This window comes from Piscinibacter gummiphilus (assembly GCF_002116905.1).
Classification (GTDB): Bacteria; Pseudomonadota; Gammaproteobacteria; order Burkholderiales; family Burkholderiaceae_C; genus Rhizobacter; species Rhizobacter gummiphilus.
Window position 1 is genome coordinate 729,807 of the sequence record NZ_CP015118.1, and the last position, 54,930, is coordinate 784,736.

A 54,930-nucleotide genomic window follows, 5' to 3' on the forward strand; every position below is an offset into this window, starting at 1 on the left:
GACCGCGCCAGCCGCGCCTCGAACTGGCCGGCACCATCCGCCTGTCCCACGAGCGCGCGACGCTGCTCGCCGACCTGCGCTCGCAACTGCTCCAGCAGGAACTGATGGCGCGGCGGCTCACGCTGCCGATCTCGTTCGACGAATCCGTCGAGACCATCGCCCGGCTGGACGTCGAACGGAAGGACTTCGCGCGCACGCTCGGCCAGCTCGTGGGGCTGCGGTCGCACGACGCGGACCGAGACCGGCTCGACGAACTGATGGCGCTGGCGGGCAAGACCGCGCCCGCGGTGGCCGAGGCGCGCGATGCCGTGATGGCATTCAACCCGGCGATGGCCGGGCTGCACCTCGCGCGTGGCCTGTCGCCGCACGACGCGAGCGCGCTGGCGGCCATCGACCGGATGTCGCGGCGCCATGCGGCGGCGATCCAGGAACGTGTCGCGGAGCTGGAGGCCATCGCCGAACGCACCGAATGGGCGGTGCTCGGCGCCAGCGCGCTCGCCGTGGTGGCCGCCGCACTGATCGCGTGGTGGCTCACCCACGGCATCACGGAGCCGCTGCGCCGGGCGGCCGCGTACGCGGACACCCTGGGCCGGGGCGAACTCGATGCGCCCGCGCCGGCGTCGTCCGGCGACGAGACCGGGGCGATGCTGGATGCGCTGCGCGGCATGGCCGGCCGGCTGCATGCCGCGCGTCGCGAGCTCGAGAAGCTCTCGACCGAGGACGCGCTCACCGGACTCGCCAACCGCCGGCGCTTCGACCATGCGCTGCGCGAGGCGCGGGGCCAGGCGGCCAGTGCGTCGGGGCCGGCACGGCGCGAGCCCGACGACGGCCTGCCACTCGCGCTGGCGATGATCGACGTCGACCACTTCAAGTGTTTCAACGATCGGTTCGGTCACCCGGCCGGCGACGAGTGCCTGCGGCGCGTGGCCCGCGCCCTGCGCGGCGCGCACCTGCGCCCCGGCGACGTGGTCGCGCGGTACGGCGGCGAGGAGTTCGCGGTGGTGCTGCCGCGGTGTTCGGCCGACGGCGCGCTGGCCGTCGCCGAGCGCATCCGCCGCGCCGTGGAGGCCGAGGGCATCCCTGGCGCGATGCCGGGAGCGCCTTGGGTCACGGTGAGCATCGGCGTGTGTGTCGCGCCCCACGCCGCGGACGTCCACGACGAGGACCTGGTCCGCTGCGCCGACAGGGCGCTCTATGCGGCGAAGCAGGCGGGGCGCAACCAGGTCCGCGTGTCGAGCCTGTCGAGCGACAGGTCCGAGATCAGGCCAGCAGCCGCGCCCGCAGCGTCTCCTGCGTCGCCGCCGAGATCCCCGGCCCGTTCGTGAGGCAAACGGTCATCCACCCGTGGCGGTTCAGAGCAGCGGCTTCTTCGGCAGCTTGTTGCCGTAGTTGGCCAAGCGTTGAGTTCCGTAGTCGTCCCACCCGGCCTTCTCCGCACTGATGGTGGTGCGGCGTGGGTGGCATGTGGCCACGTCCTTCCAGTCCGACAGCCACGGCGCGGCGACCGGATTGCCATTGACGTAGAGGATCACCGTGTTCGACAGCTTGCCCCAGTTCCGGTACACGTACCGCAGTTCCGAGATGGTGATGTTGACGGACTCCTTGGTTTCCGTGCCAGGCAAGAGCCAGGAGGACGTGTTGGTGTTGTTGCCCACCACCTCCTTCATCACCAGGCCGTCGAGCAGGAAGTGGACCTTCGCGTTGTGGAACGCCTTGCTCGTGGCGACGAGGCCGATGCCGAACTTGCAGGCACGGCGGATCGCGAGCTGGGTCACGTTGACCGAAGCCGCTCGCAGTTCCCGCTCGGCCTGCTGCGATCTGGCCGGCAGTTCGTCCGCCCAGTGGTCCGGGTTGGCGCCTTCCTCCGCGAGCTTGTCTTCGCTCGCACCCAGCGCCTTGACGGGCGAGAACCGTGAGTCCTTGAGGTCCTTCGCATAGGCTTTCATGCGCTTCTGCTGCGTCGCATCCATGACCTTGTGGTCGTAGGTGGTGCTCGTGAGCTTCGCCTTGTCCCCGAGCTTGCCCTTGAGCAGCTTCTTCTCGGTGTAGCTGGCCGGATCGGCCAGTTCGAACTGGTTGTTGAAGTGGTCGCACGTGGTCAGCACCTGCGCATTGATCATCTGCTGGGCCGGCACGCGACGGGGGTCGTTGGCATCCCCGGCGATGGGGCCCCAGTGGTCGGTCCAGCGCTTCATCATCACGCTGCGGCTGGTGGTGACGCCATAGACGAGGTCGCCTCGCGAGGGATCGAAATCTTCGATGAAACCCGGCATGGTGCGCTCCTCGTGTGCGTTCGAAGGCCGGAGCATACGGGCGTCTGGTGTCCGATGCACATCCCGCACTTGCCAAACTGGGACAATGGCGGAATGTCTTTTCCTGGAAGTGCCATCGTGGAGGTCTCGTGGTCGAGCCTCACGTGATCCCGGTCCCCTCGGGCCACCCGACGTCCCGCGGAGTCGTGCTGTCGGTGACCTCCACCACGCTGTTCGCGGGCCTCTACTTCTACGCGACGCTGCTGCGCCCGCTCACCGGCATCGAGATCTTCGGCTGGCGCATGCTGCTCACGCTGCCGTGCGTGACGCTGTTCCTGATGCTCACCGGCCAGTGGGGCCGGGTGGTGGACGTCTTCGCGCGGGTCCGGCGCAACCCGGCGCTGATCCTGGGCCTGATGGCCAGCAGCGCGCTGCTCGGCGTGCAGCTGTGGCTGTTCCTGTGGGCGCCGCTCAACGGCGCGGCGCTGCAGGTGTCCCTCGGCTACTTCCTGCTGCCGCTGTCGATGCTGGCGGTGGGCCGGTGGCTGTACGGCGACCGGCTGACGGCGCTGCAGACGGCGGCGGCGCTGGCGGCCGCGTTCGGCGTGGGACACGAGATCCTGCGCATCGGCATGCCGTCGTGGCAGGCCCTGCTGGTGGCGATCGGCCTGCCGGTCTACTTCGTGCTGCGCCGCAAGCTCGGCACCGACCACCTCGGCGGCCTGTGGTTCGACATGGCGTTCACGGTGCCCGTGGCGGCGTGGTGCGTGCTGGGTCACGGCGACGTGGCCCGGGACTTCGCCGAGGCCCCGCGCCTCCTCGTCCTGATCCCGCTGCTGGCGGTGATCAGCGCCACGGCCTTCATGTGCTACACGGTCTCGAGCCGGCTGCTGTCGTTCAGCCTGTTCGGCCTGCTGGGGTACGTGGAGCCCGTGCTGATGCTCATGGTGTCGCTGGTCCTGGGCGAACGGGTGCAGCCGGACGAGTGGCTCACGTACGTGCCCATCTGGGGCGCGGTGGTGCTGCTGGTGGTGGACGGCGCGCTGCACGTGGCGCGCACGGCGGCCGGGCGGGGGTGACGGGTCAGCGCCCGCGGCTCGACAGGGCCGCCCCGGCGCTCGCCCCGATGACCAGCGCCACCGCGAGCCACTGCACCCCGGTGAGCCGCTCGCCCAGCAGCAGGTAGCCGGCCACCGCGCCGATGGCCGGTGCCGCGCTCACGACCAGCCCGAACACGCGTCGCGGCAGGTGGCGCAGCGCGCGCATCTCCAGCAGGTACGGCAGCATGCTCGACAGCACCGCCACGCCGAGCCCGGTCACCAGCACGGGCCCGGACAGCAGGGCCGCACCCGCCCCGGCCACGCCCACGGGCACCGTCACGATCGCGGCCACCGTCATGCCCCACGCCACCGCCGTGCCGCCGCGCAGCGAGGCCACCCGCTGGCCGAACGCGATGTAGAGCGCCCAGCAGAGCGCGGCGCCGAGCGCGAAGGCCACGCCCGCGGTATCGAGCGGGCCGGCGTGCGTGTGGACCGGCAGCAGCAGCGCGAGGCCGCCGATGGCCAGGGCCGCCCACGCGAAGTCGGCAACGCGGTGCGACGCCAGCAGCACCACGGCCAGCGGCCCCGTCACCTCGATGGCGATCGCGATGCCGATCGGGATGCGCTCGAAGGCCTGGTAGATCAGCAGGTTCATCAGGCCCAGCATCGCGCCGTACACCACGAGGTTCCACCGGTCGCGCGGCGGCAGCGGCTCGCGCCACGGCCGGACCCAGGCCAGCAGCAGGACGGCCGACAGGCCCACGCGCAACGCGGTCATGCCCGTGGTGCCCACGAGGGGGAAGAGCGACTTCGCCCACGCGGCGCCCACGTTCTGCGCGGCCAGCGCGAGCAGCACGAGGCCGGTGTTCAGCGGGATGCGGGAGGGTTCGGACATGCCGGGTCCACTTTAACTGCCGCCACAATGCGCACACCCGCCACCCGGACTCGCCCATGACCATCGCCCAGCTGTGTCTCCTCGTCGCCGTGTTCCTGCCGTTCGCCACCGCCTGGATCGGGAAGGCCGGTGCGTTCCGCCTCTCCGACAACCACGATCCGCGCGGCTGGTCGTCGCGCCAGTCGGGCTGGCGTGCCCGGGCGATGGCGGCGCAGTCCAACGGCTTCGAGGCGCTGCCGATGCTGATCGCCGGGCTGATGGTGGCGTGGCAGCGCGAGACGGCGCAGGCCACGGTGGACGCGCTGGCGCTGGGTTTCGTCGGGCTGCGCGTCATCTACATCGGGCTGTACCTCGCCGACCTGGCCACGCTGCGCTCCATCGTCTGGACCGGCTCCGTGCTCTGCGCGGCGGCGATGTTCGTCGTGGGCCGCTAGCATCGGCCCCATGGCACACGGTCCTGCTTCCCTGCTGCAGTTCGGCCCCTTCGCGCTGGACCGCGGCGACGGCCGGTTGCTGCGCGGCGGGCGTCCCGTCGAACTCAAGCCCAAGGCGCTGGCGCTGCTGCTCGCGCTGATCGACCACGCGGGCCGGGTCGTCGCGAAGGACGAGCTGCTCGACGCCGTGTGGGGCACGCGGTACATCACCGAAGGCGTCATCAAGACGCAGGTCGCCGAGCTGCGGGCCGCGCTGGGCGACGACCCGAAGGCGCCGCGCTGGATCGAGACCGTGCACGGCCGCGGCTACCGCTTCGCCGGGCAGGTGAACGCGGACCCCGCGCCGGCCGACGATCCCGTCGACAACAGCCCGCTCGTGGGCCGCGGCGAGGAACTCGCCGTGCTGCGGCAGGCCTTCGAACGCGCCCGCGCGGGCGAGCGGCAGCTGGTGGCCGTGGCCGGCGACCCCGGCGTGGGCAAGAGCACGCTGCTCGCGACCTTCATCGCCACGCTCGACGGCGCGCGCGTGGCCTCGGGCCAGTGTGTCGAGCGCTGGGGCGGCAACGAACCGTACCTGCCGGTGCTCAACGCACTCGACCAGCTGTGCGCTGCCGAGCCGGGCCTCGTGCCCGCGGTGCGCGACGTGGCCCCGATGTGGCTCGTGCAGATGCCGTGGCACCTGCCCGATGCCGACCGCGTGGCGCTGCAGTCCCAGCTCACCGGCGCGTCGCCCGAGCGCATGCTGCGCGAGTTCGGCGCGCTGGCCGAACGCCTCGCGGCCGAGCGCCCGCTGGTGTGGCTGGTGGAGGACGTGCACTGGGCCGACCCCGCCACGGTGCACCTGATCGCGGCGCTGGCCCGCCGCCGCGGCCCGGCCGCGCTGATGCTGGTGCTGACCTTCCGCCCCATCGACCTCGCCTTCACCGACCACCCGTTCGGTGACCTCCGCCGCGAGCTGCGCCTGCAGCGGCAGATGCACGAGCTGCCGCTCGAAGGGCTGTCGCGCGACGCCATCGGCCTGCTCGTTCGCCGCCGCCACGGCGAACGCTGCGCGCCGGACGCCTTCGTCGACCAGCTGCACCGCTACACCGAGGGCCTGCCGCTCTTCGCGCTGGGTGTGCTCGACGAGCTGGTGGATGCCGGGGTCATCGCCCCCCTGGCCGACGGGTCGGGCAACGGCCTCGCGGCCGACGCCACGTCTCGCCTGGCCGTGCCCCGCACGCTGGCCGACATGTTCGACGGCCAGCTGCAACGCCTGCCGGCCGACGTCAACGAACTGCTCGAGGTGGCCGCGCTGGCCGGCCACCCGTTCGACCACCTCACGCTGGCCGACGCGCTGGGCCAGCCGCCCGACGCCGTGCGCGCGCACCTCGACGACCTGGTGCGCCGCCGCATCTGGCTGCTGGCCGCCGGCGTGGCGCAGATGCCCGATGGCCGCATCGCCACGCGCTGCGCCTTCCGCCATGCGGTGATCCGTCACGTGCTGGCGGCGCGGGCCGGCACGCTGACCCGCATCGAACGGCACCGCGCGCTCGCCGCCGCCGTGGAGCGGCAATGGGGCGCGACGGCCGAACTCGCGCCGCAGCTGGCGCTGCACCACGAGGAGGGGCAGCAGCCGGTGGCCGCGGCCCGGCAACTGGCCGTGGCCGGCACCACCGCGCTGCAGCGGCAGGCCCCGCGCGAGGCGCTGGCGCTGGCCGAGCGCGGCCTCGCGCTGCTGGCGCCGCTGGGTGCCGCAGCCGATGCCGAACGGCTGCCGCTGATCTCGGTGCGGCTCACCGCCACGGTGCTGTCCGAGGGCATGGCGTCCGCGGCCGCGCGCGCCCAGGTGGGCGACCTGCTGGCGCGGCTCGACACGCTGCCCGCGGGGGCGGCCACGATGCCGCTGTGGCAGGTGGCGATGCTCACGCACCTCACGGGTCGGCTGCCGGGCACGAGCGCGCGGGTGCAGCGTTTCGGCGCCATCGTGCGGGACCTGCCTGGCGATGCGGGCGAAGTGGGGCGTGCGGTCGCGGGCAATGCCGCCGGGGTCGACGCGCTGCACCTGGGCCGGCTCACCGACAGCCTGCACGCCTTCGAAGCCACGCTCGACCTGCCCGACCGCGCCGCCCACGCCATCCTGCTGCTGCGCAGCCCGCGCGACGAGGCCTGGGCCTACCTGTGCCTCGTGGCCGAGACGCTCGCACGCCCCGCGCTGGCGGCCGCGGCCCATGCCCATGTCGATTCACTCGTGGCGCGCGGGTCCGACCTCATCACCGTCGTGATGGGCCGCTGGTTCCAGGTCTATGCCCACTACTTCCGCGGCGACGCCGTGCGGGCCCAGGCGCTCGCGGGCGAGTGCGTCGCGCTGCTGGAGTCGCTGCGTGCGTCGCCGTTCCTGCAGCCGCACCGCATCGCGCTCGGCTGGGCGAACGCGGCGCTGGGCCGCGTCGACGAAGGCCTCGCGATGGCCGAGGACGGCCTGCGCCGCTACGTCGACCAGGGCAGCCAGCAGGGCCTCGCCGGCCTGCACGCGGTGGTGGCGGAGACGTGCCGGCTCGCGGGCCGCACGGACACGATGGCGCGGCACGTGCGCGAGGGGCTCGCGGTCGCCGAGCGCAACCGCGACGGGTTCGCGCTGTCCGAACTGCATCGGCTGCAGGGCGCGGCCGAGGCGGCGCCCGCGGACCAGGAGGCCGCGCTGAGGCGCGCCCTGGCGCATGCCCGTGACCAGGATGCCGGCCTGCTGGAGGCCCGTGCCGCAGTCGCGCTGCGGGACTGGCTGGTCGCGGCCGCGCGTCCGGAGGACGCGGCGGAGGTGGTGGCCGCCACCCGGGCGCGCCTGCCCGAGGGGGTGGACGCGCCCGTCGTGCGCGCCCTCGGCACCTGACGCCGGGTCAGGCCCGGCCGCGCCGCTCCGTCGGCCAGTAGAGGGGCTTGGCGCTCCGGCGCCGCTCCACGCCGGACGGGCTGCCGGCGAGGCCGCCATGGCGCGCCGCCAGCACGTGTTCCCCCAGCGCCGCGAGGCACCGGGCGACGAACGCGTGCACCCGCGCCTGTTCGTCGTCGTCCGCCGCCGGGCCGGTCAGCAGCGCCTGCCCGGCGACGAGCGCGTCGGTGTAGCTGCGTGCGCCATAGAGGCGCTCGGCCGCCGCGAGCCGGCTGGGCGGGCACTCAGCGCAGCTGTTCATCGGGCACCTCCGGGATCGGCCGCACCAGGGCCGCGGCTTCGGCGTCCTGCGCCGCGCGGGCTTCCTCGCGGGCGATGCATTCGAGCAGCGACGCGCCGTCGTGGAAGTCGTGCCGGCGCCCCGAGCCGACGTGTTCGAGCCGCCCGGACGGTCCCGGGCGGCCGGGGTGGGCCTGGTTGAGTTTCAGCACGTAGACGTGGTCGAGGGGGCGGAACGGTTCGGTCATGGGGCGGCACGGTGGGCGGCGATCGATGAGCGGCAGTCTCCCGCGGCGGCTCCGCCGAGTCGTCAGGGGCTGGTCAGCGATTCGTCAGCCGCGTGGCTGCGGGCCGCCGTGACATCGCACACGCCACCGGCCGCCTGCCGGTGTGCCGGGTCGTGTAGCATCCGTGACCAGAACCTCGCGAAAAACGGGCGCCTCGCCCGCACACACGCCACCCAGCCCTTCGGGCCGGCCGGCCAGCGTTTCCCCCGACCTCCGTCGGACGCCTCCGGAACGCTCGCCATGAACCGCTCTCTCGCCGTCATCTACCTCTGCGTCGCCCTCGACGCCATGGGCATCGGCCTCGTCTTTCCCATCCTCCCCGCGCTCGTGCGCGACGTGGCCCCGGCCGCGGACGTGGCACCCTTCATCGGGCTGATGGCCTCGCTGTACGCCGCCATGCAGTTCGTCTGTTCGCCGGTCCTGGGCGCGCTGAGCGACCGGCTGGGACGGCGGCCCGTGATGCTGCTGTCGCTGGCCGGGGCCACCGTCAACTACGGGCTGCTGGCGTGTGCGCCGAACCTCTCGCTCCTGCTGCTGGGGCGGGCCGTCGCGGGGCTGACCAGCGCCAACCTGTCGGTCGCCACCGCGTACCTCACCGACGTCTCGCCCGAGGACACCCGCGCGCGCCGCTTCGGGCTGTTCAACGCGATGTTCGGCGCGGGGTTCATCCTCGGGCCGGTGCTCGGGGGCCTGCTCTGCGATCACGGGGTCCGGCTGCCGTTCGTGGCCGCGGCCGTGCTGACCGGCGTCAACTTCGTCCTCGCCTGCAAGCTGCTGCCGGAGTCGCGCGCACCCGGGCGCGGCCGGATCGACCGGGCCGCGCTGAACCCGCTGAGGCCGCTGCGCGAGGCGATGGCGTCGAACCACCGGGCGCCCCTCGTGCTGACCTTCTTCCTCCTCGCCGCCACCGGCGAGGCCTACGGCATCTGCTGGGCGCTGTGGGGGGCCGACGCGTTCCACTGGAACGGCACGTGGATCGGCCTGTCGCTGGGCGCCTTCGGCATCTGCCAGACCGTCGTGCAGGCGCTGCTGCCCGGACCGGCGGCGCGGGTCCTCGGCGAACGCCGGGCCGTGTTCGCGGGCATCGCCTGCGCGTGTGCGGCGCTGGCCGCCATGGCCTTCCTGCAGGAGGGCTGGATGGTCTTCGCGGTGATGCCGCTCTTCGCGCTGGGCGGCATCGGCACACCGGCGCTGCAGGCGCTGGCCAGCCGGCAGGTGGACGCCGCGTCGCAGGGGCAGTTCCAGGGCGTGCTGGCCTCCGCCGTCAGCCTGGCCTCGGTGGTCGCGCCGCTGGGGTTCTCTGCGTTCTACGAGGGCGTTCGGCGCGACTGGCCCGGGGCGGTCTGGCTGCTGGTGGCCGCGGTCTACGCCGTGGCCGTGCCGCTGGTGGTGCTGGGCACCCGCGTCAGCGCGAAGCCAGCCGTGCGGTGAGTCCGTCGACGCAGCGCGCGTGCCGTTCGTTCACGCGCGTCGCGAACCATTCCGTGGTGAGCTTGCGCGTGATCTTGGGACTCTTCAGGTCGATGCGGGGCACCACCGCTCGCGGAAGCGGGCGGGCCTCCAGCGCCTCGACGTGGGCGAAGACCCGCTTGTAGAGCGTCGTCTGCTCGAGGCCCGGCTGGTCGCCGGCCTGCAGGTCGCGCCGAACGTCGGCTTCGCTCATCTTGAGCCGGTTCGCCAGCGTCAGCGCCGCACGTTCGGTCTCGCCCAGGCGGGCCGACCCCGCGGGCGGAACCAGGTCGCCATCGAGCGCGAGCGGCAGGCCCGACGCGAGCGACAGCGCGTTCTGGAACGCGGCGTTGCGGCTCGCGTAGCGGCCGGCGTTGAAGTCGGCGAAGCGGTAGACCGGCGCGTCGTACGGCGCCTCGTAGCCGAGCAGGTGGGCGGTGCCGAAGTAGACACCCCCGCGCCGCGTGAACACCTCGTGCCGGATCGACCCGGCCACCTCGTAGGGGTAGCGGTGCGCCTGGGCATGGGCTTGCGCGAAGGCCACGCTCACCTGCATCGGGCCGCCCGTGCGCACCGGGTTGCGGTCCGCGAGGAACCGTTTGCCCAGCGGCACCATGCCGATGAAGTCCTCGAAGATCTCGCTCAACTGGCCCTCGGTCTTCACCGTGTCCAGGCGCTTCGCGTAGCTGCGGCCGTCCGGTGAATCGACGGCCAGTGCGGCGCGCACCGCCAGCATGGGCACGCCGGCCTCGTCGGCGCGGCGTTCGATCTCCTTCCACGCGATGGCGGGCAGGCCGGGCACGGCCGGGTCGGCGCGCCAGCCCGACTCCTGCTCGATGACGGCCATCACGGCGCAGAGGTTCTGCACGGTGGCGGGCAGCTCCTGCGTGGCCAGGGCCGCATGGATGTCGGTGGCCCAGCCCGCGGCGTCCGTCGCCTTGCCCTGCAGTTCGGCGGTCACCACGCGGCGTGCCTCGGTGGGTCCGAGCCCTTCCGGCCGGGCGGGCGCCGGCGCGGGCCCGGCACAGCCGGCGAGGAGGGCGGCCAGCGACAGCAGGAGCGCGGACAGGCGGCGGATGAAGGAATCGGAGGACATGGCAGCGGGAATCACGGGATGCGGTTCCGCCGACGATGCCATACAGTGCCAGGCAGACCAAGGGCAAGACCGAAAGGGATGCGGGTCATGTGCCGATGCCTGCCGCGGACCACCGGAACGATGCTCCTGCTGGCGCTGGCCGCCGTGCCCGGCGCGGCGGCGATCGTCGAGGAAGTGATGGTCGTCACCGCGACCGTCGAGAGCATGTACGGCAAGCCGGTGACCCAGCCGATCACCGTGACGGTCTTCCGCGACGACGACCGGGCGCGTGCGCCGTTCCTCGTGCTGAACCACGGCCGTCCGGCACAGCCGGACGAGTACGCGAAGATGGGGCGCGTGCGGTACGCCGACAACGCGCGCTGGTTCGTGTCGAAAGGGTTCGCCGTGTTCGTGCCCACGCGCATCGGCTATGGCGTGACGGGTGGGGAGGACATGGAATACAGCGGCATCGGGTCCGCGCGCAACTACCCGCCGGGCTTCGAGGCGGCGGCGCAACAGACGTTGCGCGTGATCGACCTGGCGCGCGGCCTGCCGTACGTGGACGGCGAGCGGGGCGTGCTGGTGGGGCAGTCGTTCGGCGGGAGCGCGACGCTGGCCGCGGCCGCCAGGCGACCACCGGGACTCGTGGCGGCCATCAACTTCGCGGGCGGGGGCGGAGGCAACCCGACGTCCCGCCCGGGCGAGCCGTCCCGCCCCGACCTGCTGGAGAAGACCTTCGCCGGCTACGGCCGCACGACCGCGGTGCCGTGTCTGTGGCTCTACAGCACGAACGACCGGTACTTCGGTGCCGAATACCCGAAGCAGTGGTTCGAGGCCTACCGGCGCGGGAACGCGGCGGCGACGTTCGTGGCGCTGCCGCCGTTGCCGGCATCGCTCGGCCCCGACGGGCACGCGACCTTCACCCGCAACCCGGCGGCCTGGCAGCCCGCGGTCGAGACCTTCCTCGACGGGCTCGGGTTCGGCGGCTTGAAGCCGCCGCCCTGACCCGGAAAAAAAATCCGGACGGGTTGTCGAATCCGAGGCGGCCCGTTCGTCGTCCTGATGGCGGGGCTGTTCCCGCGAACGAACGGAATCGACATGGCGACACCCGACAAGGTCAAGGGCCCGGCGTCCTACTTTCCCTCCATCGAAAAGACGTACGGCCAGCCCATCCCGCACTGGATGGGCGTGATCGAGGCCGCCGGCCCGCGAAAGCACATGGAACTGGTGGCGCACCTGAAGGCCGACCACGGGCTGGGCCATGGCCATGCCAATGCGCTGGTGGCGTGGTTCCTGGCGCAGAAGCGGTAGGGCCGGGCACCCGCGGGCACGGCACAATCGTGCATCGTCCCTCCGGCAGATCGGCAATGAGCAACCCTCTCCTCGCGGCGTATCGGTACACCACCAACAACTGGACGATGATCCAGGAGAGCCGGTTGTGCGGCTGCTGCAACTGCATGCAGACCTTCCCGCCCGACGAGATCGTGGGCTGGACGGGTCTGGACTTCAACCAGGTGGACGACCCGGTCGCCGTGGCGAAGCAGACCGCGATGTGTCCGCGCTGCGGCAGCGAGGCGGTGCTCGGCGACAAGTCGGGCTACCCCATCGACCAGCCGTTCCTCAGCCGCATGAACGAGGCGTGGTTCCAGCGCACGCTGATCCGGCCGTCGAAGCCCAAGGCATGAACTGGCGGGCCCTCGCGGCCGGCGTCGCGCTGGCGGGGCTGGCCGCCTGTTCGCCGCGTGCCGCACCGGAGGCGAAGGTGGAACCGCCGCCGGTGGTGCCTCGCGCGGGCCCGGTCTTCGACGAGGCCTTCGCCGACGGCTTCGAGGCCACGGTGGGCGACACGCGCTACCGCTTCCGCGCGCAGTCTGCGGGGGACATCGTCCTCACGTCCGGCAAGCTGGTCGCGTGCGACGTGATCGTGAGCTGCGGCGGGCCGTTCACGGGGGCGGTGCCGGTGGGCACCTTCCCGCTGCGGTTCGCCATCGCCGCCCGCGACGACGACGAACGCATCGCGCTGGCCCGGATCGACTTCGCGCCGGGGCCCATCGTGCGGTGGGAACTGGCGGTGACCGAAGGGCAGGACGTCGCCACGCTGAAGAAGGGCGAGTTCTTCGGGTACGGCGTGGACAGCGGCACCGGGGCGTTCATGGACGCCGAGGCCTTGCGCGCCTTCGAAGCCGAACGCGACCGCGCGGGCGAGGCGTTCGACGACCGCCTGTTCGCCGAGATGGACAAGACCTACCGCCACACGCGCAGCTGGCTGCTTCATCCCACACCGAAGGGCACCGTGGCGCTGTTCTCCAGCGGCTACGGCGACGGCAGCTACCCGACGTACAAGGCGTACGACCAGGACGGCACCCTGGTGGCGGTGATCACCGACTTCGGCATCGTCCCTTGGGAGTGACTCACCCCCACGTGGCCTGCGGCACCTCGATCCACACGGCCCGCGCGAACGCGAGCACGCGCCCATCTTCCGCATAGACGGCCGTGCCCGCGAGGTGCTTGCGGCCGTCCTGTCCGAGCGACCAGCCCGCGACGATGTGGGGCTCGTCGGCGCGCACGTCCTCCTTGAGTGAGGCAGTGAGTTCACCGAGCACCACGGCCACGCCGTCGGCCAGCCGTGGCATCACCGCGAACGCGCCGGGGCAGTCGAGCGCGGACCACACGAACTCGGGGCGCACGGCGCCGGTCTCGTCGGCGAGCGACGGGGCCGGTGTCCACGGCGACGCGATCAGCGGCGTGCCTTCGACGGGGCCGGGGAAGATGCAGAGGCCGTCCTGGGGCGGGCGCTCCGGGCCGCACACGAAACAGCCGGGGAAGCTGTGGCGGCGGAAGCCGATGAAGGCGGGCACCGCCTCGCGGGCCTGCGCGAGCGTCGGGGCGGGTGGCACCTCGAGGTCGAGGGCCGCGGGCTTCGCCTCGCCCACGAGCGTGTCGCCGGCGAACAGGCGCGCAACGCCTTCGGCGGTGTCGAGGCGGAGCGGCGAGCCGAGCGGTGGCGGCGCCTTCAGGCGCGCGGCCACGGTGCCGTCGAGGTGCGCGGCGAGGCGGCCGCAGGTGTATCCGCCGTTGCCGGAGCGCGGCGGGCCGCGGAAGCGGGAGACGATCTCGAAGTGTTCGGTGGACATGGGGAGGTTTCCTTCGTCAGATGCCGGGGCCGGTGACGCGCGCGGGCAGCGCCGCGAGGCGGGTCCAGCCGGCGGCCTCGATGCCGCTGGCGTTGGGCAGCCACAGGGTCTCGAGCGGCAGTTCGGCGAGGGGCTCCACCGAGGCCGAGGTGAGCTTCGATTCGCCGGGGCCGGCCGCGATCGTCAGGTGCTGCAGCGACAGGCCGGCGAGCAAGGCCACGCCGGCGTCGGTCAGCCACGGGCTTTCGTACAGGCTCAGGTGGCGCAGCGGCAGTTGCCGCACGTGCGCGAGGTCGGTGTCGCGCAGCACCAGGCCGCCGAGGTCCAGCCGTTCGAGCGGCAGCTTGAGACCGGCCAGCACGCGCAGGGCCTCGCCGTCGATGCCGTCGCAGAAGTCGAGGCGCAGGCCCTTCAGCGGCAGGCCCGCGAGGTGGCGCAGGCCGTCGGCCGTGACGGGGTTCAGCGACAGGTCCAGCGATTCGAGGGGCAGGCCCTTCAGGTGCACGAGTTCGGCTTCGTCGAATCCGCGCAGGTCGCCGAGGACCAGGCGCTTCAGGGGCAGGCCGCGCAGGGCCTGCAGCGTGCTGCCGAGGCCGTCCAGGCGCGCGGCGCCGTGCAGGTCCAGCTCGGCCAGCGGCAGGCCCGCCAGGCCGGCGAGGCCGTCCTCGGTGACCCAGCCGCCCCGCAGCGACAGCCGTTCGATGCGCAGGCCTCGCAAGGCCTCCAGCACGGCGTCGTCCGCGTGGCACTGGTCGAGGCGCAGGGACCGCAGCGACCGCAGGCCGCCGAGGCACGACGGGTCCTCCGACACCGCACGGGTCGACACGAGCCCCAGGTGTTCCAGCGGATGGCCCCGCAGCAGGGCCAGGCCGCGCGCGGTGATGCCGTCGGGGCTCTCGAGCGACAGCGACCGCATCGACAGCCGCGACAGCGCGCGCAGCCCGTCGTCGGTCACCTCCTCGCAGCCGTTCAGCGCGAGGTCTTCCAGCACGCCGCCGGCCAGCTGTTCGATGAAGGTGTCGCCGAAGTCCTCGCTGCGCGTGCGCAGCGAGAGGCGGCGCAGGCGTTCGAGCGAGGGCAGGCCGCTGCCGTCGTCGGCGCGCCCGAAGCCGTCGATCTCGAGCGACTCCAGTCGCAGCGCGGGCAGCCGGCGCCACACGGCACGGCCGCACGCGAACCGCGGGCTGTCGAGCTTGAGCGAGCGCAGCGGCAGGCCGGCCAGCGCGTCGAGCCAGCCGGCCTCCGCGTCGGGCAGGTCGAGGTGGTCGACGGGGAGGCCCTGCAGGTGCATGAGCCACGGCTCGATGCGGTTGGCGCGGGCGGTGGCGTTCAGCGTGGCGAGGGCCGCGACCGCGGCCGGGTCGCGCAGGCCGGCGGCCACGCGCAGGCCGTCGAGCGAGGCCTCGCCGGTGTCGAGCAGGTGGTGGTACTGCTCCGCGCGGACCGAGAGGGGGCGGAGGGAGTCGGTGGACATGGAGACTTCAGCGATGGGGACGTCGGACAGTGCATTCTGCCCGGGCCCGTCACGGCCTGACGCCGCGCACCGCAGTGGCCCGCGCGGTCACCGTCACGGGGCCGCCGTCCGCCTGCAGGCGCAGCCGCACGTTCGCCTTCAGCGTCGCCTGCTGTTCCGCCGTCAGCACCTCCGCCGCGGTGCGCAGCGCCTGGCTCGAGGCGGCGCTGTGCCAGTAGTCGTCGAAGCTGTCGAACGTGCGCTGCACGGTGATCGACCGCGTCTCGACGTCGCGCAGGCCCGCGCCGGTCCACAGCGCGGCCGAGGCTTCCAGGGTGGACGCGTCGGCACTCGGTGGCATCGGCGGGCGCGCGCCCAGCTTGACCATCTCGGCGCCGATGTCGGCGAGCGGGAAACCGCGGTTCAGCATGTCCCAGTGGTAGGCCGCGACGACACCGCCCGGGCGCACGGCGCGCACCATCTCCGCCACGCCGGCCGCCGGGTCGGGCACGAAGAAGAGCACCAGCGCCATCGTGGCGGCATCGCAGGACCCGTCCGCGACGGGCAGCTGCTGCGCGCCGCCTTCGAGCCACTCGACGGGCGCGCCGGCTGGCAGGCGGGTGCGGGCGAAGGCGAGCTGCCCCGGCGACGGGTCGACGGCGACGACGTGCGATGCGCGGGTGCGTTCGACCAACTGCTCGGTGAAGGCGCCGTTGCCGCAGCCCACGTCGACCCAGCGCAGCCCTTCGGGCACGGCCAGCCAGTCGAGGAAGAGGTCTCCCGCGAGCCGGCTCCACCGGCCCATCATCACTTCGTAGCTGGCGCCATCGTTGAACTGGACGGTCTGGGTCATCGCGGGATCGTGTCGAGGAGAGAGGGCCTCCAGCCTGCCACGATCCCGGTACCCGCACGACGGGTCAGGGCAGCGCGGTGCCTCGTGCGGCCTCGTACAGCGCGTACCACTCGCCGCGGCTCAGCCGGACCTTCAGCGCGTCGCCGCAGGCGCGGATGCGCGCGGGCTGGCTCGTGCCCAGCACGGGCTGGATGCGGGCGGGGTGGCGCATCAGCCAGGCGAGCACGATGCCCTCGGGGCTCACGCCGTGTTCCTGCGCGAGGCGGTGCACCAGCACGCGCGCGGGTTCGTCTCGCGGGTCGACCGTGGTGTCGCCGGTGAAGCGACCGCGCGCTAGCGAACTCCACGCCTGCAGCTGGATGCCGTTCGCCTGGCAGTGTTCCATCGTGCCGCCCCACGCCAGCGCGCCGGGCAGGGCCGCGGCCTGGCGGTCGTTGAAGCAGGTGCCGGCCTCGATCGGTTCGAGGTGGCCCAGGCCCAGCTCCAGCTGGTTGGCCACGAGGGGCTGGTCGAGCGACCGCGAGAGCCACGCGATCTGACCGGCGTTCATGTTGGAGACGCCGAAGTGGGTCACCTTGCCCTGGGTGTGCAGCTTCGAGAAGGCTTCGGCGATCTCGTCGGGTTCCATCAGCGGGTCGGGACGGTGCAGCAGCAGGAGGTCCAGGCGCTCGGTGCCCAGGCGGCGCAGGCTCGCCTCCACCGCATCGAGGATGTACGCGCCCGACAGGTCGTAGCGCTTCGGGCCGTGCGCGTCCTCGAAGCGGATGCCGCACTTGCTCTGCAGCACGATGCGGTCGCGCAGCGACGGCTGGCGGCGGAACAGCTCGCCGAACACCGACTCGGCCTTGCCGAACGTGTAGATGTCGGCATGGTCGAACACCGTGACGCCGATCTCGAGCGCCGCCTCGACGGCCGCCTGCGCATGGTCGGCGTCGGCCGGCCCCCAGGGGGTGTCGTTCCAGGAGCCGCCGAGGCCCATGCAGCCGAAGGCGAGGGGACTGGCGGAAGGGAGGTGCTTCGCGAGGGGCAGGACGTTGGCGCTCATGGCGGGACGGTGCGTGGAAAAGTGGAATCGGTTCCGCATTGTGCGCGACAGCGCGGGGGCTTGGGGGCACCGGGCAGAATGTCCGGCATGTCCATCCGCCTCGTCCTCCTCGCGTTGCTGGCCTGGTGCACGGCTTCCGGCGCGCTGGCGGCGGAACAGGTTCGGGTCGGCTCCAAGCGCTTCACGGAAAGCTACATCCTCGGCGAGATCGTCGCCCGCACGGCCGCACGTGCCGGCGCCGAGGCGGTGCACCGGCCCGGCCTCGGCAACACCGCGGTCGTGCTCGAGGCGCTGAAGGTCGGGGCGATCGACGTGTACCCCGAGTACCTGGGCACGCTGCAGAAGGAGATCCTGCAGCTGCCCGACGGCGCCACCGAGGCGCAGATGCGGCAGGCGCTCGCCGAACGCGGGCTCGCGTACGGCGTGCCGCTGGGCTTCTCGAACGGCTATGCGCTGGCCACCACCGCGGCGCAGGCGCGTGCGCTGTCGCTGCGGTCCCTGGGCGACCTGAGGAACCACCCGGACCTGGGCATCGCGCTGTCGCAGGAGTTCCTCGGCCGTGCCGACGGCTGGCCGGGCCTGGCGGCGCGCTACGGCCTGCCGCAGCGTCCCGCGGGCATCGACCATGGCGTGGCGTACGACGCCCTCGCGAGCGGCCGCATCGACGTCACCGACATCTACACGACGGACGCGAAGATCGCCGAACTCGGCTTGGCCGTGCTGCGGGACGACGCCGGCTTCTTCCCGCGCTACGACGCCGTGCTGCTGTACCGCGCCGACCTGCCCGAGCGTGCGCCGGCCGCGTGGCGGGCCATCGGCGGGCTCGCGGGGCGCATCGACACGGACCGCATGATCGCGATGAACGGCGACGCCGAGTTGCGCGGGCAGCCGTTCACCACCATCGCGGAAGCCTTCGTCGCGGGCGATGCATCGGCCGCCGCGCCGGCCTCGCGCGCAGGCCTGTGGGCGCGGCTGACCGGTCCCGACCTCGGCCGGCTCACGCGCGAACACGTGGGGCTGGTGGCCGCGTCGGTGGCCATCGCGGTGCTGCTGGGCGTGCCGCTCGGCGCCGTGGCGGCGTCGCGGCGGCGGCTGGGGCAGGGCATTTTCGCGGTGGCGGGTGTGCTGCAGACCATCCCGTCGCTGGCGCTGCTCGCCGTGCTGATCCCGCTGCTGGGCCGCATCGGCGCCGTGCCCGCCGTGGTGGCCCTGTCGCTCTACGCGGTGCTGCCCATCGTGCGCAACACCGCGACCGGCCTGCTCGAAGTGCCCGAGGGCCTCAAGCTCGCCGGCACGGCGCTCGGCATGACCCGTCTGCAGCGCTGGCGCCTGGTCGACGTGCCGCTGGCCGCGCCGGTGATGCTGGCTGGCATCAAGACCGCGACGGTGCTCACCGTGGGCACCGCGACGATCGCGGCGTTCATCGGGGCCGGCGGGTATGGCGAGCGCATCGTGCAGGGACTGGCCCTCAATGACAGCGCCGCACTGTGGGCCGGGGCGATCCCGTCGGCGGCGCTCGCCTTGCTCACGCAGGGGCTGTTCGAACTCGCCGAGCGGTGGCTGGTGGCCCGCCGCTAGGTCACTCCACCTCGATCTTGGCCTTGCGGATCACGTCGGTCCACCGCTTGATGTCGCCGGCGAGCAGCGCGCTTGCCTGTTCAGGCGACCCGGCCTGCAGCCGCATGCCCATCTTCTGCAGCTTCTCCACGAGGGCCGGCGAGGCGATGGCCTCGCGGATGGCGCGGTTCAGCCGTTCGATCACGGCCGGCGGTGTGCCGGCGGGGGCGGCGATCGCGTTCCACGAGCTGACGTTGTAGTTCGCGATGCCCGACTGCTGGAGCGTCGGAATGTCCGGCAGCGCGGGGTTGCGTTGCGACGACGTGACGGCGAGCGCCTTCAGGCCACCGCCGCTCAGCTGCGGGATCACCGGGCCGGTGATCTCGAGGGCCACGTCCACCTCGCCGCTGCGCACGGCCATCAGCACGGCGGGCGAGGTCTTGTACGGCACGATCAGGAATTCCGCGCCGCTGTCGGTCTCGAAGAGCTTCGCGGCCAGGTGCTGCGTGCTGCCCACCGCGATGGTGCCGAGCTTGATCTGCCCCGGCGACGCCTTCGCCTGCTGCATCAGCTGCGCGACCGACGTGTACCGGGATCCGTGGTCGACGACGAGGGCGAGGTCGAAGAATCCGAGGGTCGAGACGGGCGCGAGGTCCTTCACGGTGTCGTACGGCAGCTTCTTGAAGAGTCCGGCGCTGACGGCGTGCCCGTTGCTGATCAGCAGGAGGGTGTGGCCATCGGGCTTCGAGCCGATCACGGCCTGGGTCGCGACGATGCTGCCGGCGCTCGGGCGGTTGTCGACGACGATGGGCTGGCCGAGGTTCTTCGCCATCACCTCGGCCACGGCGCGCGCGGTGACGTCGGCGATGCCGCCCGGGGCGAACGGCACCACGAGCGTGATCGCGCGGCTGGGAAACTGCGCTGCGGCGAGGCCGGGCAGAGCGAGGGCGAGTGCGGCGGCCAGCAGCGGGCGGCGGGGCAGTCGTGGAAACATCGTGCGATTCTCCCGGGCGATCAGAAGGTGTGGCGCACGTCGACGGTGAAGGCCGTCTGGTCGCCCGTCGTGCCCATGAAGGCCGGCTTGGCGTAGCCGCCCTTGACCTGGTTGCCATCGATCGTGGCCGCGATGTCCGTGCGCTTGGAGAAGCGGTACGACGCCGAGAGGTAGCTGACCTTGCGCGAGCCGTCGAGCGCGGAGCTGCCGCCCTGGTCGTCGGACAGGTGGGCGACGCTGAGCGTGACTTCCGGGAGCACCTCGATGTTCGCGCCGAGCGTCCACACCGTGTTCTCCTGCGGGCTGACGGCGTTCGTGCGGCGCATCGCGCCGCCGTAGAACGTGAACATCGGCGAGGCCTTCCAGTTGCCGCCGAGGCCCACGATCTTGCGCCGCTCGGTGTCGGACACGTTGTTCATCTGCTGCACGTAGCCGCCGACGAAGACGGGGCCCGAGGTCCAGGTGGCCGACAGGGCCCACGCGTCACTGCCGTCGTTGGCCGCCACCTCGCCGAAGGTCTTCGAGACCGACACCTCCACGCCGGCGACCTTGCCGTCGACCCGCATCAGGTTGTCCTGCCGCGCGATGTGGTGGCTGCTGAAGATCGACAGCGCGAGGTTGTTCGGATTCCCCTGGGGCTGGAAGCGCGCGGCGACCGCGTGTGCGAGGGTGTACTGGTGGCCGAACAGCACGCTGCCGTACGGGGCGGAGAGGCCCATGAAGACCTGGCGGCCCCAGAAGCGCGTGGGAGCCTGCACCTGGCCGTAGTCCGCGGTGGCCGAACCCTGCAGCGGCGTGCCGGTGCTCGGGTCGAAGCCGTGTTCCATCGTGAACACCGCGGCCAGGCCGCCGCCCAGGTCTTCGCGCCCGCGGAAGCCGAGGCGGCTGCCGGTGAAGGTGCCGTCGTCCATCGACGTGTCGGAGTTGCCGGCCGCCGTCACGTTGGTGGCGCGGCGCACGGCGACGTCGACGAGACCGTAGACGGTGACGCTGCCGGTCGACTGCGCGGCGGCGGCGAAGGGCGTGCACAGCACGGCGAGGAAGAGCGGGGTCGAGCGGAAGGTCCTTCGGGTCAGGGTCACGCGTGTCTCCTGGGGAGTGGGGTGGAGCGGCCGGACGACGTGCACCTGGCCGCGGGTGCGAGCGGTGGAGCGGGGATCAGTGCGGTGCGGCCTCCTCGGGCCAGTACAGGCGCATGGGGTTGTCGACGAGGAGCCGCTGGCGCACGCCGGCGTCGGGCGCCACCTGCGCGAGGTGGTCGACCAGCAGGCCGTCGTCGGGCATGTGCTGCGTCAGGTTCGGATGCGGCCAGTCGGTGCCCCACAGCGTGCGGTCGGGGGCCACCTCGAGCACGCGGTGTGCGAAGGGCACCACGTCGCGGTAGGGGCGCGGCTCGCCGTCGCGGGCCGGCGGACCCGACACGCTCAGCCGTTCGGGGCAGCTGAGCTTGGTCCACACGTTCGGGTGTTCGCGCAGCAGGCGCAGGAACAGCGCGAACGCCGGGCCGTCCGCGGGTTGCGAGACATCGGGCCGGCCCAGGTGGTCCACGACCACGGGGGTGGGCAAGGTGGTGAAGAAGTCCCACAGGTCCGGCAGGTCGGCCGCCTCGAAGTACACGACGACGTGCCAGCCGAGCGGTGCGATGCGCCGGGCGATCTCGGCGAGTTCCTCCTTCGGCGTGAAGTCGACGAGGCGGCGCACGAAGTTGAAGCGCACGCCGCGCACGCCGGCGGCGTGCAGCCGCTCGAGTTCGGCGTCGGCGACGTCGCGGCGCACGGTGGCGACGCCGCGCGCGCGGCCATCGGCATGGGCCAGCACGTCGAGCATCGCGCGGTTGTCGGCGCCATGGCACGTGGCCTGCACGACGACGTTGCGGCTCACGCCCAGGTGGTCGCGCAGCGCGAAGAGCTGCTCACGGCTCGCGTCGCACGGCGTGTACTTGCGCTCGGGGGCGAACGGGAACTGCGCGGCCGGGCCGAACACGTGGCAGTGCGCGTCCACCGTGCTGGCCGGCAGCGCGAGCCGCGGGCGGCTGGGCGCCGGATGCCAGTCGAGCCAGCCGGGGGTCTTCTCGGAAGAGGTCATGGGCCGTGATTCTGGGAAGACCCAGCCCATCGTCCTAGGGCCTGCAGACGCTACCTGCTATGCCGGTTCGGCATGGCTCGGGCAGAATCCGAGCGTGGACCTCAAACAGATCGAGTACTTCGTCGCGGTCGGCCAGGCGGGCAGCTTCAGCCGTGCGGCCGACACCCTGGGCATGACGCAGCCCGCGCTGAGCCGGCAGATCCGGGCCCTCGAGGTCGAGCTGCGCGAGACGCTGCTGGAGCGCAACGGCCGCGGCGTGTCGCTCACCGAACCCGGGCGGCGCCTTCTTGCACGAGGTCGCGAGGTGCTGCAGCTGATGCACGACACGCGGCAGGAGCTGGGTGCGTTGCGGGGCGAGGCGGTGGGCCAGATCGTCGTCGGGCTGCCGCCGAGCCTCGCGCGGCGCATCACCGTGCAGCTCATCGAGGCCTTCCAGGCGGAGCTGCCGCATGCGAAGGTCGCGGTCGTCGAAGGATTCTCGTCGCACATCGCCGAGTGGCTGGCGGCCGGCCGGGTCGACCTGGGCCTCGTCTACAACCCCGAGCCGCACGCCCAGCTGGCGCAAGAGCCGGTGCTCGAGGAGACGCTGTGCCTCGTGGGCGCGCCGGGGTCGCTGTCGCGTGCGCAGGTGAGCCTCGCCGACGTCGCCGCGCTGCCGCTCGTGATGCCGCAATGGGGGCACAGCTTCCGCCGGCTGATGGAGTCGCGCGCGATGCTCGCGGGCGTGCGGCTGCAGGTGGCGTGGGAGGTGTCGAGCGTGCCCACCATCCTCGACATGGTCAAGCGTGGCCACGGTTTCGCCGCGCTCACCGGCAGTGCGGTCGCCGCGGGCACCGCGCCCGGCGAGGTGGCGCTGGCCACCATCGTCGAGCCGGTGATCATGAGCACGCTGTGTGTCGCCTGGAACCACCAGCGGCGGCGCGACGCGCTGCACGTGCGGACGACGGAGATGCTCGCGGCGCTGTGCCGCGCCGGAGGCTGATCACTTGCGCCGTTGGCGCCGCACCGCCGGCTGCAAGCCTTCCGTCGGGCCCGTGTATCGCCCGCGCGGCCGGATCACCGAGTCGACGCCCAGCTGCTCCATGCCGTGGGCCAGCAGGCCGACGCTGCGGGCGATGGCGAACATCGCGAACGCGGCATCGGCGGGCAGGCGGTGGCGGGCGGCGAGCGAGGCGAGGGCCACGTCCATGTTGGGCGGCAGGCCGGTCAGCGCGACCACGCGGTCGATCAGCCGGGCGACGTGGGCCGGCGGCTTGAAGTCGGCCATCAGCGCGGCGGCGCGGGGGTCGCCGTCGGGGTAGATGGGGTGGCCGAAGCCGGGGATCGGGATGCCCGAGGACAGGTAGCGGTCGACCACCGCGTCGGCGCCGTCGCGCTCGGCCTCGCCGAACAGCGTGCGCACGCGGCCCGACGCGTCGCCGTGCAGCGGCCCGGAGAAGGTGGTGAGGCCCGCGAGCAGGCAGGCCGGCAGCGAGGCGCCGGTGGACGCGGTGATGCGCGCCGAGAATGCCGAGCTCGTGATCTCGTGGTCGGCGAGCAGCACCAGCGTCTTGCGCAGCAGCGTGGCGACGGGACGTGCCTGGCCCCAGCCCTTCGCGAGGCGTTCGTGCAGCGGCAGGGCCGCGTCGCCGGCCGCACCGAAGGCCGACGCGAGCCGGCCGACGAGGCCCGCCGACTCCTCGAGCAGCACCCGTGGCAGGCGCCCGCGTGTCGAGTGGCCGGTGGCGGTGAGCGAGGCCAGCTCGGTGAAGGCGCGCACGCGGCCCGGAGGTGTCGCGGACGCCGGTCCCGCAGGGAAGTTCACCGCGGTCTCCATGTCCCACAGCAGCCCCGCGGCGTCCTCGAGGCCCGCGGTGGCGGCGAGCCCCACGGCCTCGACGCCGCGGTAGTACAGGCGGCCGCCGGAGAACGTCGAGATCGACGTGGGGATGCTGGGCTCCGAGCCGAAGAGCGTGGTGGCCGCGAGCGTCTCCCGCGTGCGGCCGGTGGCCTTGCGCTGAACGAGGCCTTCGACGTCCTCCGCGCGGTACAGGCTGCGCCGCGAATCCGCCGGGTCGGGGCTCACGCCGATGCGCCCGCGGCTGACATAGGCATAGATCGTCTGCGGGCGGACGCCCAGCACCTGCCGGGCTTCGTCGAGGGTCAGCCAGTGGGCCATCGGTCGCGCTCCTTCTTCCCGTTCGTCAATGTGTGGATCAACATGTTCGAGTGTAAACCCTAGGTTTGATCGAAGGATGCACTCGTGTTCATCGGGTGAAACATCGGAAGTTGATCTTGATGATCAATATTGACCGATGTCCAGGCCGCTGCCCAGAATGGCTTCACGCGATCTCGAAGTGAGCGGTCGACCCGGTGCACCTCACGAACACGTCGCGCTCCCGATGACTCCTTTCAACGGAAGTACCGCCATGCATCTCGTCCGCACCTTCACCCTCCTTCCGGCGCTCGCGCTGGCCGCCCTGTCGGCCGCCGCGAACCCGTACCCCTCGAAACCCATCACCATCGTGGTCGGCTCCAGCGCCGGCAGCACCACGGACGGTCTCGCCCGCGCCATCGGCCAGGAGATCACGGTGGAGACGAAGATCCCCGTGATCGTCGACAACAAGCCCGGCGCGAGCGGCGGCATCGCCGCGCAGGCCGCGGCCCGCGCGCCGGCCGACGGCTACACGATCTTCATCACGACGAACACCACGCAGGCTGCGAACCCGCACCTGTTCCGCAAGCTGGGCTACGACCCGGTGAAGGACTTCGCGCCGGTGGGCGCCCTCGTGAAGGGCTGGCTGCTGCTGGTGACGAACCCGTCGGTGAAGGCGCAGAACGTCACCGAACTCGCGGCGCTGGCGAAGAAGCAGCCGCTGACCTTCGGCGCGGGCAGCTCGTCGGCCCGCGTGGCGTCGGAGCTGTTCCAGCAGATGACCCACACGCAGCTGACCTACGTGCCCTACAAGGCCAACCCGCAGGCCATCATCGAACTGGTGGGCGGGCAGACCGACATGATGATCGTGGACCTCACGACGAGCCTGCCCCAGGTGAAGGCGGGCAAGCTGAAGGTGCTGGGCATCAGCAGCCCGAAACGTTCGGCGCTCGTGCCCGACGTGCCCACCATCGCCGAGGCGGGCCTGCCCGGCTACGAGATCAGCTACTGGAACGCGGTGTACGCGCCGGTCGGCACGCCCGCACCGGTGGTCCAGCGCATCAACGAGCTGATGCAGAAGGCGCTGGCCACCGAAAACGTGCGCCGCTTCGTCGAGCAGAACGGCATGGAGCCGTTCACGTCGACGCCCGCCGAACTCGCCACCTTCCAGGCCGCCGAATACAAGCGCTGGGGCAGCGTCATCAAGACGGCCGGCATCCAGCCCGAGTGATCCCCCTTCTTCGCGAGACCGCCATGAAACCGAACATCCTCCAGCTCAACCCGATCCTCGTTCCGTCCGTCAACGAGCGCCTCGACTCGCTCTACACGATGCACCGCCTCTTCGAGCAGGTCGACCCCGACGCCTACCTCCGCGAGCACGGCGCCACCATCCGCGGCGTCATCACCGGCGGCCACACCGGCATCCAGCGTTCGATGATGGAACGCCTGCCCGCACTCGAGGTCGTGGCCGTGAACGGCGTGGGCACCGATGCCGTCGACCTCGACTACGCGCGCTCGCGCCAGCTGCCGGTCACCGGAACGTTCGGCGCGCTGACCGAGGACGTCGCCGACCTGGCCGTCGCGCTGCTGCTGTCGACCTGCCGCAACGTGGGGGCGGTGGACCGCTTCATTCGCGCGGGCGCCTGGGTGCGGCATCCGCAGCCGAGCGCACTGCCGCTCGCGCGGCGCTTCAGCGGCATGCGGGTGGGCATCGTGGGGATGGGCCGCGTGGGCCGTGCGGTCGCGACGCGCGTGGCCGCCTTCGGCTGCCCGGTGCGCTACACCGACCTGCGCGAGATGCGCGACGTGCCGTGGACCTTCGAGCCCGACCTGCTGCAGCTGGCCCGCAACAGCGATGCGCTGATCGCGTGCGCGGCGGCCGACAAGGCCGAAGGCCTCATCGACGCAGCCGTGCTCGATGCGCTCGGGCCGCAGGGCTACTTCGTGAACGTGGCGCGCGGCCGGCTCGTGCGCGAGGCGGACCTGGTGCGGGCGCTGGTGGAGCACCGCATCGCGGGCGCGGGGCTCGACGTGTTCGTCGACGAACCGAACGTGCCGCCGATCCTCTTCGAACTCGACAACGTGACGCTGCAGGCCCACCGCGCGAGTGCCACGGTGGAGACGCGCACGGCGATGGGCGAGATGGTGCTGGAGAGCCTGGCGCAGGCCCTGGCCGGCCAGCGGCCGACCCACAGCCTCACGACCTGAGCAGGGGGCTCAGAACCCGGCGGTGAGGAACAGCGTCGGGCCCTTGAACTTGTAGTTCACTTCGCCGCGGAAGTCGCTCTTGTTGGCATCCAGCTGGTAGTCGACGTATCGGTAGCCCGCGCCCACGCCCCAGTTCTTCGAGAAGCGCCAGTCGAACGCCACCAGGAAGTTGACGAGCGAGCCGTCGTACTCGTCGTACTTCAGCGTCAGGTAGTCGATGCGGCCGCGGACCTGGAACTGGTCGGAGAACGCGTAGGCGCCGTAGAGGCCCAGCGTGGGCAGCGGCACCAGGGCATCGTTGCCCTCGCGCTGGAACGAGGTGGTACCGCCGGGGCCGGAGGCCTGCCCCGACAGCGCGGTGGCGAAGTCGGTGACATGCAGCCCCAGGGACCCGCCGACCTCCGCCACCGGGGTCTTGTAGAACGAGTAGCCGCCCGTGAGGCGGTACACCGTGGTGTCGAACGTGCTGTTGACCTGCACGCCCACCGGGTAGGTGCTGTCGCCCCAGTCGATCTGGCGGGAGAGCGTCTTGCTGGAGGAGCGGTCGAGCTTGTAGTACTCGAACTCGATGCGCCAGTTCTGCGCGATGCGCATGCCCAGCGAGAAGTAGGGCGTGCCCTTGCGGTCGGCCAGGTCCAGTTCGTCCTCGAGCGTGATCGAGGAGCCCGGCCGGGCGGTGGCCGTGGCGTCGAGGCGCGCCGTGGAGTTGATGGTGGGGTAGAAGTAGGACAGCTCACCCCAGAACTGGTCGTGCAGACCTTCGGCGAACGCGCTGCTCGACAGGGTGGCGAGCGTGATCGCGGGGATGGCGACGAATTTCCTCATGGCAAAGCTCCGGTGGTTGAGAGAGCCAGGGATGACCGCACGACTGGCATGGGGTGGAGGCACGATATCCCCGAGTTCTCCGGTCCGTCAAGCGGGTGGGACTTCCCTTTGGTGCGGGGGGGCGCCCTGTGGCTGGGGCGGGTATTTGCCTACTGACACGGGCCGCTGCTAGCCTGACTCCGTCGTACTCTCGAAGGATCACACCATGACATTCGGAACCAGCCACGCAGCGCTCCTCGCGGAGTACCAGAGCCTGATGGACGAGGAGGCCGTGCTGTGGGAAGTGATCTCCACGCAGTTCGCCGGGGTCGCGGGTGGCGCGTCCGGGGAGTTGCCCGTCGATGCGGATCTCGAGCGCTGGGCCGAGGTGCGCCGGCGCCGGGCCAAGCTCGACGCGGTCTTCGAGTCCCTCGTTCGCTCGAGCGTGCCCGCCGCCTGACGCGTGGCCCGGCCGGCGCCAAAGGTTCGTCGAGGCGAACTGCAGGAATTCCTGCGGCACGTCGTGACCCAGGGTTTCGCGGTGGGCGACTTCCAGGTGTCGGCCCACGAGTCCGTGAGCGCCACCGGCCGCGAACCCGAGCGGGTCATCAGCATCAGCCGCCTGCAGTTCGGGCGCGACTTCGCCGTGACCGCGCGCGACGGCTGGGTGAGCGCCGCGGTGCAGGCGCTGCGCCAGGGGCACTTCGGGCGCCCCTGAGCCCTCGGGGTTTCAAGGCCAGGCCTTGGCCACCCAGTCGTTCCAGGTTTTCAGGCGCGCCGCGTCGCCGCCCATCTGCGTGACCTTCCAGATCCCGTACTGCTGCTTCTGCTCGGCCGTGGCACGGTAGTCGGTGGTGTTCATCGCGTAGCCGCCATTGGCCGCGGCCGCGAGCGGCTGGCGCGCGCGGTCCAGGCAGAAGCCGAAGCCGGCGGTGGGTTCGGGTTCGCCGAGGTCGGTGTTGGCCGGGTCGCACCGGCGCCACGCCGCGGGGTCGGTGGTGGCGTACAGCTGGTTGAACTGCTGCATGGCGCCGTTGACCAGCTTCAGGTGCAGGCCGGGCTGCAGCTGGTCGAAGTCCTTGAACCGCGCGACGCCGTTGCCCTGCGTGGTGGCGGTGTCGACGAAGTTGACGAGCGACAGGTGCTTCATCGCGTTCCCGCGGCTGTACCGGCCGCGGTTGAGGATGATGGAGCGTGTGTCCGCGGGAACCCACAGCGGCACCGCGTTGTTGACGAACTGCGCGCTCTTGATGCGCGCCTGCAGCAGCCGGATGTGCGAGAGCCTCGTGGCGGTGAGGTGCGCCGGCGTCGAGGTGCCCACGGTGTTGGCCAGCACCTCGTCGAAGCCCGTGAGGTAGGGCCAGTCCACCGAGAAGTTGACCCAGTCGCCCTGGCCGCCGGGGTTCACCGACACCTGCATCTGGTACCACGCGTTCGTGCGGTAGTACGAACCCACCGTGTTGTTGCGTTCCCAGGCCAGGTACCACTCGCGGGTGACCTTGCCCGATGCATCGCGGTCGGTCTGGTACAGCATGTGCGGCGCGAGGAAGAACAGGCTCACGGTGTTGAACGGCCAGCCGCGCGCCTCGCCGCGGCCCTTCCAGGTTTTCGCGGCCGCGTCGTAGTCGCCGATGAACCACTTCTGGTCGCCCTCGAGGCCGTGCGTCTGCGCCCACTGCCACTGCTTCACCGCGTTCCAGTGCAGCAGGCTCATCACCGCGCGCTCGATGAAGGCGTTGGTGGTGAACGACGCGGGGTCGCCCGCCGTGGTGGCGGTGGACGCCAGCGCCGCGAGGTTGCGGGCGCCCACCTGCGCGCCGTAGTCGCCCGTGGGGCCGATGTGGTCGCCCCGGCCGCCGCCGAGGAAGTTGTAGGCCTCGAAACCGGACGGCTGCAGCATCCCCTGGATCTCGTTGCGCTCCGCGGGGGTGAGGTGGCTCCAGTCGCCGAAGACGCCGTTCGGGTTGCGGTGCGACGTGAACCACGTGTCGATCTTGCGCGCCGTGGCCGCGGGGTTGAACGTCCCGTTCGAGAACTTCACGCCGGCCTCGAACGACCCTGCGGCGCCACCGGCGGGCCACACGTCGAGCGGGTGGATGGTGGGCAGCCACGCGTTCCAGTCCGGGTACTGCAGCGGCATGGCGACTTCGCGTGCGTTCAGCGTGGCGCTGGCATCCATCACGCGGTCGACCTCGGCCTGCGTGAGGGCGAGTGGTGTGCCGTCGACCGGCTTGCCGAACAGGGCCTTCAGCGCATGCGCCGGTGTTTCCAGCACGGCGTCCAGGCCCGCGCCGGCGGCCCACTCGGACAGCGGTTTCGTGTCGAGCCCCGCACCCGGCTGGTAGGGCGGGTTCCACGGCGCCGCGGCGGCCACGTGCGGCACCGCGCGCTGGCTGTACCGCAGGTACGCCGCGATCTGCCGGCCCTGGGCCGGCGTCAGGCCGTGGAAGCGCGAGCGCTGCACGATGGCGTTGTCGGAGTAGTTGAAGTACTGCAGGTCGCGGCCGTCCTCGGCGTGGCAGGACGCGCACGCGGCCTTCATCCTGCGCGGCACGATGCTCGATTTCGCCAGCAGGCCCTGGCCGTGCCACAGCGATTCACCGGCGTCCGCGTCGGCGGTGCGCACGGCGCCGGCCGCCTTCTCCGCAGCGATGTCGGCGCGTTTCACGGGGTTCGTGGCGAGGCTGGCGCCGGCGGTGTCCTGGAGTTGCAGGTCGATGATGCGGTAGCCGTTCGACTCGCCATCGGTGCCGTTGAAGCGGAACTGCACGCGGTTGGCGCCCGCGACCAGGCGCGCCTTCGTCGCTGTGTCGAGCGCGAGGCTCATGCGGGTGGTGTAGAGGCCGCCGCGCGTGAGCCCGCCCTGCACGCGTTCCGCGTCGGCGAGGATCACGGTGGTGTCGGTGATGTCGACCCACGGGATGCCGCCCGCATCGGCCGCTGCCGTGCCGCCGAGCACCCGCACGCTGGCCTTGACCACCGTGGGCTTCTGCGTCGTGGCCTCGAACTCGGGCGCGCCGAAGAAGCCGCAGCGGTGGCAGCGGAACCACAGGCGCGCCGCACCCGCGACGTTCGCCGCGTCGAGGTCCAGGCGGGCGTCGACCACCAGCGGGGCCAGCGGCGAACCGTCGCCCAGCACCTCGAGGGGCAGCGTCAGCACGTTGCTGTCCGGGGTGGGAGAGGGGACGTCGGGCGACGGCGCGGGGGCCGTGGCGGGCGTGTCGACGGCGGGGCGGTCGCTCCCGCCTCCGCCGCAGGCGGCGAGCAGCACGGCGGCGGCGAGGTGCACGAGGGCCCGCGAGGTGCGGTGGCGAGGGGACGTGTCCATGGGGCGATTCGTCGGAAGGCGGCCGATTACAGCCGAGCCGGACGACGGCCACAACCGTGGCGGGACCGTTTCCACAAAGAGTTACCGAGGTGACCAGGCCGGTCGGCCCCGCGGCGCGAGGTTCGCACCGATGCACCAAGGTGCCGACCCTTTCCGGGGAGCCGAACCGGCAGCCCCCCTCTCACGGTGCGTGTCAGGCGCCCATGCGGGCCAGTCGCTCCGCGATGAGGCCGTGGGCCTCGGCCATGATGCGGTCGATCAGCACCTTCACCGGCGGCACGTCGTGGATCAGGCCGGCCACCATGCCGCACGACCACGCGCCGGCGTTCATCGCGCCCTCCTGCATGATGCGCGGGTAGACGCCCGCCACCTCGGGCAGGATGTCCTCGAACTTGATGTTCGCGCCGAGTTCGCGCTCCTTCACCAGCAGGCGCTCGACGGCGGCGTTGGTCAGCACACGCTCGGTGTTGCGCAGCGGGCGCATCACGAGGCGGGTGTCGAGTTCGGTGGCGGCCACGATGGCCTGCTTGACGTTCTCGTGCACGGGCGCTTCCTTCGTCGCGATGAAACGCGTGCCCATGTTCATGCCTTCGGCGCCGAGTGCGAGCGCGGCCACGAGCGAGCGGCCGTCGGCCATGCCGCCCGACGCCACGAACGGGATCTTCAGCGCCTCGGCGGCGCGGGGCAGCAGGATGAAGTTGGGCACGTCGTCTTCGCCCGGGTGGCCGCCGCACTCGAAGCCGTCGACGCTCACCGCGTCGCAGCCGATGGCCTCGGCCTTCAGCGCGTGGCGCACCGCGGTGCACTTGTGGATCACCTTGACGCCGGCCTCCTTCAGCGCGGACAGCCACTTCTGCGGGTTGTTGCCCGCGGTTTCGACGACCTTCACGCCGCCGTCGATGATGGCCTTCACGTAGCCGGGGTAGTCGGGCGGCGTGACCGACGGCAGGAACGTGAGGTTCACGCCGAAGGGCTTGTCGGTCATCTCGCGGCAGCGCGCGATCTCCTTCGCCAGCAGTTCGGGCGAACGCTGCGTGAGGCCGGTGATGATGCCGAGGCCGCCGGCGTTCGACACGGCCGAGGCGAGTTCGGCGAGGCCGACGTAGTGCATGCCGCCCTGGATGATCGGGTGCTCGATGCCGAAGAGTTCGGTGATGCGGGTCTTCATGGGAGTCCTGTGCGGTGGGTGGGTCAGCGGCCGTTGAACACGGGGTCGCGCTTCTCGACGAAGGCGCGTGCGGCGTTCTTGTGGTCTTCCGTCTGTGCGCAGTGCACGTGGTGGGTCACCTCGAGGTCGAGGCATTCGTCCACCTCGCCGCCCATCGCGCGGTTGAGGTTCTCCTTCATGTAGCGGTAGGCCACGGCCGGGCCTTTCGCGAGCCGCTGTGCGAGTTCGCGCGTGCGTCCGGCGAGCTGTTCCGGTTCGCAGGTCCAGTTGGCCAGGCCCAGGCGCAGCGCGTCCTCGGCCGACACGCGTTCGCTCAGCATGTAGAGCTCGCGGGCCTTGGCCGCGCCGATCAGCTGGGTCATGAAGTAGGTGCCGCCGTAGTCGCCCGCGAAGCCCACCTTCGCGAACGCGGTGGTCAGGAAGGCGCTGTTCGACATCAGCCGCAGGTCGCACGACATCGCGAGCGACAGGCCCGCGCCGGCGGCTGCACCGGGAATCACGGCCAGCGTGGGCTTCGGCATCTTGAACAGGCGCCCGGCGGTCTCGCGCTGGCTGTGGCGCTGCTGGTGGATGGCCTCGTCGATGGTGCGCGTGGCCGCGGCGCCGGAGGCCATGGCCTTCACGTCGCCGCCGGCGCAGAACGCCTTGCCGGTGCCGGTGAGCACGATGCAGCGCACCGCGGGGTCGAACTCCGCGGCGACGAGCTGCTGCTGCATCGCCTGCAGCATCGGGCGCGACAGCGCGTTGCGGGCGTCGGGCCGGTTCATCGACAGCGTGAGCACGCCGTCGTCGAACGAGGCCAGCAGGTCTTCGGTTCCGGTGTCGATCTGGGGCATGGTGTCGCGTCCTTGGAGAGTCATTGGGTGAAGCCCAGCTCGCGGGCTTCGGCGTCGTACCTGGCGTAGGAGTTCTTCAGCGTCGCGCCGTTGAGGATCATCTCGGCGGCGAGCGTGCGCGTGCCGGCTTCGAACACCTGCGTGCGCACCCAGATGGATTCGGTGCGGGCGCTCTCGCTCAGCGCGACGACCTCGCGTTCGAGGTCATAGGCCTGGCCCACGAAGAGCGGGCCGCGCACGAGGCGGATCTGCTGGCCGGCGAACAGGCCCACGGCGGGGCCGCGGCCGCGCAGACCCGACAGGTGCGATGTGCTGCCGAGCAGCACGCTGATCATCTCGATCGGGATGATCGCCCGGCCCCACGGCGACGCGGCACCACCCTCGGGCGTGTACCAGGGCGACGGTTCGGTGATGACCTTGAGCTTGGCCGCGAGCGTGAAGGGATAGTGGTCGCCCATGTGCTGGTCGAAGCCCATCGCGATCGTTTCCTTCGCGGCGCCGCGCTGGCCCACGCGCAGGTCGCGGTTGATCACGAGTGTGGTGGCGGGGCGCAGCTTCGCGATGCGCCGGGGGATCTCGTGGTCGGTGTCGGGCACGTCGCCCACCGACGCGGTGCCCGTCAGCACCGGCGTGCCGTCGCGCTTCTCCGCGTGGATGCGCGCGACCCGTTCGCCGGCGGCCGGCGGCGTCACGTAGGCGCGCACCTCCTCGCCCTCGACCACCATGTTCTGGTAGTGCGCGCTGATGCAGCCCGTCTCGAACCACGCCTGTCCGAACAGCTGGAACAGCAGCGGGTCGAACTGGCTGAAGTGCGTGGGGCCCTCGATGGGGCCGGCGCGCAGGCCGAGGTCCTCGGCCATCTTGTCGTCGTGGATCGACAGGTGGCCGTCGTAGGTCTGCTCGGCGAGCATCTGGCGCGGCTGGCGCAGCGGGCCGCACAGCGTGGCGGCGGGCATCTGGGGGAAGGCCGTGGACATGGGTGCGTTCTCTCCTGGGGCGAGCTCTCGAGCTTAAGCGCGGGCTTTCCTCGCCGCTGTCACGAGAGTGGCAGCGCGCGGCGGCTGGCTGCCGCACGATCGAAGGCTCCATCCACCCCCGCCTTCCACCATGCAGATCGAAGCCACCAACCCGCCTCCCCTCCACGGCTGCATCGACACGCAGGTGGTCGGCCACGTGCTGCTGATCGGCATCAACCGTCCCGCCAAGCGGAACGGCTGGACGCCGGAGATGTTCCGGCAGCTGGGCGAGGCCTACACGCGGCTCGACGACGATCCCGAGCTGCGCGTGGGCGTGCTGCACGCCTTCGGCGACCACTTCACCGCGGGCCTCGACATGCCGTCGGTGCAGGCCCACCTCGAACGGGGCGAGCGGCTGATCCCGGAAGGGCTCGTCGAGCCGCACGACTTCGGCAAGCCGAACTACCGCCGCCGCACGAAGCCGGTGATCGCCGCGGTGAAGGGCATCTGCTTCACCGTGGGCATCGAGCTGATGCTCGGCGCCGACATCGTTGTGGCGGGCGAGGAGTGCCGCTTCAGCCAGAAGGAAGTGCAGCGCGGCCTGATGCCGGGTGGCGGGGCCACGCTGCGCATGTCGGAGCGCGCGGGCCTCGGCAACGCGATGCTGTACCTGCTGACCGGCGACGAGTTCGATGCGGCCACGGCGTACCGGCTCAACTTCGTGCAGAAGGTGGTGCCGAACGCGCTGGTGCTCGACGAAGCCGTGGCCATCGCGCAGCGCATCGCCGAGCAGGCGCCGCTGGCCGTGACGGCCACGCGCCTGAACGCCATCAAGGCGGTGGAGGAGGGCCCGGCTGCCGCGGTGGCCGACTTCCCGGCGATCAGCAAGCGCATCTTCGCGAGCGAGGACTGGGCCGAGGGCGTGCGGTCGTTCGTCGAGAAGCGGGCCGCACGTTTCAAGGGGCGCTGAGCCGGCTCAGTGGCGCCGGCGTGACGCGGCGACCACCCCGGCCAGGCCCAGCGCCATCAAGGCGAACGCCGCGGGTTCCGGCACGGCGGGTGCGACGTTGAAGACCAGCGCCACGTCGTAGACACTGGTGGGCCCCGGGAACGCCGACGTGGGCGTGCCCCACAGGTGCAGCGCGTAGCTGCCCGCGGTGAGCAGCGTGGAGGCGAACGTGACGTCCTGGCGCGGGAAGGGCGGCATCCACACGGTCTGCGAATCCCCTTCGAGCACGGTCACGTTGCCGCGGTCGAGCCGTCCGTCGAGGTTGAAGATCCAGAAGCGGTTGCTGAACGGCGTGGAGGCCGTGCCGTGGAACTCGAACGCGTCTCCGGCGGCGATCGTGAACGTGAAGACGTCCTCGAACGGTTGCGAGCGCGTGAGGTCGCTGAACGGGTGGAGGCCAGGGGCCGAGATCGTGCCGAGGTCGAACGTGTCGGCGCGGGCCTGCGCGGCGGCCATCAGGGCCACGCAGCCAAGTGCGGCCGCGTGGCGGCGCAGCGGGGTCGATGTCATTGGAGTCTCCCTGTCGATGCGGCGGGGCGCCGCACCGGCAAGGTAGGAGACCTCCCCCGTGAAATCAACCGCGGCCGCGAAGCCCCTCGGGGCCTCGCGGTCGCGTCGAGCCCGGACGCGTCAGTTGCAGCTGATCGTCGCGTACGACTTGCCGGCGCCGGCCGCGTTCGGCAGTTTCTGCTTCACGCACTCGGCCGGGTGGGCCGTGTAGGTGTACGGAATGCCGACCGGGAACGCGCCGGTCGTGGTCCAGTCGGTGGCATCGCGCGACGGCGACGAACCGCTCGCGACCCACTTGATGCCGTACTTCGCGAAGTCGGCGGCGCTGCGCACGTTGTTGTTGCGCAGTTCCCAGTAGCCGATGGCCGAGCTGTCGCGCGACGTCACCGGGTTCTGCGCGTCCTCGAAGTAGTTGGCCTCGATCAGCGAGAAGCCGCCCATGCGCACGTTGATGCCCGAGGTCTTCACGCCGCTGTAGAGGTTGTTGTAGAGGTGCGTGTAGCCACCGCGCTGCAGCGGCAGGCGCGAGTTCACGTCCTGGTAGTGGTTGTGGTGGAACGTGATGTAGCGGTCGCTCGCGTCGCTGTCGCTCGACCCGATCAGCCCGACCTTCTGGTGGTCGTGGATGAAGTTGTACGAGTACGTGATGTGGTGCGCGCCGGCCTTGCTGTCGATCAGGCCGTCGAACTCGAGGTCGCCCGCGCCGGAGCAGTCCTTCGTGCTGCTGAACAGCGTGTTGTGGTCGACCCAGATGTAGCCCGGGAACTTGCCGCTCTGGCCTTCGATGCCGATGGCATCGATGGAGCCGGGCAGCAGGCCGATCGTCATGTTGCGGATGATCACGTTGGTGGCGCCGCCCTTGATGGCGAGGCCGAAGTTGGCCGCGGAGCCGTCGGTGCCTTCGATGGTGACGTGGCTCTTGTTCTTGACCTCGACGATCGCGCCCGCGGGCTTCTTCCACTGCGCGCAGGTGTCGGTGATGGTCGAGAAGTCGAACGTGCCGTTGTAGCGGATCACGAGGCCGCCGGTGCCGCTGTAGGCGTCGATCGCGGCCTGCATCTGCGCGGCGGTGGAGACGGTGACGGCCTTGGCCGAGCCGCCGCCGGTGACGGTGCCGCCGAAGCCGCCACTGTGACCGGCGGGAGCCGGAGCGGGCGTGGGAGCAGGGGTGGGGGCCGGGGTCGGGGCGGGCGTGGGTGCGGGCGTGGGTGCGGGAGTCGGCGCAGGCGTCGGAGCCGGCGTCGGTGCGGGCGTGGCGCTCACGGGACCCAGCGCGCATTTCTTCGCGATGCCCGGATTGGGGTCCGAGCCGAACGTGGCCGTCGTGCAGGCGACGGGGCCCGCGAACGACTTGATCACCCACTTGTCCTTGATGCCGTACGACACCTGGCGGGGGACGGAGCCCACCTTGTCGCAGACCTCGCCCTGGTCGGCGCACTTCGAGAAGCCGGACGGCCAGTCGCGGGCGAGGGCGGGAGTGGATGCGGCGACGGCCGCGGTCAGGGCGGCCAGGCGCAGCAGGTGGCGCTGGCGCCGGGTGTCATTGGGGTTCGAGCTCATGGTTTCCTCCTCTGGGTTTGGGACGGCATCGCATGTCGAACCCTGGAAGATCCACGGTCGGACGACACCAAGTGGTACGACGTCGTATTTCTTGACGTGCGACCGACCGGGGTTGTAGCGGCCCAAACGCCCTGAAAGTTTTTCCGGATGTAAGGGACGTACCCTGAGTTGTCGTACCACCTAACCCTAGGGGGTGAGGTCAGCGGAACCGCGGCGCCCGCTTTTCGAGCCCCGCCAGCGCCGCCTCGCGCTGGTTCGGACTGCCGATCAGGGCCTGCTGCTCGCGGGCCTCGGCGAGCAGCACGTCGGCCGCGCGGACTGGCGATGCGCCGTTGAGCAGCCGCTTGGCCGCGCGGATGGCGTCGGGGCTCTTTGCTGCGATCTGCGCCGCGAGCGCGCGGGCCTCGGCCAGCGGGTCGTCGGCCACGCGGGTGGCGAGACCGATCGCCTGCGCCTCGGTGCCGGAGACGATGCGGCCGGTGAAGGTGAGTTCGCGCAGCACGTCCGCACGCACGAGTTCGGTCATGAAGACGCAGCCGGACATGTCGGGCACGAGGCCCCACTTGACCTCCATCACTGACAGCTTCGTGTCGGGATGGACGATGCGAACGTCGGCGCCCAGCGCAATCTGCAGGCCGCCGCCGAAGGCGACGCCGTGCACCGCGGCGATCACGGGCACCGGCAGCTCGCGCCAGCCCCAGCCCACGTGCTGCGCGGCGTTCGCGAGGCCGTGGCTGCGGGCGAGCAGGTCGCTGCCCATCGTGCCGCTGGTCTGTCCCTGGCCCATCTGTTGGAAGCGGCCCATGTCGAGGCCGGCGCAGAACGCGCGGCCCTCGCCGTGCAGCACCACGGCGCGCACGCGTTCGTCGCCGCGCAGGGTGGCGATGGTGTCGTTGATGGCATTGAACATCGCGGCGTCGATGGCGTTCATCTTGTCGGCGCGCACGAGGGCGACCTCGGCCACGCCCTGGTCGTCGACGGACACGCGCACGCGCGAGGTGGAGGTTTCGTTCATCGCATCACCAGGGAAGTCGGAGGTCGCGCCATTCTGGTGGATCGCGTCGGCGCCGGCCGTCACCTGGATGACGGGTGGCCTGCTGGTTTGCCCCACTTCGAAACCGGCATGTGCGTCGTAAAAATATCAGATCAAGCAATTGATACATGAAAAACCAGGAGATGGCATGAAGAAGTTCCTCGCACCCCCCGCGGCGGCCGCGCTGCTGGCCCTCGCGCTGTCCGGCTGCGGCTCCGACGACACGGTCGACGGACCGCAGGCCGGCACGTTCGGCGAGACCCCCGTGGCCGGCCTCGACGTCGCCGGCACCACCACGGCGGCCCGGCGCACCGATGCCTCCGGCCGCTTCGAACACGCCGCCGGCGAAACGGTGCGCTTCTCGATCGGCGCGCTGGCCCTCGGCAGCGCCCCCGGCGCGGCGATGGTCACCGCACGCGACGTGACGGGCGGTGCCGCCGCGTCCGACCGCCGCGTCACCAACAAGCTGATCCTGCTGCAGACGCTCGACGTCGACGGCAACCTCAACAACGGCATCGAGATCACCGAGGCCATCCGCACGGCGGTGTCCAACAGTGCCGCGTCGATCGACTTCGACCAGGACACGGCCGCCTTCCGCACGAGCCTTGCGCCGCTGCTGGCCACGCTGAACACCGCGTCCGTCTTCACCGACCTCGACCCACGCCCCCGCACGGCACGCACCGCCGCGGCGGCCGTCGAACACTTCACGCGCGCGTCCAGCCCGAGGCACGTCGTCACCACCGCCGCCGGCTCGCTGAGCGGATTCGAAGCCGATGCCTCCACATGGCAGTTCCTCGGCGTGCCGTACGCGAAGCCGCCGGTGGGGGCGTTGCGCTGGCGTCCGCCGCAGGCGGTCACGCCGTGGACCGGCGTGCGCCACGCCACCGCCTGGGCCGACCAGGCCGCGCAGACCACGGCGCTCGAACGGTTCGGCGAAGGTGGCATGAGCGAGGACAGCCTGTACCTCAACGTGACCACGCCGAAGAACGCGGCCAAGCTGCCCGTGATGGTGTGGTTCCACGGCGGCGGTTTCACCTCGCTCACCAGCAACACCAAGGCCTTCAACAACGCGAAGGGACCGGTCACGAAAGGCGTCGTGCAGGTGTCGGTGAACCACCGCCTCGGGCCGTTCGGCTACCTCGCGCACCCGCTGCTCTCCGCCGAGTCGGGCTACGGCGGCTCGGGCAACTACGGGCAGATGGACTTGATCATGGCGCTGCAATGGGTGCGCGACAACATCGCGGCCTTCGGCGGCGACCCCACGAACGTCACCATCTTCGGCGAGTCGGGCGGCGGGCGGAAGGTGCTGTCGCTGATGGCCTCGCCCGAGGCGAAGGGCCTGTTCCACCGCGCCATCAGCCAGAGCGGCACGCTGATCCCGGACACCCGCACGCTCGCGTCCGCCGAAGCCATCGGCACGGCCCTCTCCACGAACCTCGGCGCCACCACGCTCGAGCAGCTGCGCGCGAAGCCGTGGACCGAGGTGGTGACGGCCGCCGCCGCGCTCGTGCCGTACACCAACATCGACAACCGCTACCTGCCGCACAGCGAACGCGCGAGCTTCGAGGGCCACACGCACAACGACGTGCCGTTCCTGATCGTCACGAACACGGCCGACACCGTCGACCCCATCGAGACGGTGAAGAACGTGTTCCCGTGGATGACGACCCACAGCGCGCAGCCGCACTATGCCGCGGTCTTCAGCCGCGTGCCGGCCGGGTGGACGCAGCGCGGGCTCAAGGCGTACCACGGCGCCGAGCTGACGTACGTGTTCAATGCGCCGGAGAGTGTCGTCGCGCACTTCCAGTTGAACCTCGTGCTGGACCCGGCGACCAGCGCGCGCGTGGTGATCGGCGACCTGAACGGCAACGGCGTCAGCGGCACCGCGGGCGACACCGCCGACGTGCTGGCCTCCGCCGGCTTCGACACGACCGACGCCGCGGTGGCCGATCGCACGATGACGATGTGGACCACCTTCGCGAAAACGGGCAACCCGAGCATCACCGGACTGTCCTGGCCGGCGTACACGACGTCCAACGACACCTACGTCGAACTCGGCGCACAGGCGGTGGTGAAGACGGGCCTGTCGGCCGTGTTCCCCTGACGGGAAGCCCGCGGGCGTGACGGATGCGGCAACCGGAAGTTCCGGACAGTGAAATACCTGGACCGAAGGTTGATACATTCATGCCATGAGCATCGACCCGGCCACCCCACGCCCCCTCGGCGGCAGCATCCAGGACCGCATCCGCGCGGCCGTGGAGGCCGAGATCGTGTCGGGTGAACGGCCGCCGGGCAGTGTCATCGACGACCGCCAGCTCTCCGAACGCTTCCAGGCCTCGCGCACTCCGGTGCGCGAGGCCTTGCTCGTGCTGGCGGCCCAGGGGCTGGTGCACATCGCGCCCCGGTCCGGCATCTACGTCCGGCGCGCCAGCATCGACGAACTGGTGGCGTCCCTCGAGGCGCTGACCGAGGTGGAATCGGTGCTGGCCGGCATGGCTGCGCGCCGCGCCACCGCGGCCCACTGCGCCGAGTTGCGCACCGCCATGGCCACCTGTTCCGAGCGCGCCGCGGCGGGCGACCAGCCCGGCTACGAGGCGGCCAACCGCGACCTGCACCAGGCCATCTACCGCGCCAGCGGCAACCCGGTGCTGGTCGAGACCGTGCGGTCGCTGCGGCGCACGCTCGCGGCCTACCGCCAGTGCAGCATCCGGCATCCGGGTCGCCTCGGCGCCTCGGCCGAGGAGCACCGCGCCATCGTGACGGCCATCTGCGCCGGCGACTCCCTCGCCGCCTCGGCCGCGATGCGGCAGCACATCAACCTGGGCGGCGAAGCCCTGGTCGAACTCGTCGTGACCGCCCAGACGATGGGCGCGCGGCACGACACGGCGGCCTCGCCCGAGGCGGCGCCGGCGCGGCGGTCCCCACGCCGCGCGATGTCGCGCCGCTGACACCCCTCCCGCGGGTTGGTCCGCATGCGGACCGGGTTTCGAGTCGTAAAAATATCAGATCACGAGTCTGATACGAACATGACGATCCCAACCCAGGAGACCCCCATGAACCGAAGCGACAACCGGCGGCGCCTCGCGGCCGCCGCCGTGGCCGCCGTGCTGGCCCTCACCGCGTGTGGCGGCGACGACGTCGAGGAACTGTCCGGCGTCTTCGTCGACAGCCCCGTGTCGGGCCTCGACGTCACCGGCTCCGCCGGCCCGGCCCGTTCCACGGATGCGAACGGCCGGTTCACCTACGCGGCCGGCGAGACGCTCTCGTTCGCCATCGGCAACCTCGCCCTCGGCTCGGCCGCGGGCGGCGGTGTGCTCACGCCGCTGTCGGTCACGGCCGGCGCGGCGTCGGCCGCCGACGTGCGCGTGAACAACAAGCTGATCCTGCTGCAGACGCTCGACGCCGACGGCGACCTCAACAACGGCATCCAGATCACCGCGGCGATCCGGGCGGTGGTGTCGCCGCGGGCCGCGGCCATCGACTTCAACCAGCCCACGGCGGCGTTCCGCACGAGCCTCGCGCCGCTGCTCGCCGCACTCAACGACGCGGCCGTGTTCTCGGACCTCGACCCGAGGCCGCGCAGCGCGCGCACGGCCGCCGCGGCGCTCGAACACTTCGGCCGGTCGATGGCCCCGCGCAACGTCGTCGCCACCACGGGCGGATCGCTCAGCGGCTTCGAGGCCAATGCCACCACGTGGCAGTACTTCGGCATTCCGTACGCCCGCCCGCCCGTCGGTGAGCTGCGCTGGCGTCCGCCGCAGCCGCCGGTCGCATGGACCGGCGTGCGCCAGGCCACCGGCTGGAGCGACCAGAGCGCGCAGAACCCCACGTTCGAGACGCTCGGCGAAGGCGGCATGAGCGAAGACTCGCTGTACCTCAACGTCACGGCGCCGAAGAACGCGTCGAAGGCGCCGGTGATGGTGTGGTTCCACGGCGGCGCGTTCGCGATCCTGACGGGCAACTCGAAGCAGTACAACAACCCGGAAGGCGTGACCACGAAGGGGGTCGTGCTCGTCACCGTCAACCACCGCCTCGGGCCGTTCGGCTACATGGCCCATCCGCTGCTGAGTGCCGAGAGCGGCCACGGCGGCTCGGGCAACTACGGCCAGATGGACCTCGTGATGGCGCTGCAGTGGGTGAAGGACAACATCGCCCGCTTCGGCGGCGACCCGGCCAACGTCACGCTGTTCGGCCAGTCGGGCGGCGGCGGCAAGACGTATGGCCTGCTGAACTCGCCGCAGGCCGCCGGTCTCTTCCACAAGGCCGTGGTGCAGAGCGGGGCCAACCCCATCGCGACCACCGGCACGGCCGCGGCCTCGCTGGCTGCGGGCGAGGCCATCGGCACGGCGATGTTCACGCGCCTGAACGTGACGACGCTCGCCGCCGCGCGGGCGCTTCCGTGGACCGCCTTCGTGCAGGCCGACCTCGACGCGGGCATCCCGCGCGAGATCTACCGTCCGAACGTCGACTACGCCCACCTGCCGAAGACCTACGGGCAGAACATGACCGACGGCATGCCGAGCGACGTGCCGCTGATGGTGGGCGCCACGTCCGGCGACTACCCGTCGCTGCGCGCCGCACTGCCGGTCTTCATGGCCCAGCGCGCACCCACCTACAAGTCGCCGCAGTTCGTGTACCGCTTCAGCCGCGTGCCCGACGGCTGGGCCGCGATGAACCTCGCGAGCGGCCACGGCGGCGAGGTGCCCTACCTCTTCAACTACCCGCTCGGCCTGGCGAGCAACTACGGCCTGGGCCTCGTGCTGACGGCGGCCAACACGAAGCCGCCCATCGGCGACCTCAACGGAAACGGCGTCACGGGCACCGCGGGCGACGTGGCCGACGTCTATGCGTCGATGGGCTGGGGTGCGGGCGACGTGGCGACGGTGGACGCGGTGATGTCGATGTGGACGCAGTTTGCGAAGACCGGCAACCCGAGCACCCCTGCGTTCACGTGGCCCGCGTACACGCTGGCCAACGACACCTACGCGGAGATCGGCCCGACGGCGTCGCCGAGCGTGCGAACGGGTCTCGCCACGGCGTTCCCGTGAGCGCCCGACGGACTCAGCCGAACTCGGCCGAGTCCGTCACCACCTTGCGGATCTCCGCCATCAGCGCCAGCGCGCCGGGGGAGGGCAGCGCGCCGAGGCGCTGCGACAGGCCGATCTGCCGCCGCGTGCGTTCCAGCGGGAAGTCGAGCGCCACGAGGCTGCCGTCGCGGATCTCGTAGCGCAGCTGGTGGGCGGAGATGGCCGTCAGCATGTCGCTTTCGAGCAGCAGGCCGCGCAGCACCGCGAGGTCGCCCGTCTCCACCGCGGGCACGGGGGGCGGCTGGCGGGCGTCCGAGAAGAACGACTCGAAGAGTTCGCGCGACGGCGACCCGTGCCGCGACAGCACCCACGTGGCGCTGCGCAGCGTGTCGAAGTCGATGCGATTGACCCGCGTGAACGGATGGTCCGCACGCGCGATGACCGAGAGCCGGTCCTCGAAGAGGGGCGCCTGTTCCAGCTCTTTCGCCTCGGCCGGGCCGCGCAGCGCGCCGAGGATGAAGTCGACGTCGCCGCTGCGCAACGAGGCCGCGAGGGCCTCGTACGGGCTCTCGACGGTGCCCACGTGCAGTTGCGGATGCCGCGCGAGCAGCGAGGCGATGGCGCGCGGCAGGATGTGCGTGCGCCCGAGCGGCAGGGCGCCCACGTTCACGCTGCCCTGCAGCGTGCCTTCGCTCGCGGCGAGGTCGGGCACGATGTGCCGCAGCTCGGCGAGCACCCGCTTGAAGTGGAACGCGAGGATCTCGCCGGCCGGCGTGGGCACGAGCCCGCGCGCGGTGCGGTCGAACAGCGAGGTGCCCAGGCGGGCCTCCAGGTCCTTCACCGCGGTGCTGATGGCCGGCTGCGTGATCGCGAACTCGCGTGCCACGGCCGCCATGCTGCGCCGTTCGACGAGGCTCGCGATGACGGCCAGGCGCCGGCCGTTCATGATCGACGCGAACAGCGAGTTGACGTCCGCGGACGACTGCACGCCGCCGCGCGCCATCAGCTGCTGACGTGCGGCCTCGAACATGCCTTCGATGCGCCGGGCGCGCACGAGCACGATGTCCCCGTACCGGTTGATCACCATCCCGCGGGAGCGCCGCTCGAAGAGCGGCACGCCGAGCACCGACTCCAGTTCCGAGATGGAACGGGCCACGGCCGAGGAGACGCGGTAGAGCCCCTCGGCGGCGTGCGCGATGCTGCCGGCGTCGGCCACGGCGCACAGCACGTGCAGGTGACGCAGGTTGGTGCCGAGCGCGCCGGCCGGTCGGGAGTCGATGAATTTGTCTGGCATGGTCCCTGCGATTCTTCTCGATCGGACGGCGCTGAAGTGCTCGGGGATTACCCGTCCCTATAAAAAAGTTCGGTGTCGACGCAAGCGCTAGTCGCTCCACGATGACCCCGAGCGCGGGACACTGCCGGCACGACGAACCGAACGCACGAGCCGCAGACCATGATCATCGATTGCCACGGCCACTACACCACCGCCCCGAAGGCGCTCGAGGCCTGGCGCGACCAGCAGGTCGCGAGCCTGTCGGGCGCCACCCCCGCCCCGTCGGTGTCGTCGCTGAAGATCAGCGACGACGAACTGCGCGAGTCCATCGAGACCAACCAGCTCGCGAAGATGCGCGAGCGCGGCATCGACCTCACGATCTTCTCGCCGCGCGCGAGCTTCATGGCCCACCACATCGGCGGATTCGACACCAGCGCCACCTGGTCCGCGATCTGCAACGAACTGATCGCCCGCGTGGTCGGCCTGTTCCCCGGCCAGTTCATCGGCGCGGCCATGCTGCCGCAGTCGCCCGGCGTCGACCCGAGGACGTGTGTCGCCGAGATCGACCGCTGCGTCAACGAGTACGGCTTCGTGGCCATCAACCTGAGCCCGGACCCCTCCGGCGGCCACTGGACCTCGCCGCCGCTGTCGGACCGGCACTGGTACCCGGTGTACGAGCGGATGGTCGAACTCGACATCCCCGCGATGATCCACGTGAGCACGAGCTGCAACGCGTGCTTCCACACCACCGGCTCGCACTACCTGAACGCGGACACCACGGCCTTCATGCAGTGCCTCACGTCCGACCTGTTCAAGGACTTCCCGACGCTGCGCTTCGTGATCCCGCACGGCGGCGGCGCGGTGCCGTACCACTGGGGCCGTTTCCGCGGCCTGGCCCAGGAGATGAAGAAGCCGCCGCTCGGCGAGCACCTGCTCAAGAACATCTTCTTCGACACCTGCGTGTACCACCAGCCCGGCATCGACCTGCTCACGAAGGTGATCCCGGTCGACAACGTGCTGTTCGCCTCCGAGATGATCGGCGCCGTGCGCGGCATCGACCCCACCACCGGCTTCGCGTACGACGACACGCGCCGCTACATCGAGGCGGCCTCGCTGTCGATGGACGACCGCCGCAAGATCTTCGAAGGCAACGCCCGCTGCGTGTACCCGCGCCTCGACGCGGCGCTGCGCGCCCGCGCCGCTGCCTGAACCCGCTCGCAGGAACACCATGAACACGCTCGGAATCGTCAAGCGCACCATCCCCCGCCCGCCCCGCGAGGCGGTCGAACACCTCTCGAAGTTCGGCGTCGCCACCGTCCACGAGGCCATGGGCCGCGTGGGCCTCACCAAGCCGGTGCTCAAACCGATGTACGACGGCGCCCGCCTGTGCGGACCGGCGGTCACCGTGCTGCTGCAGCCGGGGGACAACTGGATGTTCCACGTCGCGGCCGAACTGATCCAGCCGGGCGACGTGGTGTTGGCGGCCTGCACCACCGACAACGTCGACGGCTTCTTCGGGGACCTGCTCGCCACGTCCTTCCGCGCCCGCGGCTGCGTGGGCCTCGTGATCGATGGCGGCGTGCGCGACGTGCGCGTGCTGCGCGAGATGGACTTCCCCGTCTTCGCCCGCACCGCGCACGCCAAGGGCACGGTCAAGGCCACGCTCGGCTCCGTCAACGTGCCGGTGGTGTGCGCCGGTGCGCTGGTGCAGCCCGGCGACGTGGTGGTGGCCGACGACGACGGCGTGGTGATCGTGCCGTGCGCCGACGTGGCGCGCGTGGCCGAGGCCGCCGCCAAACGCGAGGCCCTCGAGGAAGGCAAGCGCCAGCGCCTCGCCGACGGCGAGCTGGGCCTCGACATCTACCAGATGCGGGAACGCCTCGCCGAGGCGGGCCTGCGCTACATCGACTGAGGAATCCCCATGGCCAGCATCATCGGCGCCATCGCCTGCTCCCACACCCCCACCATCGGCTTCGCCCACGACAAGCACAAGCAGGACGACCCGGTCTGGGCCCCCATCTTCGAGGCCTTCGCCCCCATCAAGGGCTGGCTCGCCGACAAGAAGCCCGACGCGGCGATCGTGATCTTCAACGACCACGTGACCTCGTTCTTCTTCGACCACTACTCGCCGTTCACGCTGGGCGTGGGCACGCAGTTCAAGGTGGCCGACGAGGGCGGCGGCCCGCGCGGCCTGCCGGCCGTCGCGGGGCATCCCGCGCTGGCCGCGCACATCGGCCAGTCGGTCGTGGCCGACGAGTTCGACCTGTCGTTCTTCCAGGACAAGGGCCTCGACCACGGCGTGTTCTCGCCGCTGTCGGTGCTGTGCGACCACGACCCGGCGTGGCCGTTCCCGATCATCCCGCTGCAGGTGGGCGTGCTGCAGGCCCCGAGCCCCAGCGCGCGCCGCTGCTACGCACTGGGCCAGGCCGTGCGCCGCGCCGTCGAGAGTTTCCCGGAAGACCTGCGCGTGGTGATCATCGCCACCGGCGGCCTGTCGCACCAGGTGCACGGTGAACGCGCGGGCTTCAACAACCCGGCGTGGGACGCGAAGTTCCTCGACCTGATCGAGAAGGACCCGGTGCGTCTCACCGAGATGACCCTCGCCGAACTGGCGACCATCGGCGGCTGCGAAAGCGCCGAGGTGGTGATGTGGCTGATCATGCGCGGCGCGCTGTCGTCGCAGGTCACGAAGCTGCACCAGTCGTACTACCTGCCGTCGATGACGGGCATCGCGACGCTCGTGTTCGAGAACCACGCCGAACCGCCGTCGGCCGCCGCGTTGCAGCGCCACCGTGACCACATGGCGCGCGAGATGCGCGGCATCGAACTGCTGGAGGACACGTACCCCTTCGACCTCGCGCGCAGCGTCAAGGGCTACCGCATCAACAAGTTCCTGCACGAGCTGGTGGAACCGGCGCACCGGGCGCGGTTCCTCGCCGACGAGGTGGCGCTGATGCGCGAGGCGGGCCTCACCGACGTCGAGCGCGACCTGATCCAGCGCCGCGACTGGCGCGCGATGATGCACTACGGCGTCATCTTCTTCCTGCTCGAGAAGCTCGCGGCGGTGGTCGGGGTGTCGAACCTGCACGTGTACGCCGCGATGCGGGGCCAGTCGCTCGAGGAATTCCAGAAGACCCGCAACGCGCCGGGTGCCCTCTACTCGGTCTCGGGTGGTTCGGGGCCGGCGGGCAACTGGGACAAGAAGTGAGCAACGGGCTGCGCGTCATCTCGTCGATGGCCACGCGGGCCCTGCTGGCCGACCTGGCCGCGGACTGGGCGGCGGAGGGGGGCGATCCCGTGCGGGTCGAGTCCGTCGGTGGCGTGGACGCCGCGCGCCGCGTGGCCGCCGGCGAAGCCTTCGACGTGGTGGTGCTGGCGTCCGACGCCATCGACCGCCTGCTCGCCGCGGGCCACCTCGTGGCCGGCAGCAAGGTCGACCTCGTGCGCTGCGACGTCGCCATCGCCGTGCCGGAGGGGGCGCCGCATCCGTCCGTGGCGGACGAAGCCGGCCTGCGGGCGGCCGTCTCGGCCGCCTCGCGCATCGCGCTGTCCACCGGCCCGAGCGGCACGGCCCTCGTGAAGCTGTTCGAGCGCTGGGGCCTGGCCGACGCCGTGCGCGACCGGCTGGTGCAGGCGCCTCCGGGTGTGCCGGTGGGCCGGCTGCTGGCCGAGGGCGCGGCCGATATCGGTTTCCAGCAATTCAGTGAACTCCTCGGCTTGCCAGGCATCGCCGTGCTGGGCACGATGCCCCCCGGCCTGGAGATCGTGACCACCTTCAGCGCCGCGTGCTGCATCGCCGGCCGATCCATGGCCGACGTGCAGCCGCTGCTGGCCCGGTGGCGGTCCGCCGCCACCGATGAGATGAAACACCGCCACGGCATGATCGATGCCCGTGCGTGACCCCGACCTCGAACCCGATTCCTCAACCGTGAAGGAGATCTCCATGACGTCCATCCCCCGCCGGGCCCTCGGCCTCGCCATCGCGCTCGGCCTGCTCGGTGCCGCGGCGATGCCGGCCGCCGCGCAGGACTGGCCGACCAAGCCCGTGCGCATCCTGACGCCGTTCCCGGCCGGCGCCGGTCCCGAGGCCGTGGTGCGCGTGCTCGCCGAGAAGCTGCAGAAGAAGTGGGGCCAGCCGGTGATCGTGGAGAACCGTCCGGGCGGCAACGGCTTCATCGCCATCGACGCGTTCAAGCGCGGCGCCACCGATGGCACCGACCTGATCCAGCTCGACAACGTCCACCTCGTCGCGTACCCGTACCTCTTCAAGAAGCTGCCGTACGACCCCGTCAAGGACTTCGACCCGCTGACCCCGCTGTTCCGCACGTACTTCTTCGTCGGTGTGCCGGCGAACAGCAAGTACCGCACGGTCGGCGACATCGTCGCGGACGCGAAGGCCCGTCCCGGCGCGCTGAACTACGGCAGCTGGTCGGTGGGCAACCCGGTGCACCTGGGTTCCGCGCTGCTCGAGAGCATGACCAACACGCAGATGCAGCACGTCATCTACAAGGAGACGTCGATGCTCTACACCGGCGTGGCCACCGGTGAACTCGACTTCGCTCTCGGTTCGCTGGCCACCGCCGGTCCGCTGCAGCGCATGGGGCGCATCAAGTTCATCGCGGTGACGGCGCCCAAGCGCCACCCGGCCTTCCCCGACGTGCCCACGGTCGCCGAGTCCGGCGGTCCCGCCGGCTACGAGATGACCGGCTGGACCACCATCGCCGCGCCGAAGAACCTGCCGAAGGCGGTGGCCGACAAGATCCAGCACGACATCGAGGCCGCGCTGGCCGAGCCGGACATCAAGGACCGCTACGCCACGTTCGGCTACGAGACCTTCCCGACCACCCGCACGCAGTTCAACGCGTTCATCAACGCCGAGTCGGCCAAGTACGCCGACGTGATCAAGCGCGCGAAGGCCTCGCTGGACTGACCCCATGACGGCCCGACCTCTCCGTCGCATCGGCCTCGTCGGTTACGGCGAGGTGGGGCGCATCCTCGCCGAGGACCTGCGCGCCCAGGGCGTGGCCGTCTCCGCCTTCGACCTGAAGTTCGCGAAGGCGGACGAGGCGGCACCACTGCGTGCGCACGCCGAAGCGCACGGGGTGGCGGTGGCTGCATCCGCCCGCGCGCTGGCCGAAGGGGTGGACCTCGTCGTGTGCGCGGTCACCGCGAGCCAGACGCTCGCGGCGGCCGAGGCCAGTGCCCCGGGCTGCGCCGGCGGCACGTGGTTCCTCGACTTCAACTCGGCGTCGCCCGGGGCCAAGGCCCGCGCGGCGGCGCGCGTGAACGAGGCCGGCGGGCGCTACGTCGAGGGTGCGGTGATGACCAGCGTGCCGCCGTACCGCCTCCGCGTGCCGATGCTGCTGGGCGGCCCCGACGCGGACGCGCTCGCCGCGCTGCTGGACCCGCTCGGCTTCGCCGCGCGGGTCGCCAGCGACCGGCTCGGCGTGGCCTCGGCCACCAAGATGTGCCGCAGCGTGATCATCAAGGGCATGGAGGCGATGATGATCGAGAGCCTCGTCACCGCCCGCCACTACGGCGTGGAGGACAGCGTGCTCGCGTCCCTCGCCGAGACCTTCCCCCAGATCGACTGGGAGAAGCAGGCTGCCTACTTCTTCCAGCGCGTGATCGAACACGGCCGCCGCCGCAGCGAGGAAGTGCGCGAGGTGGCCGAGACCGTGCGCGAGGCCGGCCTCGTGCCCTGGAGCGCCGACGGCACGGCCGACCGCCAGGCCTGGGTGGCGAACCTGGCCGACGACGGTGTCTTCACGCCGCGCGACTCACCCGGCTTTGCCCGCAGCGCCGACTGGCGCACCGAGGCCGACCGGCTGCTCGCGCGGCTCCATCCCAGCCCCTGACCCGGAGATCCCGATGGTTTCGAACGACTTCCTGCACATGCGCAGGACGGTGATGCTCGCCCTCGCGGCAGCGGCCTGGCCCGCGGCGCGAGCCCAATCGACCAGGCCGCTGCGGCTCGTCGTGCCCTTCCCGCCGGGCGGTTCGACCGACATCCTCGCCCGCGCCATCGGCGCGAAGCTCGGGCCGGCGCTGGGCCAGACGGTGGTCATCGACAACAAGCCGGGGGCCGGCGGATCGCTCGGTGCGTCCGAGGTGGCCCGCGCGGAGCCGGATGGCCAGACGCTGCTGATGGGCCACATCGGCACGCTCGCCGTGAACCCGGCGCTGTACCCGAAGCTGCCGTACGACCCCGTGAAGAGTTTCGCGCCGGTGGCCTGGGTGGCGCGGGTGCCCAACCTCCTCGTGGTGAGTGCGCGATCGTCCATCAAGACGCTGGCCGACCTGGTCGCCCAGGCGCGTGCGACGCCGGGGCACCTGACCTATTCGTCGGGCGGCAACGGCAGCGCCGCGCACATCGCGTTCGAGTACCTGAAGCTGCAGGCGAAGTTCCCGATGCTGCACATCCCGTACCGTGGCACCGGTCCCTCCGTGACCGACCTGATGGGCGGCCAGGTGGATGCCACCTTCACCGGTTCGCCGGTGGTGCTGCCCCACGTACGCAGCGGGCAACTGCGCGCGCTGGCGGTGTCGAGTGTCAAGCGCCTGCCGTCGTTGCCCGACGTGCCCACGGTGGCCGAGTGCGGGTTCCCCGGCTTCGACGCCGACCAGTGGTACGGCGTGGTGGCACCGGCCGGCACGCCCGCGGCGGTGGTGACGCGGCTCAACGCGGAGATCAACAAGGCGCTGCAGAACCCGCAGGTGGCGCAGCAGCTCGACGGAGAGGGCGCCGTGCCGGTGCCCGGGTCACCGCAGGCCTTCGGCGAGCTGATCGCGCGGGAGATCCCCCGCTGGGCGAAGGTGGTCCGGGCCGGGAACATGCGCGCCGACTGAGGCGGTGCCGGCGCGCCGCCGGACGAGGCGGCGCTGCATCGCCCGCGCGGCCTCGCCCGCGCGCAGCGAGGCGAGCAGGGCACCCAGCGCGCACAGGGCCGCAAGCGCGAGCGGACCGAACGCGAAACGCTGCTGCGTCACGGTGTCGCGCACCAGCGCGGCGGTGCCGGGCTTGGAGAACGCCTCGCAGAGGGACTGCAGTTCGTCCGCCCGGAACGGGCCCAGGGTCGCCGGTGTTCCCGCCGCGCAGTTCGCAGCCGTCACCCGCGTGCCGTCCGACATCGCCCGGGCCGAGTCCGGCCCCAGCAGGAACCACACCTTGCTCGTGCGGAACTGCAGCAGTGCGCGGTCGGTGGCGAAGCCGGCCGCGAGCAGCATCAACGCGAAGATCGCGCACGCGACCAGCACCGTGCGCACGAACTGCAGGCCCGGCGTCGGGAGCTTGTCCTCCGCGATGCGGCACTGCTCGTGGTCGAACAGCGGGCCGCATGCGTTCACGTCCGCCAGGTCCTCGTCGTGGGCGACGGACCACCGCCCGAGCCGCCGCGCCTGCGCGAGCGTGCGCACTCGCGTGACGAAGAGGAACCGGAACTTCAGCAACCGGTCGCGCGCCTCGACGAGGGCGCCGATCTCGCGGTCCGCCATCGCCGCCCCACCCATCAGCAGCCGCCACACCCGCACCAGCACCGGGTGGGTCGACCGCGTGCGCCAGCAGAGCCAGCCCACGAGCACGCCCATGATCGCCGCGCCGACGAGCGGCACCGGCACCGAAAGCCATTCGCCGATGCCGGCGGCGAGGTCCGTGATCTGATCCATCCGTGTCCTTTCTCGTTGTTGTCCCAGGATGGACAGGATCGCAGGTTGGAGGCTCAGGGCATGAGCCACACCGAAGCGAAATCGCGTCACCCCGATGAACATCGGGGTCCACCCTCCGCTGGCGTGCCGCGGGGCAGTGGATCCCGGCGTTCGCCGGGATGACGGTTTGTTTACGATGCGGAGTCCCGTTCACGAGGTGTCCGCCATGACCCGCATCGCCACGCTCCGTCACCGCTTCCGCGAACTCCACGCCACTGGCTGCTTCGTCCTGCCGAACCCCTGGGACCGCGGCAGCGCCCGCTGGCTCGCGGGCCACGGCCACGTGGCGCTCGCCACCACCAGCTCGGGCTGTGCCTGGTCCCTCGGTCGGCCCGACGGCGGGATGGCCCGCGACGAGGTGCTCGAGCACCTGCGCGAGATGGTCGCGGCCACGGACCTTCCCGTGAACGCCGATTTCGAGAACGGCTTCGGGGCCGACCCGGCGGCCGTGGCCGAGAGCGTGCGGATGGCGGTGGACACCGGGGTCGCGGGCCTGTCGATCGAAGACTCGACGGGCAACCCGGCGCAACCGCTGTTCGACCTGGACATCGCGGTGGCCCGCTTGCGCGCCGCCCGCGCCGTGATCGACACCGCCGGCGGCGACACGCTGCTGGTGGGCCGCGCCGAGAACTTCTTCGTGGGCCGGCCCGACCTCGACGACACGCTCGTGCGCCTGAAGGCCTACGCCGAGGCGGGCGCCGACTGCCTCTACGCGCCGGGCATCCGCACCCGCGAGCAGATCGCCGCGGTGGTGGCGGCCGTGGCACCGAAGCCGGTCAACCTGCTGATCGGCTGGGCCAGCGACCTGACGATGGCCGACATCGCCGCGCTGGGCGTGCGCCGCGTGAGCGTGGGCGGCGCCCTCGCGCGCTCGGCCTGGGGCGGCTTCATGCGCGCCGCCCGCGGCCTGTCGGCGGGCCGCTTCGACGGCTTCGCCGACGCGGCCCCGGGTGTCGAACTCAACGCGTTCTTCGCAGGGCCGCCGTCGTCCACGTGACAGGCAAATCGCCTGGAACGCCTAGGATGGGGGCATCGTTGTCTTTCCCGCTGTGCCCATGACCCCCTTCGACAACGCCGTCGCGCTGCAGCCCCGGCCCGACGGCACCCAGACCGGCCACACCAGCCCCGCCTACGCCAACATGGTGGGCCCGTTCGGCGGCATCACCGCGGCCCAGGTCGTGCAGTCCGTGCTGAACCACCCGCAGCTGCTGGGCGAACCCGTGTCGCTGACGGTGAACTACTGCGCGGCGCTGGCCGACGGTGCGTTCACGGCCGTCGCGCGTCCCGTGCGCACGAACCGCTCCACGCAGCACTGGACGGTGGAACTGCAGCAGCAGGGCGAGGTGGTGGTGACGGCCACCGTGTTCACCGCGCTGCGCCGCGAGACCTGGCGGCACGACGAACACCGCATGCCCGACGTGCCCGAGCCCGAGACGCTCACGCCCATCCCGCCGCAGAACCGCGTGGCCTGGCTCGACCGCTACGAGATGCGCCTGCTGCAGGGCGGCATCCCGCAGAAGTGGGACGGCTCGGAACTGGCCGACAGCGTCACCCGCCTGTGGGTGCGCGACCAGCCGCCGCGGGCGCTGGACCACGCCTCGCTGACCGCACTGTGCGACGTGTTCTTCCCGCGCGTGTGGCGCCGCCGCGCGACGCCGGTGCCGGCGGGCACGGTGTCCATGACCATCTACTACCACGCCGACGGCGCGCTGCTGCGCGAGACCGGCGACGAGCCGCTGCTGGGCCAGGCGCAGGCCCAGGGCTTCCGGGGCGGCTACTTCGACCAGACCGCGCAGCTGTGGAACCGCCACGGCGAACTGCTCGCCACCACGCACCAGGTCGTCTACTACAAGGAATGACGGACCCTTGGTCCGCCGTGCCGGGGCCCTCGCGGACCCCGGCACGGCGCCTCGACGACACCGGCGGCACCTCGCCGGCGAAGACGGTCAGACCACCGCGATCGTGAACGTGTAGCTGCTGGTGGTGCCGCCGTCCGGCGACACCACGTCCACCTTGACGATGCTGCCGGCCGACACCGCGACGGTGGTGGCCGCGCCCGGCGTCACCGACGTGCCGTTCACCTTCAGCGACGACACCTTCGTCGACAGCGGCACGGGCTTGAACGACACGCTCGTGGTGCCGGCGGGCACGTTGATCGTGTACGCGTAGGTCCACGGGTCGAACTTGTCCGGCAGCGAGTTGGGCACGCCGTTGGCCGGCGCCGCCCAGAACACGTCCGTGCCCACGAGCTTGCCGCCCGTCAACTCGACGTGGCTCAGCACCGAATACTTGCGGTAGCCGTCGGCCACGTTGTAGTCCACGGCCGCGGCCGTGGGGTACACCGCGGTGGGTTTGGTCAGGTAGTCGACCGCGGCCGCGTACTTGCCGATGGGGCCGATCGCGATCCAGTTCTTGTTGCGCCACATGTCGCCCACGATGCTCATGCGGTCGCCGCCCTTGCTGCCGCCGCGGATCGACGGCAGCGTCACGGCATTGCCCTGGTCGATGATCTGCTGGAAGCACTTCACGAAGTTGTTGACGGCCTCCATGCCCACCGGCGTCTCCTGGTGGGCGTTGGTGACCTCGACGATCTCGCCGAGCGTGCTGCTCTTCCGGTAGTTGGCGACGAGTTGCTGGGTGAGCGACAGGAACAGGTCGACCTTCACGCTCTGGTACTGCGTGGTGTCGGCGGTGTGCGGGCGGTTGCAGGCCCACATGTCGGAGCCGAACACCCAGCCGGTCTGGTTGACGATGAAGGTCACCGTGCCGTTCGTGTGGCCGGGCTGGATCCACACCGTGCCCTGCACGTTGCCGAGGTCCAGCACCTGGCCGTCGGCCACGGCCACCGCCGACGTGCCGGCGGCCTTGAAGTCGGTGCGGCTCGATGCCATGAACGCGGCCTTCTCGATGGCCGATGCGTACAGCGTGACCCCGGCCGACGTGAAGTTCCAGATCTGCTCGGCGTGGTCGGGGTGGTTGTGGCCCACGATCACGTCGTACGGCTTCGTCGCGATCGTGTCGATGAAGGTCTTCAGGTTGGCCTTCTGGTAGCCGTACTCGCCGCAGTCGAACACGAGGCCGCGGTCGGAGCCCTCGATGTAGAACACGAAGGCCTGGTAGTACTCGGCGGGGTTGTGGATCTTCCACACGGTGGGCGAGGTGGCCGTGCCGGGGTGCATCAGCTTCGCCTGGAACGCGCCCACCTGCGGGCGCACGATGTTCCACATGAACTCGCGCACCGGGCTCGACACGAGGCCGTTCTTCTTCGCCACCGTCTTCAGCCGGTAGAGGCGCGAGTCGGTGGTGGAGGAGAGCGGGTTGACGAACTGCAGCACGCCGTCGGCGGTGAAGTCGTACACGGCGCCGGCGGTGGTCGGGTCGGCGGGCTCCTTGCCGTCGAAGGTCACGGTGTAGTAGATCGTCGCGCCGTCGGTGGGCGTGGAGATGCGCACGTAGCGGCGCGGGGCCGTGGTGCCGGGCTTGCACATCACCTGCGTGGGCGACACGAACTTGGCGGTGATGGCCGCGAGGATCGCCTTGGCGTCGGCCTCGGTGACCGTGCCGGACGGCGAAAACGCCGTGGCGCTGGTGCCGGCCATGCAGCCGGCTGCCACGAGGGCGTTGACACTCGCGCGGCGCGCGGGCGTGATCGACGCGGCGTCGGCGAAGCCGGCGAGGG

At 71.4% G+C, this 54,930-nt stretch carries 52 protein-coding genes (2 of these 52 running past the window's edge); 28 read left to right on the forward strand and 24 right to left on the reverse strand.

Annotation, left to right across the window (positions count from 1 at the left end; genetic code table 11):
• Positions 1-1,325, forward strand: the 3' portion of a protein-coding gene (locus A4W93_RS03310) for a GGDEF domain-containing protein (RefSeq protein ID WP_085749249.1). Its footprint begins 118 nt before the window's first position; 1,325 of the gene's 1,443 nt are visible here — the last part of the coding sequence; the start codon falls outside the window, past its left edge; it ends in the stop codon at positions 1,323-1,325.
• Between the two features lie 27 nt (positions 1,326-1,352).
• Here the strand turns inward: A4W93_RS03310 and A4W93_RS03315 are convergent, their stop codons facing one another.
• The gene (locus tag A4W93_RS03315) at positions 1,353-2,273 is read right to left on the reverse strand and encodes a hypothetical protein (RefSeq protein ID WP_085749250.1); all 921 of its coding nucleotides are present in this window, start codon (positions 2,271-2,273) and stop codon (positions 1,353-1,355) included.
• A 143-nt stretch (positions 2,274-2,416) separates the two neighbouring features.
• On the opposite strand from A4W93_RS03315, the gene rarD reads away from it, so the two are divergent.
• Positions 2,417-3,331, forward strand: a complete 915-nt coding sequence (gene rarD / locus A4W93_RS03320; protein ID WP_237357684.1) for an EamA family transporter RarD — start codon at positions 2,417-2,419, stop codon at positions 3,329-3,331.
• Between the two features lie 4 nt (positions 3,332-3,335).
• On the opposite strand, the gene A4W93_RS03325 is transcribed toward rarD, so the two are convergent.
• On the reverse strand, positions 3,336-4,187 hold the full coding sequence (locus A4W93_RS03325) for an EamA family transporter (RefSeq protein WP_085749251.1): 852 nt from the start codon (positions 4,185-4,187) through the stop codon (positions 3,336-3,338).
• A gap of 56 nt (positions 4,188-4,243) precedes the next feature.
• On the opposite strand from A4W93_RS03325, the gene A4W93_RS03330 reads away from it, so the two are divergent.
• Entirely contained in the window at positions 4,244-4,621 is a 378-nt protein-coding gene (locus A4W93_RS03330; RefSeq protein ID WP_085749252.1) for an MAPEG family protein, read from the forward strand.
• A 10-nt stretch (positions 4,622-4,631) separates the two neighbouring features.
• A complete protein-coding gene (locus A4W93_RS03335) occupies positions 4,632-7,490 on the forward strand; it encodes an ATP-binding protein (RefSeq protein ID WP_085749253.1) in 2,859 nt (952 codons plus the stop codon).
• Positions 7,491-7,497: 7 nt separating this feature from the next.
• Here A4W93_RS03335 and A4W93_RS03340 read toward each other — a convergent pair whose 3' ends face one another.
• Positions 7,498-7,791, reverse strand: coding sequence for a hypothetical protein (locus tag A4W93_RS03340; protein WP_085749254.1), 294 nt, complete (start codon positions 7,789-7,791; stop codon positions 7,498-7,500).
• The gene (locus tag A4W93_RS03345) at positions 7,775-8,017 is read right to left on the reverse strand and encodes a hypothetical protein (RefSeq protein ID WP_085749255.1); all 243 of its coding nucleotides are present in this window, start codon (positions 8,015-8,017) and stop codon (positions 7,775-7,777) included. Before A4W93_RS03345 ends, A4W93_RS03340 begins: the two co-directional genes overlap by 17 nt.
• Positions 8,018-8,296: 279 nt before the next feature.
• Here A4W93_RS03345 and A4W93_RS03350 point away from each other — a divergent pair, with 279 nt between their 5' ends.
• Positions 8,297-9,487, forward strand: coding sequence for a TCR/Tet family MFS transporter (locus A4W93_RS03350; protein WP_085749256.1), 1,191 nt, complete (start codon positions 8,297-8,299; stop codon positions 9,485-9,487).
• Here A4W93_RS03350 and A4W93_RS03355 read toward each other — a convergent pair.
• Complete coding sequence (locus A4W93_RS03355) at positions 9,462-10,601, reverse strand: DUF1615 domain-containing protein (RefSeq protein ID WP_174694873.1); 1,140 nt, start codon at positions 10,599-10,601, stop codon at positions 9,462-9,464. The genes A4W93_RS03350 and A4W93_RS03355 overlap by 26 nt on opposite strands.
• Before the next feature lie 120 nt (positions 10,602-10,721).
• Between A4W93_RS03355 and A4W93_RS03360 the strand changes: the two genes are divergently transcribed.
• The 4 genes from A4W93_RS03360 to A4W93_RS29455 all read left to right on the forward strand — a co-directional run bounded on the left by A4W93_RS03360 (position 10,722) and on the right by A4W93_RS29455 (position 12,990).
• Entirely contained in the window at positions 10,722-11,585 is an 864-nt protein-coding gene (locus A4W93_RS03360) for a dienelactone hydrolase family protein (protein WP_099959850.1), read from the forward strand.
• A 93-nt stretch (positions 11,586-11,678) separates the two neighbouring features.
• Positions 11,679-11,891, forward strand: coding sequence for a DUF4287 domain-containing protein (locus tag A4W93_RS03365; RefSeq protein WP_085749258.1), 213 nt, complete (start codon positions 11,679-11,681; stop codon positions 11,889-11,891).
• Between the two features lie 56 nt (positions 11,892-11,947).
• The gene (locus A4W93_RS29450) at positions 11,948-12,265 is read left to right on the forward strand and encodes a hypothetical protein (RefSeq protein WP_174694874.1); all 318 of its coding nucleotides are present in this window, start codon (positions 11,948-11,950) and stop codon (positions 12,263-12,265) included.
• A complete protein-coding gene (locus tag A4W93_RS29455; protein ID WP_099959851.1) occupies positions 12,262-12,990 on the forward strand; it encodes a DUF4241 domain-containing protein in 729 nt (242 codons plus the stop codon). The genes A4W93_RS29450 and A4W93_RS29455 overlap by 4 nt, the downstream gene beginning before the upstream one ends.
• Position 12,991: 1 nt before the next feature.
• On the opposite strand, the gene A4W93_RS03375 is transcribed toward A4W93_RS29455, so the two are convergent.
• The 4 genes from A4W93_RS03375 to A4W93_RS03390 all read right to left on the reverse strand — a co-directional run bounded on the left by A4W93_RS03375 (position 12,992) and on the right by A4W93_RS03390 (position 17,065).
• Positions 12,992-13,714 (reverse strand): hypothetical protein, encoded by a 723-nt coding sequence (locus tag A4W93_RS03375; RefSeq protein WP_085749260.1) that lies wholly within the window; start codon positions 13,712-13,714, stop codon positions 12,992-12,994.
• A gap of 16 nt (positions 13,715-13,730) precedes the next feature.
• A complete protein-coding gene (locus tag A4W93_RS03380; protein WP_085749261.1) occupies positions 13,731-15,188 on the reverse strand; it encodes a hypothetical protein in 1,458 nt (485 codons plus the stop codon).
• Between the two features lie 49 nt (positions 15,189-15,237).
• The gene (locus A4W93_RS03385) at positions 15,238-16,020 is read right to left on the reverse strand and encodes a class I SAM-dependent methyltransferase (protein WP_085749262.1); all 783 of its coding nucleotides are present in this window, start codon (positions 16,018-16,020) and stop codon (positions 15,238-15,240) included.
• Between the two features lie 64 nt (positions 16,021-16,084).
• A complete protein-coding gene (locus A4W93_RS03390; protein WP_085749263.1) occupies positions 16,085-17,065 on the reverse strand; it encodes an aldo/keto reductase in 981 nt (326 codons plus the stop codon).
• Positions 17,066-17,152: 87 nt separating this feature from the next.
• Here A4W93_RS03390 and A4W93_RS03395 point away from each other — a divergent pair, with 87 nt between their 5' ends.
• Positions 17,153-18,643: a glycine betaine ABC transporter substrate-binding protein gene (locus tag A4W93_RS03395; protein ID WP_237357685.1), complete on the forward strand. Its 1,491-nt coding sequence runs from the start codon at positions 17,153-17,155 to the stop codon at positions 18,641-18,643.
• A gap of 1 nt (position 18,644) precedes the next feature.
• Here the strand turns inward: A4W93_RS03395 and A4W93_RS03400 are convergent, their stop codons facing one another.
• From A4W93_RS03400 to A4W93_RS03410, 3 genes are all read right to left on the reverse strand, one after another.
• The gene (locus tag A4W93_RS03400; RefSeq protein ID WP_085749265.1) at positions 18,645-19,616 is read right to left on the reverse strand and encodes a tripartite tricarboxylate transporter substrate binding protein; all 972 of its coding nucleotides are present in this window, start codon (positions 19,614-19,616) and stop codon (positions 18,645-18,647) included.
• Positions 19,617-19,636: 20 nt separating this feature from the next.
• Positions 19,637-20,698 (reverse strand): porin, encoded by a 1,062-nt coding sequence (locus tag A4W93_RS03405; protein WP_157782108.1) that lies wholly within the window; start codon positions 20,696-20,698, stop codon positions 19,637-19,639.
• Positions 20,699-20,774: 76 nt separating this feature from the next.
• The gene (locus A4W93_RS03410; RefSeq protein WP_085749267.1) at positions 20,775-21,701 is read right to left on the reverse strand and encodes an amidohydrolase family protein; all 927 of its coding nucleotides are present in this window, start codon (positions 21,699-21,701) and stop codon (positions 20,775-20,777) included.
• A 94-nt stretch (positions 21,702-21,795) separates the two neighbouring features.
• On the opposite strand from A4W93_RS03410, the gene A4W93_RS03415 reads away from it, so the two are divergent.
• A complete protein-coding gene (locus A4W93_RS03415) occupies positions 21,796-22,683 on the forward strand; it encodes a LysR family transcriptional regulator (RefSeq protein ID WP_085749268.1) in 888 nt (295 codons plus the stop codon).
• On the opposite strand, the gene A4W93_RS03420 is transcribed toward A4W93_RS03415, so the two are convergent.
• On the reverse strand, positions 22,684-23,859 hold the full coding sequence (locus tag A4W93_RS03420) for a citrate synthase family protein (RefSeq protein WP_085749269.1): 1,176 nt from the start codon (positions 23,857-23,859) through the stop codon (positions 22,684-22,686).
• Positions 23,860-24,109: 250 nt separating this feature from the next.
• Between A4W93_RS03420 and A4W93_RS03425 the strand changes: the two genes are divergently transcribed.
• Both A4W93_RS03425 and A4W93_RS03430 read left to right on the forward strand, forming a co-directional pair.
• Positions 24,110-25,066 carry a Bug family tripartite tricarboxylate transporter substrate binding protein gene (locus A4W93_RS03425; protein ID WP_085749270.1) on the forward strand — a complete coding sequence of 319 codons (957 nt, stop codon included), beginning with the start codon at positions 24,110-24,112 and terminating at the stop codon, positions 25,064-25,066.
• Positions 25,067-25,089: 23 nt separating this feature from the next.
• Positions 25,090-26,043 (forward strand): 2-hydroxyacid dehydrogenase, encoded by a 954-nt coding sequence (locus A4W93_RS03430; protein WP_085749271.1) that lies wholly within the window; start codon positions 25,090-25,092, stop codon positions 26,041-26,043.
• Positions 26,044-26,052: 9 nt separating this feature from the next.
• On the opposite strand, the gene A4W93_RS03435 is transcribed toward A4W93_RS03430, so the two are convergent.
• On the reverse strand, positions 26,053-26,868 hold the full coding sequence (locus tag A4W93_RS03435; RefSeq protein WP_085749272.1) for an outer membrane beta-barrel protein: 816 nt from the start codon (positions 26,866-26,868) through the stop codon (positions 26,053-26,055).
• 205 nt (positions 26,869-27,073) lie between these two features.
• On the opposite strand from A4W93_RS03435, the gene A4W93_RS03440 reads away from it, so the two are divergent.
• Both A4W93_RS03440 and A4W93_RS03445 read left to right on the forward strand, forming a co-directional pair.
• The gene (locus A4W93_RS03440; protein ID WP_085749273.1) at positions 27,074-27,307 is read left to right on the forward strand and encodes a hypothetical protein; all 234 of its coding nucleotides are present in this window, start codon (positions 27,074-27,076) and stop codon (positions 27,305-27,307) included.
• A gap of 63 nt (positions 27,308-27,370) precedes the next feature.
• On the forward strand, positions 27,371-27,565 hold the full coding sequence (locus tag A4W93_RS03445; protein ID WP_085749274.1) for a hypothetical protein: 195 nt from the start codon (positions 27,371-27,373) through the stop codon (positions 27,563-27,565).
• 12 nt (positions 27,566-27,577) lie between these two features.
• Here A4W93_RS03445 and A4W93_RS03450 read toward each other — a convergent pair whose 3' ends face one another.
• From A4W93_RS03450 to A4W93_RS03465, 4 genes are all read right to left on the reverse strand, one after another.
• Positions 27,578-30,175 carry a hypothetical protein gene (locus A4W93_RS03450; RefSeq protein ID WP_085749275.1) on the reverse strand — a complete coding sequence of 866 codons (2,598 nt, stop codon included), beginning with the start codon at positions 30,173-30,175 and terminating at the stop codon, positions 27,578-27,580.
• Between the two features lie 193 nt (positions 30,176-30,368).
• Positions 30,369-31,343 (reverse strand): NAD(P)H-dependent flavin oxidoreductase, encoded by a 975-nt coding sequence (locus A4W93_RS03455; protein WP_085749276.1) that lies wholly within the window; start codon positions 31,341-31,343, stop codon positions 30,369-30,371.
• Positions 31,344-31,366: 23 nt separating this feature from the next.
• Complete coding sequence (locus A4W93_RS03460; RefSeq protein WP_085749277.1) at positions 31,367-32,179, reverse strand: enoyl-CoA hydratase; 813 nt, start codon at positions 32,177-32,179, stop codon at positions 31,367-31,369.
• 20 nt (positions 32,180-32,199) lie between these two features.
• Positions 32,200-33,156, reverse strand: coding sequence for a hypothetical protein (locus A4W93_RS03465; protein WP_085749278.1), 957 nt, complete (start codon positions 33,154-33,156; stop codon positions 32,200-32,202).
• Positions 33,157-33,286: 130 nt separating this feature from the next.
• Between A4W93_RS03465 and A4W93_RS03470 the strand changes: the two genes are divergently transcribed.
• A complete protein-coding gene (locus tag A4W93_RS03470) occupies positions 33,287-34,105 on the forward strand; it encodes a crotonase/enoyl-CoA hydratase family protein (RefSeq protein ID WP_085749279.1) in 819 nt (272 codons plus the stop codon).
• 6 nt (positions 34,106-34,111) lie between these two features.
• On the opposite strand, the gene A4W93_RS03475 is transcribed toward A4W93_RS03470, so the two are convergent.
• The 3 genes from A4W93_RS03475 to A4W93_RS03485 all read right to left on the reverse strand — a co-directional run bounded on the left by A4W93_RS03475 (position 34,112) and on the right by A4W93_RS03485 (position 37,229).
• Positions 34,112-34,654 carry an FxDxF family PEP-CTERM protein gene (locus A4W93_RS03475; protein ID WP_085749280.1) on the reverse strand — a complete coding sequence of 181 codons (543 nt, stop codon included), beginning with the start codon at positions 34,652-34,654 and terminating at the stop codon, positions 34,112-34,114.
• Between the two features lie 120 nt (positions 34,655-34,774).
• Positions 34,775-36,214 carry a pectate lyase family protein gene (locus tag A4W93_RS03480; protein WP_085749281.1) on the reverse strand — a complete coding sequence of 480 codons (1,440 nt, stop codon included), beginning with the start codon at positions 36,212-36,214 and terminating at the stop codon, positions 34,775-34,777.
• 199 nt (positions 36,215-36,413) lie between these two features.
• Positions 36,414-37,229, reverse strand: a complete 816-nt coding sequence (locus tag A4W93_RS03485; RefSeq protein ID WP_085754026.1) for a crotonase/enoyl-CoA hydratase family protein — start codon at positions 37,227-37,229, stop codon at positions 36,414-36,416.
• Positions 37,230-37,395: 166 nt separating this feature from the next.
• Here A4W93_RS03485 and A4W93_RS03490 point away from each other — a divergent pair, with 166 nt between their 5' ends.
• From A4W93_RS03490 to A4W93_RS03500, 3 genes are all read left to right on the forward strand, one after another.
• Positions 37,396-39,351 (forward strand): carboxylesterase/lipase family protein, encoded by a 1,956-nt coding sequence (locus A4W93_RS03490; protein ID WP_085749282.1) that lies wholly within the window; start codon positions 37,396-37,398, stop codon positions 39,349-39,351.
• A gap of 85 nt (positions 39,352-39,436) precedes the next feature.
• Entirely contained in the window at positions 39,437-40,195 is a 759-nt protein-coding gene (locus A4W93_RS03495; RefSeq protein ID WP_085749283.1) for a GntR family transcriptional regulator, read from the forward strand.
• Positions 40,196-40,300: 105 nt separating this feature from the next.
• On the forward strand, positions 40,301-42,295 hold the full coding sequence (locus A4W93_RS03500) for a carboxylesterase/lipase family protein (RefSeq protein ID WP_169726502.1): 1,995 nt from the start codon (positions 40,301-40,303) through the stop codon (positions 42,293-42,295).
• 13 nt (positions 42,296-42,308) lie between these two features.
• On the opposite strand, the gene A4W93_RS03505 is transcribed toward A4W93_RS03500, so the two are convergent.
• Positions 42,309-43,568: a LysR family transcriptional regulator gene (locus tag A4W93_RS03505; protein WP_085749285.1), complete on the reverse strand. Its 1,260-nt coding sequence runs from the start codon at positions 43,566-43,568 to the stop codon at positions 42,309-42,311.
• Positions 43,569-43,727: 159 nt separating this feature from the next.
• On the opposite strand from A4W93_RS03505, the gene A4W93_RS03510 reads away from it, so the two are divergent.
• From A4W93_RS03510 to A4W93_RS03540, 7 genes are read left to right on the forward strand one after another with little or no spacing between them, the layout of a single operon-like run.
• Positions 43,728-44,756 (forward strand): amidohydrolase family protein, encoded by a 1,029-nt coding sequence (locus A4W93_RS03510; RefSeq protein WP_085749286.1) that lies wholly within the window; start codon positions 43,728-43,730, stop codon positions 44,754-44,756.
• A 19-nt stretch (positions 44,757-44,775) separates the two neighbouring features.
• Positions 44,776-45,459 carry a 4-carboxy-4-hydroxy-2-oxoadipate aldolase/oxaloacetate decarboxylase gene (gene ligK / locus A4W93_RS03515; RefSeq protein ID WP_085749287.1) on the forward strand — a complete coding sequence of 228 codons (684 nt, stop codon included), beginning with the start codon at positions 44,776-44,778 and terminating at the stop codon, positions 45,457-45,459.
• Between the two features lie 9 nt (positions 45,460-45,468).
• Complete coding sequence (locus A4W93_RS03520; protein ID WP_085749288.1) at positions 45,469-46,755, forward strand: gallate dioxygenase; 1,287 nt, start codon at positions 45,469-45,471, stop codon at positions 46,753-46,755.
• 26 nt (positions 46,756-46,781) lie between these two features.
• Positions 46,782-47,447 carry a substrate-binding domain-containing protein gene (locus A4W93_RS03525; RefSeq protein ID WP_237357845.1) on the forward strand — a complete coding sequence of 222 codons (666 nt, stop codon included), beginning with the start codon at positions 46,782-46,784 and terminating at the stop codon, positions 47,445-47,447.
• 43 nt (positions 47,448-47,490) lie between these two features.
• Positions 47,491-48,477: a Bug family tripartite tricarboxylate transporter substrate binding protein gene (locus tag A4W93_RS03530; protein WP_085754027.1), complete on the forward strand. Its 987-nt coding sequence runs from the start codon at positions 47,491-47,493 to the stop codon at positions 48,475-48,477.
• Between the two features lie 4 nt (positions 48,478-48,481).
• Positions 48,482-49,405: an NAD(P)-dependent oxidoreductase gene (locus A4W93_RS03535; RefSeq protein WP_085749290.1), complete on the forward strand. Its 924-nt coding sequence runs from the start codon at positions 48,482-48,484 to the stop codon at positions 49,403-49,405.
• Between the two features lie 13 nt (positions 49,406-49,418).
• On the forward strand, positions 49,419-50,396 hold the full coding sequence (locus A4W93_RS03540; RefSeq protein WP_085749291.1) for a tripartite tricarboxylate transporter substrate binding protein: 978 nt from the start codon (positions 49,419-49,421) through the stop codon (positions 50,394-50,396).
• Here the strand turns inward: A4W93_RS03540 and A4W93_RS03545 are convergent.
• Entirely contained in the window at positions 50,310-51,212 is a 903-nt protein-coding gene (locus A4W93_RS03545; RefSeq protein WP_085749292.1) for a DUF6216 family protein, read from the reverse strand. The two genes, A4W93_RS03540 and A4W93_RS03545, sit on opposite strands and share 87 nt — an antisense overlap.
• A 205-nt stretch (positions 51,213-51,417) precedes the next feature.
• On the opposite strand from A4W93_RS03545, the gene A4W93_RS03550 reads away from it, so the two are divergent.
• Positions 51,418-52,248 carry an isocitrate lyase/PEP mutase family protein gene (locus tag A4W93_RS03550; protein WP_085749293.1) on the forward strand — a complete coding sequence of 277 codons (831 nt, stop codon included), beginning with the start codon at positions 51,418-51,420 and terminating at the stop codon, positions 52,246-52,248.
• Positions 52,249-52,306: 58 nt separating this feature from the next.
• Complete coding sequence (locus A4W93_RS03555; protein WP_085749294.1) at positions 52,307-53,110, forward strand: acyl-CoA thioesterase; 804 nt, start codon at positions 52,307-52,309, stop codon at positions 53,108-53,110.
• An 87-nt stretch (positions 53,111-53,197) separates the two neighbouring features.
• Here A4W93_RS03555 and A4W93_RS03560 read toward each other — a convergent pair whose 3' ends face one another.
• Positions 53,198-54,930: the 3' portion of a cadherin-like beta sandwich domain-containing protein gene (locus A4W93_RS03560; protein ID WP_085749295.1), read on the reverse strand. 478 nt of this gene lie beyond the right edge of the window; 1,733 of the gene's 2,211 nt are visible here — the last part of the coding sequence; its start codon lies beyond the right edge, outside the window — the gene reads right to left on this strand; its stop codon occupies positions 53,198-53,200.

What these genes read in the sequence shown, in the direction of transcription:
- A4W93_RS03315 (WP_085749250.1), bottom strand. Translation starts at nt 2,273, where the DNA reads ATGCCGGGTTTCATCGAAGATTTCGATCCCTCGCGAGGCGACCTCGTC.
- A4W93_RS03325 (WP_085749251.1), bottom strand. Translation starts at nt 4,187, where the DNA reads ATGTCCGAACCCTCCCGCATCCCGCTGAACACCGGCCTCGTGCTGCTC.
- A4W93_RS03330 (WP_085749252.1), top strand. Translation starts at nt 4,244, where the DNA reads ATGACCATCGCCCAGCTGTGTCTCCTCGTCGCCGTGTTCCTGCCGTTC.
- A4W93_RS03335 (WP_085749253.1), top strand. Translation starts at nt 4,632, where the DNA reads ATGGCACACGGTCCTGCTTCCCTGCTGCAGTTCGGCCCCTTCGCGCTG.
- A4W93_RS03340 (WP_085749254.1), bottom strand. Translation starts at nt 7,791, where the DNA reads ATGAACAGCTGCGCTGAGTGCCCGCCCAGCCGGCTCGCGGCGGCCGAG.
- A4W93_RS03345 (WP_085749255.1), bottom strand. Translation starts at nt 8,017, where the DNA reads ATGACCGAACCGTTCCGCCCCCTCGACCACGTCTACGTGCTGAAACTC.
- A4W93_RS03350 (WP_085749256.1), top strand. Translation starts at nt 8,297, where the DNA reads ATGAACCGCTCTCTCGCCGTCATCTACCTCTGCGTCGCCCTCGACGCC.
- A4W93_RS03355 (WP_174694873.1), bottom strand. Translation starts at nt 10,601, where the DNA reads ATGTCCTCCGATTCCTTCATCCGCCGCCTGTCCGCGCTCCTGCTGTCG.
- A4W93_RS03360 (WP_099959850.1), top strand. Translation starts at nt 10,722, where the DNA reads ATGCTCCTGCTGGCGCTGGCCGCCGTGCCCGGCGCGGCGGCGATCGTC.
- A4W93_RS03365 (WP_085749258.1), top strand. Translation starts at nt 11,679, where the DNA reads ATGGCGACACCCGACAAGGTCAAGGGCCCGGCGTCCTACTTTCCCTCC.
- A4W93_RS29450 (WP_174694874.1), top strand. Translation starts at nt 11,948, where the DNA reads ATGAGCAACCCTCTCCTCGCGGCGTATCGGTACACCACCAACAACTGG.
- A4W93_RS29455 (WP_099959851.1), top strand. Translation starts at nt 12,262, where the DNA reads ATGAACTGGCGGGCCCTCGCGGCCGGCGTCGCGCTGGCGGGGCTGGCC.
- A4W93_RS03375 (WP_085749260.1), bottom strand. Translation starts at nt 13,714, where the DNA reads ATGTCCACCGAACACTTCGAGATCGTCTCCCGCTTCCGCGGCCCGCCG.
- A4W93_RS03380 (WP_085749261.1), bottom strand. Translation starts at nt 15,188, where the DNA reads ATGTCCACCGACTCCCTCCGCCCCCTCTCGGTCCGCGCGGAGCAGTAC.
- A4W93_RS03385 (WP_085749262.1), bottom strand. Translation starts at nt 16,020, where the DNA reads ATGACCCAGACCGTCCAGTTCAACGATGGCGCCAGCTACGAAGTGATG.
- A4W93_RS03390 (WP_085749263.1), bottom strand. Translation starts at nt 17,065, where the DNA reads ATGAGCGCCAACGTCCTGCCCCTCGCGAAGCACCTCCCTTCCGCCAGT.
- A4W93_RS03395 (WP_237357685.1), top strand. Translation starts at nt 17,153, where the DNA reads ATGTCCATCCGCCTCGTCCTCCTCGCGTTGCTGGCCTGGTGCACGGCT.
- A4W93_RS03400 (WP_085749265.1), bottom strand. Translation starts at nt 19,616, where the DNA reads ATGTTTCCACGACTGCCCCGCCGCCCGCTGCTGGCCGCCGCACTCGCC.
- A4W93_RS03410 (WP_085749267.1), bottom strand. Translation starts at nt 21,701, where the DNA reads ATGACCTCTTCCGAGAAGACCCCCGGCTGGCTCGACTGGCATCCGGCG.
- A4W93_RS03420 (WP_085749269.1), bottom strand. Translation starts at nt 23,859, where the DNA reads ATGGCCCACTGGCTGACCCTCGACGAAGCCCGGCAGGTGCTGGGCGTC.
- A4W93_RS03425 (WP_085749270.1), top strand. Translation starts at nt 24,110, where the DNA reads ATGCATCTCGTCCGCACCTTCACCCTCCTTCCGGCGCTCGCGCTGGCC.
- A4W93_RS03430 (WP_085749271.1), top strand. Translation starts at nt 25,090, where the DNA reads ATGAAACCGAACATCCTCCAGCTCAACCCGATCCTCGTTCCGTCCGTC.
- A4W93_RS03435 (WP_085749272.1), bottom strand. Translation starts at nt 26,868, where the DNA reads ATGAGGAAATTCGTCGCCATCCCCGCGATCACGCTCGCCACCCTGTCG.
- A4W93_RS03440 (WP_085749273.1), top strand. Translation starts at nt 27,074, where the DNA reads ATGACATTCGGAACCAGCCACGCAGCGCTCCTCGCGGAGTACCAGAGC.
- A4W93_RS03450 (WP_085749275.1), bottom strand. Translation starts at nt 30,175, where the DNA reads ATGGACACGTCCCCTCGCCACCGCACCTCGCGGGCCCTCGTGCACCTC.
- A4W93_RS03455 (WP_085749276.1), bottom strand. Translation starts at nt 31,343, where the DNA reads ATGAAGACCCGCATCACCGAACTCTTCGGCATCGAGCACCCGATCATC.
- A4W93_RS03460 (WP_085749277.1), bottom strand. Translation starts at nt 32,179, where the DNA reads ATGCCCCAGATCGACACCGGAACCGAAGACCTGCTGGCCTCGTTCGAC.
- A4W93_RS03465 (WP_085749278.1), bottom strand. Translation starts at nt 33,156, where the DNA reads ATGTCCACGGCCTTCCCCCAGATGCCCGCCGCCACGCTGTGCGGCCCG.
- A4W93_RS03470 (WP_085749279.1), top strand. Translation starts at nt 33,287, where the DNA reads ATGCAGATCGAAGCCACCAACCCGCCTCCCCTCCACGGCTGCATCGAC.
- A4W93_RS03475 (WP_085749280.1), bottom strand. Translation starts at nt 34,654, where the DNA reads ATGACATCGACCCCGCTGCGCCGCCACGCGGCCGCACTTGGCTGCGTG.
- A4W93_RS03480 (WP_085749281.1), bottom strand. Translation starts at nt 36,214, where the DNA reads ATGAGCTCGAACCCCAATGACACCCGGCGCCAGCGCCACCTGCTGCGC.
- A4W93_RS03485 (WP_085754026.1), bottom strand. Translation starts at nt 37,229, where the DNA reads ATGAACGAAACCTCCACCTCGCGCGTGCGCGTGTCCGTCGACGACCAG.
- A4W93_RS03490 (WP_085749282.1), top strand. Translation starts at nt 37,396, where the DNA reads ATGAAGAAGTTCCTCGCACCCCCCGCGGCGGCCGCGCTGCTGGCCCTC.
- A4W93_RS03495 (WP_085749283.1), top strand. Translation starts at nt 39,437, where the DNA reads ATGAGCATCGACCCGGCCACCCCACGCCCCCTCGGCGGCAGCATCCAG.
- A4W93_RS03500 (WP_169726502.1), top strand. Translation starts at nt 40,301, where the DNA reads ATGAACCGAAGCGACAACCGGCGGCGCCTCGCGGCCGCCGCCGTGGCC.
- A4W93_RS03505 (WP_085749285.1), bottom strand. Translation starts at nt 43,568, where the DNA reads ATGCCAGACAAATTCATCGACTCCCGACCGGCCGGCGCGCTCGGCACC.
- A4W93_RS03510 (WP_085749286.1), top strand. Translation starts at nt 43,728, where the DNA reads ATGATCATCGATTGCCACGGCCACTACACCACCGCCCCGAAGGCGCTC.
- ligK (WP_085749287.1), top strand. Translation starts at nt 44,776, where the DNA reads ATGAACACGCTCGGAATCGTCAAGCGCACCATCCCCCGCCCGCCCCGC.
- A4W93_RS03520 (WP_085749288.1), top strand. Translation starts at nt 45,469, where the DNA reads ATGGCCAGCATCATCGGCGCCATCGCCTGCTCCCACACCCCCACCATC.
- A4W93_RS03525 (WP_237357845.1), top strand. Translation starts at nt 46,782, where the DNA reads ATGGCCACGCGGGCCCTGCTGGCCGACCTGGCCGCGGACTGGGCGGCG.
- A4W93_RS03530 (WP_085754027.1), top strand. Translation starts at nt 47,491, where the DNA reads ATGACGTCCATCCCCCGCCGGGCCCTCGGCCTCGCCATCGCGCTCGGC.
- A4W93_RS03535 (WP_085749290.1), top strand. Translation starts at nt 48,482, where the DNA reads ATGACGGCCCGACCTCTCCGTCGCATCGGCCTCGTCGGTTACGGCGAG.
- A4W93_RS03540 (WP_085749291.1), top strand. Translation starts at nt 49,419, where the DNA reads ATGGTTTCGAACGACTTCCTGCACATGCGCAGGACGGTGATGCTCGCC.
- A4W93_RS03545 (WP_085749292.1), bottom strand. Translation starts at nt 51,212, where the DNA reads ATGGATCAGATCACGGACCTCGCCGCCGGCATCGGCGAATGGCTTTCG.
- A4W93_RS03550 (WP_085749293.1), top strand. Translation starts at nt 51,418, where the DNA reads ATGACCCGCATCGCCACGCTCCGTCACCGCTTCCGCGAACTCCACGCC.
- A4W93_RS03555 (WP_085749294.1), top strand. Translation starts at nt 52,307, where the DNA reads ATGACCCCCTTCGACAACGCCGTCGCGCTGCAGCCCCGGCCCGACGGC.